The organism is Geodermatophilus sabuli (genome assembly GCF_900215145.1).
Taxonomy (GTDB): Bacteria; Actinomycetota; Actinomycetes; order Mycobacteriales; family Geodermatophilaceae; genus Geodermatophilus; species Geodermatophilus sabuli.
Window position 1 is genome coordinate 223781 of the sequence record NZ_OBDO01000009.1, and the last position, 57287, is coordinate 281067.

A 57287-nucleotide genomic window follows, 5' to 3' on the forward strand; every position below is an offset into this window, starting at 1 on the left:
GCGGCCCGGTCACCGCGCTGACCGGCCCGACGCCGGAGGGTTCGGTGCTCGACGGGCTGCCCGGCGCGATCGACATCGCCTCGGCCATCCCGCCGGAGCAGACCGTCCAGCAGGCCGAGATCGACGCCGCGGCGGCGCAGGCCGCCCTGGCCGACGCGCAGCGGGTCGCCGCCGAGGCGCAGGCGCAGTACGACGAGCTGGCCGCCGCCCGCGAGCGGATCGAGACCGCGCTGGAGGCCGCCGGCCACGCCGGCGCCGCCCGCTTCGAGATCGACGAGCGCGGCCTGGTGGTGCACATCGTCGCCGACGAGGTGCTCTTCGACGCCGAGGAGGCGGTGCTGCGCCCCGAGGGCCGACAGATCCTCGACGCCGTCGCCCCCACCCTCCGTGACCTGCCCAACCAGCTCGGGGTCGAGGGCCACGCCAACCACCTGCCGGTGACCGCCGGCGGGCCGTGGCCGTCGAACTGGGAGCTGTCGGCCTACCGCGCGACCACCGTCGTCCGGCACCTCGCCGGTGACGGGGTGCCGCAGCAGCGGATGGTGGCCAACGGCTACTCCGACACCCGGCCGCTGGTGCCGCCGTCGGACCCGAACGCCATCACCGTGAACCGGCGGGTCGACGTCGTCGTCCTGTCCACCGCCTCCGCTGAGGCGAACGACCTGTTGCCCGGCCTGGACGCCGGCACTCCCCAGGAAGGCACCCATGGCTAGGAACAAGAAGGACGAGACCCCCGCGGACGACGAGGCCGCGGGCGGCGGCAGGAAGAAGATCCTGGTCGTCGGCCTGGCCGCCGTGCTCGCCCTCGCCGGTGCCGCCTACTTCTTCCTGTTCGCCGGCAGCGGTGAGGCCTCCGCCGAGGAGCCGGTGGCCGGGGAGGTCCTGCCCCTGGAGTCGATCGCGGTGAACCTCGCCGGCGGCGGCTACCTCAAGGTCGGCATCGCCCTGCAGCTGACCGAGGCGGCAGCCGGCGGCGGCCACGGGGGCGGCGGCGTCGACGGGTCCAAGGCCCTCGACCTGGTCATCTCCACGTACTCGCAGGCGCAGCCGGGCGACGTCGTCGGCGCCCGCGACGCGCTCAAGGAGGCCCTCGAGCAGAAGATCGTCGAGGCCTACACCGAGGACGGCCACGAGATGGTCATGGACGTGTACCTGACGGAGTACGTCACGCAGTGACCCGCTCACGCCGTCACGCAGTGACCCACTCACACCGTCACGCAGTGACCCGCTCACCCCGTCACGCAGTGACCCCGTGACCGGAGGGGCGCACCGCCCCAGCGACACCACCAGTCACACCCGCCCGCCCTGATCGGTCGCGCCTGCGCGCACCGGTCAGGGCGGCGGCGTTCCCAGCCGATGAGGGGAGGGTGACCCGCCCCGAGAACGGACCCGCCCAGGGGCCGCTGTCAGCAGCGTCATCGGGTCCCGCCCGCGCCAGCCGGCGCGGAGAGCCCCGGACCTACGACTTCCGCCGCCCGACCAAGCTCTCCCGCGAGCACGTCCGCGTCCTGCAGATCGGCCAGGAGGCCTTCGCCCGCCAGGCGACGACGGTCCTGACCACGATGCTGCGCGCCGGAGCGCGGATGGAGCTGCGGGGCATCGAGCAGCACTCCTACGACGACTACGTCGCCACGCTCCCCAACCCGTCGTTCATCGCGACGTTCACCCTGGAGCCACTGGCCGGCAAGGGATTGCTGGCCTACCCGCTGGACATCGCGATGGCCGCCGTCGACCACATGCTCGGCGGCTCCGGCACCTCCGACCAGCCGGACCGGCCCATGACGGTGATGGAGACGACCATCACCAACCACCTGCTCAACCGGCTCCTGCAGGAGTGGGTCGCGGCCTTCGCGCACATCGCGCATCTGCAGCCGGAGCTCAGCGAGGTCGAGTACAACCCCCAGCTCGCCCAGGCCGCGTCCGGTTCGGACACGGTCATGGTCGCCTCCTTCGCGATGGCGGTCGGGAGCCGCTCCGGTGAGGCCACCCTCGTCCTGCCGTTCTCCTCCTTCGCCACCGCGCTGAACAACGCCGCGTCCCCGCACCTGTCGGAGTCGGCGCAGGCCAAGCGCCGGAGGGCGTTCGAGGCGCTCTCCGAGCGGCTCACCCAGGTGCCGGTCGAGGTGGGCGTGCGGTTCACCCCGCTCGAGGTCTCCTCCGAGGACCTGCTCTCCCTCGCCGTCGGCGACGTCCTCCTGCTGCGCCACCCGCAGGACGCGCCGCTGGAGGTCACGACCAACGACGTGACGTTCGCCTACGCGATCGCCAGCAACCACCGACGCCGGCTCGCCGCCGCCATCGTGCCCACCCCCCTCGCTGCCCAGAAGGACACCGCATGACCGCCTCCGTGGAGCACTCGCAGGCCTCCGAGACCGTGATCGCCGTCGTCGCCTCCGCCGCCCGCGCGGCCGCGGTCCACGTGCCGGCCACCGTCGAGCTGACGCCCGGCGCGCCGGTCAGCGACCCCGACGCCGTGCTGCTGCCGGCCGAGGCCGCCGGCGCCGTCCTCGCCCGCCTCTCCGGGGAGGTCAGCGGGGACGTCGTCCTCGTCGTCTCCGCCCAGATCGTCGACGCCCTGGCCAACTCCCCCGTCGGCCCGATGGACGTCGCCGCCGCGCTGCGCCCGGCGCTCGAGGCGGCTGCCGGCACGCTGGGCCGGGTGCGCGTGGACTCCGAGCGCACCGAGGACCCCGACACCGCGATGGACGGGTTGCGCGACAAGGGGATGTTCGTCGCGGTCCCGCTGCTGGCCGGCAACGGCACCGTCGAGGCGACCTTCGCCCTGCAGGTGACCCTCCCCCAGCCGCGCACGCAGCGCGGCAGCCTCGACCTGCTGCGGCACGTGGCCATGGAGGTCACCGTCGAGATCGGCCGCACCCGCATGACCGTCGGCGAGCTGCTCTCCCTGCACCCGGGCGAGGTCATCGAGCTGGACCGCGCGGCCAGCGCCCCGGCCGACCTGCTGGTCAACGGCACCCTCATCGCGCGCGGCGAGGTCGTCGTCGTGGACGAGGACTTCGGCCTGCGGATCAGCGAGATCGTCACCGACGCCCGCTCCGAGATCGGGCAGGTCACTCCATGACCTGGATGGTGATCCGGCTGGTGCTCTCGCTGGCCTTCATCGGCGGCGTGCTCTGGTTCGCCTCCCGGTTGGCCAAGAAGCGCGGCCTGGGCCAGGGCAACGGGCTCATCGAGGTCGTGGCCCGGCAGCGCATGGGCCGCGCCAGCTCGGTCAACGTCGTCCGCATCGCCGGTCGCGTGCTGGTCGTGGGCGCCACCGAGGAGCAGGTCACGCTGCTGGCCGAGGTCGACGGCGACACCGTCGAGGAGGCCATCGCCGCGCGCCAGGCGCTCGTTCCCGCCCGGCCGGTGGCCGCGTCGTCGACCGGAGCGCTGTCGGGCTCGGTGTTCGACCGCGGCGGCTGGACGACGCTGGTGCAGCAGCTCCGGGAGCGGACGGTCCGCCGCTGATGACCTCCTCCCCCGTCCCGGCGCGGGGCGCCCCGTTCGCCCGGCGAGCGGGCCTGGTCCTGCTCCTGGCGGCACTGGTCGGCGTCGTGCTGGCGCTGCTGTCCGGCCCGGCCTCGGCCGCGCCCACCGCGCCCACGGCCCCCGTCGACCCGACCGCCCCGGTCGTCCCCGCCGTCGACGGCGGCGTGGACATCTCCGTCGGGGGCGGCAGCCCGAGCAGCACGGTCACGCTCATCCTGGCGCTCACCGTGCTGGCGGTCGCGCCGTCGGCGCTCCTGCTGGTCACCTCGTTCACCAAGATCGTCGTGGTCCTGTCGCTGACCCGCAACGCGCTGGGCATGCAGCAGGCGCCGCCGAACCAGGTGCTCACCGGGCTCGCGCTGTTCCTGACGCTGTTCGTGATGGGGCCGGTCCTCGGCGACGTCAACGAGGTGGCGGTGCAGCCCTACCTGGACGGGCAGATGACCGTCACCCAGGCCTACGACGTCGGCGTGGTGCCGCTCAAGGAGTTCCTCCTCGAGAACACCCGCGAGGACGAGTTGAAGCTGATGGTGGGGCTCTCCGGCGAGGAGGCCCCGGCCGACCGCGAGGCGGTCAGCATGACCACGCTGGTGCCGGCCTTCGTGCTCTCCGAGCTCAAGAGCGCCTTCATCATCGGGCTGGTCGTCTTCATCCCGTTCCTGGTGCTCGACATGCTGGTCAGCGCCGCGCTGATGTCGATGGGCATGATGATGGTCCCGCCGGTGATCGTGTCCCTGCCGTTCAAGCTGCTGCTGTTCGTGGTGGTCGACGGCTGGGCGCTGATCACCACCGCGCTGGTCGGGAGCTACGGGTGACCGGCCTGAGGACGACGCGTGGGGTCGGGCATGTCTGACGCCGACGTCACCGAGATCGCGGTGCACACGATGCTGGTCGCCGCGAAGGTCGCCGCGCCGATCCTGCTGACCGCCCTGCTGGTCGGGTTCCTGATCTCCCTGTTCCAGGCCGCGACGCAGATCCAGGAGCCCACCCTCTCGTTCGTGCCGAAGATCATCGCGGTCGCCATCGCGCTGCTGGTCACCGGCAACTGGGTGCTGTCGGAGCTGACCAGCTTCACCCAGGGCCTGTTCGAGATGCTCCCGCGTCTGCTCGACCGGACCTGAGGCGGCCATGGACCTCGAGGTCCCGGCGACGACCCTGGCGGCGCTGCTGCTCGGCACCGCCCGGGCCGCCGGCTTCGTGCTGCTGTCGCCCCCGTTCATGTCCCGTTCCATCCCGGCCCCCGTCAAGGGCGCGCTGGCGCTGGCGCTGTCGGTGGCGCTGCTGAGCCGGATCGCCCCCGAGCTGCCCGAGCCGACGGCGGGCTTCCTCGTCGTCGGCGCCATCACCGAGGTGGTGATCGGCGCGGCCCTGGGCTTCGTCGTCCAGCTGCTGTTCGCCGCCGTCCAGTACGCCGGCGACCTCATCGACATCACCGGCGGCTTCACGATGCAGCCGTCCTACGACCCGCTGTCGATGACGACGAGCGGGGCGGTCGGCCGCCTCCACCACCTCCTGGCGCTGACGCTGTTGTTCACCAGCGGCGGGCACCTGCTCATCGTGCGGGGGTTCGCCACCTCCTACGAGGGGCTGCCGGTCGGCGGCGGCGTGCCCACCGACCAGCTCGCCCAGGTGCTGATCACCGCGCTGTCGATGATGTTCCTGGCCGCGTTGCAGATCGCCGGGCCACTGGTCGCGGTGCTCCTGCTCGCCGACGTCGCCCTCGCGCTGCTGTCCCGGGCCGCGCCGGCGCTGAACATCTTCGCCTTCGGGTTCCCGGTGAAGATCATGCTCACGCTCGCCCTGCTCGGGCTGACCTTCCCGCTCCTGCCCTCGGCCCTCGACGCCCTCCTGGACGCCGCGGCGCGGGCCATGGTCTCCCTGCGGAGTGGGTGACCCGTGGCCAAGGACGGACCCGGCGGTGAGAAGACCGAGGCCCCGACTCCGAAACGCCTCAAGGAGTCGCGCAAGGACGGGCAGATCCCCCGGACCCAGGAACTGGGCACCTGGATCGGGGCGGCGGCCGCGAGCGTGCTGCTGCCGATGCTCGTGGGGAACGCCTTCGACGGCGTGGCGAGCCTGTTCGTGCAGATCCGCGGGATCGCCGTGCACCCCGAGGCCAGCGCGGTGTCCGCCCTGCTCGGGGAGGCGCTGACCACCTTCATGTCCACGGTGCTGCCGATGGCGCTGGCGCTGATGGTCATCGGCGTCCTCGCCACGGCCGCCCAGGGCGGTGTCGCGCTCTCCACCAAGTCGATGAAACCGACCCTGAAGAAGCTGAACCCGTTCCCCGGCATCAAGCGGATGTTCGGCAGCCACGGGTTGTGGGAGGCGACCAAGGCGGTGATCAAGACCGGCGCGCTGCTGGCCGTCGTGATCCTCACCAGCAGTCGCGCGCAGGAGCTGGTGTCGGCCTCGGGTGCGCTGCCCCTCTCGGCGATCGCGGCCACGTTCACCGACTCCGCCGTCCTCATGTTCCGGGTCGTGGCCGCCACCGGGCTGGCGATCGCGGTCGCGGACTACGTCGTCGTGCGCAAGCAGACGATGACGAAGCTCAAGATGAGCAAGTACGAGATCCAGCAGGAGCACAAGCAGTCCGAGGGCGACCCGCACGTCAAGGGGCAGCGCCGCGCGGTGCAGATGGCCATGTCGCGCAACCGGATGATGTCCGAGGTCGCCACCGCCGACGTCCTGCTGGTCAACCCGACCCACGTCGCCGTCGCGCTGAAGTACGAGGCCGACCGCGGCGCCCCCCGGGTGGTCGCCAAGGGCGCCGACGAGCTCGCCGCGAAGCTGCGCGAGCGGGCCCAGGAGGCCCGCGTGCCGATGGTCCAGGACATCCCGCTGGCCCGTGCCCTGCACGCCTCCTGCGAACTCGGCCAGGAGGTGCCCGCGCAGCTGTTCACCGCGGTCGCCCGGGTGCTCGCCTTCGTGATGCAGCTGTCGGCCCGCGGCGTCCGGGGCGGGCTGCACCGGCCCGGCTTCCAGGCCCCCGACGTCGAGGGGCTCCCCCGGGCCGGCCGCCGCCGCGCCCCCTCCGCGACGGCGACCGCGACCGGGAGCCGCTGAGCACCTCCGCGGACGCGCACGCATGGGGCGGGTGTGACGGGTGGGTCGGGCGGCGCCGGCCCGGTGCCCCGGTTGAGCCGAACTGCCGATGAGTTCCTCCGTGCAGAAGCTGACGAAGGCCGCCGTCCCGATCGGCGTGGTGGCCATCGTCCTCATGCTGGTGGTCCCGCTGCCGTCGGCGGTGCTGGACCTGCTGCTGGGCTTCAACATCACCGCCGCGCTGCTGATCCTGCTCGTCTCGATGCAGATCAAGCGGCCGCTGGACTTCGCCGTCTTCCCGTCGCTGATCCTCATCGCGACGCTGTTCCGGCTGGCGCTGAACGTCTCCTCGACCCGGCTGGTGCTCTCCGACGGCTACGCCGGCAAGGTCATCGAGGCCTTCGGCCACTTCGTCATCGGCGGATCGCTGATCGTCGGCCTGGTGATCTTCGTGATCCTCACGATCATCCAGTTCGTCGTCATCACCAACGGTGCCGGCCGCGTCGCCGAGGTCGGCGCCCGCTTCACCCTCGACGCGATGCCCGGCAAGCAGATGGCCATCGACGCCGACCTCAACGCCGGGCTCATCAACGAGGAGCAGGCCCGCCGGCGGCGCTTCGAGGTCACCGCCGAGGCGGACTTCTACGGCTCGATGGACGGCGCCTCGAAGTTCGTCAAGGGCGACGCGATCGCCGCCATCATCATCACGCTGATCAACCTGGTCGGCGGGTTCGCGATCGGCGTCATGCAGCTGGGCATGGCCCCCGGCGACGCCGTCTCCACCTACTCCCTGCTGACCGTCGGCGACGGCCTGGTGTCCCAGATCCCGGCGCTGCTGCTGTCCACCGCGACCGGCATCATCGTCACCCGCTCGGCCTCCGAGGGCGACATGGGCAGCGACCTGCTCGCCCAGCTCGGCCGCTTCAAGCAGCCGGTGCGGATCGCCGGCGGCGCGGCCATCGCCCTGTGCCTCATCCCCGGCCTGCCCAAGCTGCCGTTCCTCATCATCGGCGGCCTGTTCCTCCTCATGGCCGCCCGCATGGAGGAGGCGCCGGTCGAGGACGAGGACGCCACCACGCAGGCCGGCGCAGCCGAGGAGCCCCGCCCGGACTCCCCCGAGGCGATCGCCGAGAAGATGCGGGTCGACCCGCTCGAGCTCGAGGTGGCCTTCGACCTGGTCGACCTCGTCGATACCGCGCGCGGCGGGGACCTGCTGGACCGCGTCAAGGCGCTGCGCCGGAAGGTCGCGATGGACAGCGGCCTGGTCATCCCGCTGGTGCGCACCCGCGACAACCTGGACCTCCCCTCCTCGGAGTACGTCATCTGGCTCAACGGCGTCCCGGCCGCCAAGGGCCTCTCGCCGGCGGGCACCGTGCTCGCCATCGGCGACGCCCTGGACGGGCTGCCCGGCAAGCCCACCCGCGAGCCGGTGTTCGGGCTGGCCGCCAAGTGGGTGCCGGTCGAGCTGCAGCGGCAGGCCGAGATGGCCGGCGCCACCGTCGTCGACCGCTCCTCGGTCATCACCACCCACCTGGCCGAGGTCGTCCGGCAGCACGCGGCCGAGCTGCTCGGCCGGGAGGACGTGCGGCTGCTGGTGGAGACCGTCCGCCGCACCCACCCCGTCGTGGTCGAGGAGCTCACGCCGACGCTGCTCACCCTGGGCGAGATCCAGCGCGTGCTGCACGGCCTGCTCGACGAGAACGTCTCCATCCGCGACCTCGTGCGCATCTTCGAGGCGCTCTCGGTGCGGGCGAAGGTCTCCACCGACGTCGACGGACTGGTCGAGGCCGCCCGCTCCGCGCTCGGCGCGGCGATCAGCCACCCGTACGTCACCCCTGACGAGCGGCTGCACGTGCTGACCCTCGAGCCCGCCTTCGAGCAGCGGCTCCTGGAGGCGGTCCGGCAGAGCGACGGCGGTCAGGTGCTCGCGCTAGACGCCGGCACGGTGGACGCGCTCGTCAACGGGTGCACCGGCCTGCTGAGCGACGCCGAACGCCTGGGCCTGGCCCCCGTGCTCGTGTGCTCCCCGCAGGTCCGGGCCGCGCTGTCCCGCCTGATGCGTCAGATCCTCCCCCGCCTGCCGGTGATCTCCTACACGGAGGTCTCCCGGACGGCCCAGATCGAGTCACTGGGAGTGGTGAACGGTGCCGTTGCCGTCCGTTGAGGCCGCCTCGCGCGAGGCCGCCATCGCCGCCGCCCGCGAGAAGTACGGCGCGTCCGTGCGGATCGTCGGGATCCGCCGGGTCCGCACCGGCGGGGTCATGGGCTTCTTCACCACCGAGCGGTACGTCGTCGAGGTGGAGGAGATCGCCCCCGCCCCCGTCGAGCGCCGGCCGGCCTCCCGCGCCGAGTCCGCGGCCCGCATCGAGGCCGCGCTCCGTCGCGCTCCCGTGCTGCCCGACCCGGTCGACGAGGTCGCCGGGCTGCTCGCCGGGGACGACGAGCCGGCCGTCGGCCTGTACTCGCGCAGCGCGGCCCGCTCCGGTCACCCGGCCGCGGACCGCCGCGCCCCGCGGGCCGGGAGCCGGCCCGCCGCCACCCCCCCGCGCGCCGCCGCGCCGGAACCGGTCCGTGCCGCCGCCGCGCCGCGCGCGGCCGCCCCCTCCCGTGCCGGTGGGTCGTCCCGCCGCGCCGCCCCGGCCGCGGCTGCCGCTCCGGTGGACGCCGCGCCGGCGCTCTCCCCGTTCACTGCGGCCCTGGCCCAGATGGTGGCCGGGGACGTCGACGTGCGTGAGGCCGTCGACGAGGCGATCGCTGCGGTCGCCGCCGCCGCGCCCGCGCCGGGTGCTCCGGTGTGGGAGCCGGTGGCCGAGGACCTCCCCGCCTGGGAGCCCGCCGCCGAGGACGCTCCCGCGTGGGAGCCCGCCGTCGAGGCGGCTCCGGTGCGGCAGCCCGCCGTCGAGGTGCCCGTCGCGCCGGCTCCGGTCCCGGTCGCCCCGGTGCCCGCCGAGGCCCCCTCGTCCGCCACGCTCTGGGGTCCCGCGCCGACTGCCACCCCGACGCCGACCCCTGCTCCCGCACCGGCCGCCACCCCGGCCCCGGCGGAGGTGGCCGCCGAGGTGGCGTCCGCGCCCCCGGTCGCCGCACAGGTCCCGGTGCCCCCGGTCGCCGCGCAGGTCCCGCCGGTGGCCGAGCCCGCGTCCCCGGTCGCCGCCGACATGGCCCCCGTGCCCGTGGTCGCCGCGCCCGCCGTCCCGCAGCCCACCCGGGTGCCGGACTGGGTGCACGAGCCCGACTTCACCACCGGCCCGGCCACCTCCCGCGAGGAGGCGATCGCCGAGGTGCTGCGCGCCGCGCTCGCCCACGACACCTCCGACGCCGCGCTCACCCAGCTGCTGCGCGGCGTGCTGGCCGGCTCGGCGGCGCAGGAGGAGGCCACCGCGCAGGATCCCGGTGCGTACGCCTACGCCGACGGGCACCTCGACGACTACGCGTTCGCCGAGGCGCACACCGCCGAGATCCCCATCTACGTGGACGCCGAGGCCGAGGCCGACGAGTGGGAGGTGGTCGCCGAGGTGCTCGCCCCGACCGCGAGCGACCCCGCTCCCCTGCCGCTGGACGCCACCACCGTCCTGCCCCCGCTGTCGCTGCTGCCGCCGCCGGCGCCCGGCACCGCCCTCGCCGTCCCGCCGCTGCTGTCCCGCCCGCCGGTGCCGCCGGCGATCCGCCCTCCGAGCGCCGGCCAGGTGGCCCGCACGTCCGGCCCGCGGTCTGCCCCCGGGCTGGCCACCGTCCACCGCCTGCCGGTGGACAAGCGGGCCGCCTCGTGGCGCCGCAGTGCGCCGATGATCGTGACGTCGGTCCGCGAGCAGCCCCAGGGCGGTGCGCCGGTTCCCCCGGGCCCGGGTGCGGCCGAGCAGGCCGTCGTCCGCCGGCTGCTGGAGCTCGGCGTGCCGGAGCGACTCCTCGGTCCCGACTTCGCCTCCGAGGTCGCCCAGCGCGGCACCTACGCAGCGCTCACCCGGTCGCTGGCCGCCGGCCTGCCGACGCCGCCCGCGCTGCCCACCGGCCCCGGTGAGGTGCTGCTCGTCGTGGGCCCGGGCGTGGAGACCCTCGCCGCGGCGCGCTCGCTGGCCGCTTGGCTGCGACTGGACGCCGAGCGGCTGCAGTGGGCCTCCCGCGGGGACCTCGCCGCGCTCGCGCCCCAGGGCAACCGGATCACCAGCATCGACGCCGCCCTCGAGCGCAAGCAGGAGACCGACCGGTCGGGCACCCTGACGATCGTCGCCGTCGACGCCCCGCTGCGCGCCGCCGCCAGCACTTGGCTGGAGCAGGTGATCGCCGTCTTCGCGCCCGCCGGGGTGTGGGCTGTCGTCGAGGCCACCCGCAAGCCCGAGGACGTCGGGCCCTGGCTCGACGGGCTCCCCCGCGTCGACGCGCTGATGGTGCAGGACACCGACCTCACCGCCGACCCGGCGGCCGTCCTGTCCCGCACCGCGACGCCCGTGGCCCTCCTCGACGGCGCCCGCGCCACCGCGCACCGGTGGGCCTCCCTGCTGTGCGAGCGGCTGGAGACGTCGGGGAGATGAGCCCGCTGCGCTGGGACGTGCTCGCGCTGGGGCAACGCCGCTGCTCTTGCGGTGTCCTGCCCGCTCTTGCGGTACGGCGATGCCGCAGGACCGTGTGAGGCACCGCAGAAGCGGAGACCGCTGTCCACAGGAGCCGCCGCCCGGGGCCGTCCCGCCCCACTCCTGCGTCAGGCTCCGGGCGTGAGCCAACTCCCACCGTGGTCCGGGCTGCTGCGACGGGTCGATGCCCTCGCCGCGGGGCTGTCCGACGGCGAACTCGCTCGGTTCGTTCGCCGTGGTGAGCTCGAACGCCTCCAGCGCGGGGCCTACCTCGACACGGGAACGACGGTCCACCGCCACCGTGCGGTGATCGAGGCCACGGTGGCAGGCCTTCGCCGTCCCGGAGTGGTCAGCCATGCCTCGGCGGCCGTGCTCCACGGATTGCCGCTCTGGCGCGTCCCGACCGCGCGCGTCCACCTGATCCGCCGGCCGCCGGCGGCGGGCAGCGGCAGCGCCCGGGTGCACCTACACGTCGCCCGGCTCCCCGAGGACCAGGTGACCGTGGTCGACGGCCTCCGCGTCACCGATGCGACGCGCACGGTCGTCGATCTGGCCCGGACCCTGCCGTTCGAACCCGCGGTGGTCACCGCGGACGCCGCGCTCGCCGCTCGACTGACCACGCGGGCGGCCCTGACCGCATGCCTCGCGGGCATGGGGCCGGTTCCCGGGGCACGGCGTGCCGCCCGGGCGCTCGACTTCGCGGATGAACGCAGCGAGAGCGTCGGCGAGAGCCGGAGCCGAGTGCTCATCCACCGCGTGGGGCTCCCCGCCCCGGAGGTGCAGTTGCGCGTGCACCGGGCCGACGGGAGCGTGGTCGGCCGTTGCGACTTCGGTTGGGAGGGCGCACGGACGCTGGGCGAGTTCGACGGCAGGGTGAAGTACGGGCGGCTGCTGCGGCCGGGGCAGGCACCCGGCGATGCGGTGTTCGAGGAGAAGCTGCGCGAGGACGAACTGCGCGACGCCGGCTGGGAGATGGTCCGCTGGACGTGGGCCGACCTGGACCGGCCTCAGGTCGTCGCAGCTCGCCTGCGTCGGGCCTTCGCCCGAGGCGCCCGCGCCGCCTGACCTCACTCCTGCGGTGTTCCACTCCCTGTTGCGGTGTTGCGACAGCGCAACAGGGCACGGGATGCCGCAAGAGCGCTGACCCGCACGGGCTGGGACCCGCGGACCGGCCCCGGCCGGCGCCGCGCGAGTCGGCACCGGCCGGGGCGCGACTCAGAGCGGGATGTCCTCCAGCATCTCGGTCACCAGCGCGGCGATCGGCGAGCGCTCGGAGCGGGTCAGGGTGACGTGCGCGAACAGCGGGTGCCCCTTCAGCTGCTCGACCACGGCCGCGATGCCGTCGTGCCGGCCCACCCGCAGGTTGTCCCGCTGGGCGACGTCGTGGGTGAGCACGACCCGCGACCCCGAGCCCAGCCGCGACAGCACGGTGAGCAGCACGCCCCGCTCGAGCGACTGCGCCTCGTCGACGATCACGAAGGAGTCGTGCAGTGACCGGCCCCGGATGTGGGTCAGCGGCAGCACCTCGATGAGGTCGCGTCCGGCGATCTCCTCGAGGACCTCCTTGGAGACCAGCGCCCCGAGGGTGTCGTAGACGGCCTGGGCCCAGGGCGACATCTTGTCGCCCTCGCTGCCGGGCAGGTAGCCCAGCTCCTGGCCGCCGACGGCGTACAGCGGGCGGAAGATGACCACCTTCCTGTGCGCCCGCCGCTCCATGACCGACTCCAGGCCCGCGCACAGCGCCAGCGCGGACTTGCCGGTGCCGGCCCGCCCGCCGAGCGAGACGATCCCGATCTCCGGGTCGAGCAGCAGGTCCAGCGCGACCCGCTGCTCCGCCGAGCGACCGTGCAGGCCGAACGCCTCGCGGTCGCCCCGCACGAGCCGCACCTGCTTGTCCGGCGTCACCCGGCCCAGCGCCGACCCGCGCGAGGAGAGCAGCACCAGCCCGGTGTGCGGCGGCAGCTCGGCCGCCGCCGGCACGTACACCTCGCCGTCGTCGTAGAGCGCGGACAGCTCGGCGTCGTCCAGCGACAGCTCGGCCATCCCGGTCCAGCCGGCGTCGACGGCGTCCAGGGCCCGGTAGTCGTCGGTCTCCAGGCCGACGGCCGCGCCCTTCACCCGGAGCGGGACGTCCTTGGTGACCAGACAGACGTCCCGGCCCTCCGCGCGCAGGTTCAGCGCGACCACCATGATCCGGCTGTCGTTGCTGTCGTTGCGGAACCCGGCCGGCAGCACCGAGGGGTCGCTGTGGTTGAGCTCCACGTGCAGGGTGCCGCCCTCCTCGCCGACCGGGACCGGCGCGTCGAGGCGGCCGTGCTGCACCCGCAGGTCGTCGAGCAGGCGCAGCGCCTGGCGGGCGAACCAGCCGAGCTCGGGGTGGTTGCGCTTGTCCTCCAGTTCCCCGATCACGACGAGCGGGAGCACCACGTCGGAGTTCCCGAGGCGCAGCAGCGCACCGGGGTCGGAGAGCAGGACGGAGGTGTCGAGGACGAACGTGCGACGGCGAGTGGTCACGAGTCGACTCCCGTGGGGCGCTGCGCGCCCCGGCTCGAAGGCGGCCGGGCCCCGGCACAGGGGCCGGGCACCGGCCCCCTGGTCGACGAACTGAGTCGCACCAACCGGGCCTCCCGTGGACGGCGAGGTGAGCTCGCCCTCCACCGCGGACGGTAGGCCCGGGAGGTGACAGGAACGTGTCCGAACGGCGTCGTGTCACCCTGTCGGGGCACCACGCGCCCCAGGCGTCTCAGCGGCGTCGCGGCCGGGCGGCGACCAGCACCCAGACCAGCGGCACGAGGAGCACCGGCCACTGCAGCCGCAGGTCGCCGACCCACCACAGGCCGCCGACGAGGAGCACGGACAGCCAGCCCGCCGTCCACAGGCCCAGGTCCCGGGCCTCCTCCGGGTCGCGCCGCGCCATGCCGTGTCCCACGCGCGCCTCAGGCGGCGCGCAGCTCGCCGGCGACGGCGGCCGGGGTCAGCGGCTCGTCGAGCAGCCGGACGAACCGGTCGGCGACGCGCTGGCCCGCCGGTCGCGCGTCCAGCCACGCCGAGAGCAGGTCGAATCCCTCGACGTAGGTCGTGATGTAGGCCCGCCACAGCGGGTGGGTGAGGAAGCGGAGCTGCTGGCGCGCCCGGTCGGTGTTCACCAGGGACCAGCGCTGCAGGTACGCCGCAACGTCGTCGGCGTCGGCACCCCGGTCGTGCAGCAGGACGGCGGCGTCCTGGCGCACCCGGTTCAGCGGCGCCGTCGCGGCCGCGACCCGCTCGGCGAGGTGTCCGTCGAAGCGCAGTCCCAGGTCGCCCAGCACCTCGGCGGCCCACGGTCCCCACCCGTCGCCGATCGACGCCTGCACGCCGAGGTCGGCCAGCCCCTCGGCCATCAGGCACTCCGGGGTGTTGACCAGGAAGACGGTGTGCTCGACCCGCGCGGCGCGCTCGACCAGTCCGAGCTCCTTGCGGCAGTGCTCGGTGTGGTGGCCGGGGTAGGACTCGTGCGCGACCAGGTGCGGCAGCTGCCCGAGGCGGTGCGGCAGGTCGGCGTTGATGGCCACGCGGGAGCGGTAGTTGCCCTCGTAGTAGTTGAAGCCCGACCACGGCCTGTCCGTGACCACCTCGTACCGCACCACTTCGGCCTCCGGGAGCCCGTACTCCCCGCGGACCTCGTCGCGCAGCGCGCTGGAGAGGGCGTGCACCGCCTCGGCCAGCCGCTGCGGCGGGCACTCCTCGCGACGGCGGTGCTCCGCGTACCGCTCCGCGAGCGTGCCGCTGCCGGGCAGCAGCCCGTCCAGCTCGGCGTGCGCCGCGGCGTAGTCCGCCTCGTCGCCGAGGGTCACCTCGACCTGGAAGTAGCTGGCGACCTCGTCGAGGAAGGCCACCGGCTCGCCGCTCATCTTCCGGGCGGTGCACTCCAGCCCGACGAGCTGGCCGCGGAGGAAGTCGGTCCGCTCGGCCGGCAGGCCGGCGGCCGGCAGCTCCCCCAGCAGTGCCCGGGCCTGGTCGCGCAGCCCCTGCGGGCTGGGTGCCGGCTCGGCCTCGACGGCGGCCCGGATCCGCGGGTCGCCGGTGTAGGCGTCGACGAACCCGGACTCCAGCCGGTCGAACCGCAACCCCAGCTTCACGTACTCGAGGGGGACGTCGAGAGGTCGGGCCGCCATGACCAGCAGTTTCTCAGCTGCCGAAGCGGCGGTGCCGCGCGGCGTAGGCCCGCAGGGCGCGGAGGAAGTCGACCCGCCGGAAGTCCGGCCAGTAGACGTCGGTGAAGTGGAACTCCGAGTGCGCGGTCTGCCAGAGGAGGAAGCCGGAGAGCCGCTGCTCGCCGCTGGTGCGGATCACCAGGTCCGGGTCGGGCTGTCCCCGCGTGTAGAGGTGCTCGGCGATGTGCTCGACGTCGAGGGCACCGACCAGCTCGTCCAGCGTCGTCCCCCGCTCGGCGTGCTCGGCCAGCAGCGAGCGGACGGCGTCGGCGATCTCCCGCCGTCCGCCGTAGCCGACCGCCAGGTTGACCGTGGCGCCCGGCCGGTCCCGGGTCGTCTCCTCCGCCTGCTTGAGGACGGCGACGGTCTCGGCCGGGAGCAGCTCCAGCGCGCCGACCGGGTGCAGCTGCCAGCGCCGGTCGGGCGCGGCGAGGTCCTCGGCGACACCCTCGATGATCCGCAGCAGCGGGACCAGCTCCGGCTCCGGCCGGGACAGGTTGTCGGTCGAGAGCAGGAAGAGCGTGACGACCTCGACCCCGGCCTCGTCGCACCACCCCAGGAAGGCGGCGATCCGGTCGGCCCCGCGGCGGTGGCCGGCGTTGGGGTCCTCGAGCCCGATGGCGCGGGCCCAGCGCCGGTTGCCGTCGACGATCACGCCGACGTGGCGGGGGGTGTCGGCCCCCTCCAGGGCCCGCGCGAGGCGCCGCTCGTAGACCTCGGTGAGGACGTCACGGACCCACTGCCGAACCCCCACGGGCAGCCACCCTAGGCCCCCTCGCCGCGCGTCCCGGGCACCCGTCACCGACCTGCACGAAGGCCCTCCGGGGCGTCGGGCAGCTCACTCCCGGAGCGCGCTGCACCGGCACCTACGGCTGCGTAACCTCGGTCCATGAGCGCACGCCCCGACGGCCGTGAACCCGTGCGGATCGAGGCGGACAGCGCCGAGCTGGAAGCGCCCCGCGACGAGGCCGTCCAGACCGTGCTCCAGGAGGGCGAGCAGGTCGACTACGCCTGGACGGCGGCCGACTTCGCCGACGACGACTGGGACCACCCCGACACCCGCCCGCGACTGCGCGGCTGGCTGCACCTGTTCGCCTTCTTCGGCGCGATCGTCGCCGGGGCGGTGCTCGTGCCGCTGGCCGCGGTGCTCGGCGCCCGCTCCGGGTTCTCGGTGGCCGTCTACTGCCTGACCATCTGCGGCCTGTTCGGCATCAGCGCGCTGTACCACCGCCGCCGCTGGTCACCCCGCGGCTGGAAGATCATGAAACGGCTCGACCACTCGATGATCTTCCTGTTCATCGCCGGCACGTACACGCCGTTCGCCCTGCTGGCCGTGGACCAGCCGACCGGGATCTGGATCCTCGCCGGCGTCTGGGCCGGCGCGCTCGCCGGCGTCTTCCTCAAGCTGAGCTGGCCGACCGCGCCGCGCTGGGTGGGGGTGCCGCTCTACATCGGCCTGGGCTGGGTGGCCGTCTTCATCCTGACCGACATCCTGCACATCGCCGGCGTCACCTCACTGGTGCTCCTGGCGGTCGGCGGCGTGCTCTACACGGTCGGCGGCATCGCGTACGCGATCAAGAAGCCGAACCCCTGGCCCGGCGTGTTCGGCTACCACGAGGTCTTCCACGCGATGACGATCGTGGCCGCGATCTGCCACTACATCGCCGTCTACTTCGCCATGTACAACAGCCCGTTCGTCTGACCCCGACCTCCCGTCGGTTTCCGCGGAAACCGACGGATCAGCTGAACGGCGGGCGCTCATCCACCCGCACCGACAGCCTGCCGGCGGTTCGCCAGAGGCGGGCGACCAGGTCGCGGTCGGCGTCGGTGACGAGGTTGCCCATCACCCGCAGTGCGACGGTCATGAGCGCCCGCGACCGCATGCTCACCGGTCCGGCGGCGGGCAGGAACCTCGGCACGGTGAGCAGCCCGGCCAGCCGGCGGGCGATGGAGAACGCCTCGCCGTAGTGCCGGCGCAGGGCCGCGGGCCAGGCCGCCGACCAGTCGTCCTCGTCGAACAGCTGGACGACGCTGCGGCCGGTCTCCAGCCCGTAGTCGATGCCCTCACCGTTGAGCGGGTTCACGCAGCCGGCGGCGTCACCGACCAGCGCCCAGTTGCCCCCGGCGACGTTCGACACCGCGCCGCCCATCGGCAGCAGCGCCGAGGCCGGCGCCTCCACCGGGCCGTCGAGCCGCCAGTCGGCGCGGCGGGCGTCGGCATACGTCTCCAGCAGCGCCTTGAGCTGCACGCCCGCCGGACGGCGGGCCGTGGCCAGCGTGCCGACGCCGATGTTCACCTGCCCGGACGCCGCCCCGAGGGGGAACACCCAGCCGTAGCCGGACAGCAGCTCACCCTCCGCCCCGCGCAACTCCAGGTGGGAGGAGATCCACTCGTCGTCCGCCCGCCCCGACCGCACGTAGCCACGGGCCGCGACGCCGTACGCGGTGCCCCGGTGCCACTCGCGGCCGAGCACCCGGCCCAGCGGCGAGCGGGCGCCGTCGGCGACGACCAGCCGCCGGCAGCCCACGGTGACCGTCTCGTCGCCGACCTCGAAGACCACACCGGTCACCCGGTCGCCGTTCCGCTCGACGTCGACGGCGCGGGCCCCGTCCAGCGGTGTCGCGCCGTCGGTGAGCGCCACGTCGCGGATCCGCGCGTCGAGCTCCGTGCGAGGCACGGCGCTGCCGTGGGCGGGGAACTCCCCGCCCGGCCAGGGCAGCTGCCACTCCCGACCGAAACCGGCCGCGCGCAGCCCCCGGTTGCGGGCGTGACCGCGGGCCCAGTCGCCGAGGCCCAGGTGGTCGAGCTCGGCCATCGCCCGCGGGGTCAGGCCGTCCCCGCAGGTCTTGTCCCGGGGGAAGACCGCGGCGTCGGCGAGCACCACGTCGTGCCCGGCGCGCGCCGCCCACGCTGCGGCGGCGGCCCCCGCCGGGCCGGCTCCGACGACGAGGACGTCGGTCGTGGTCGGGGCGGCGGCGTCGGCGATCACCGGCCCAGTGTCCCTGGTCCGGCCGGGCACCCGGCGCGCCGCTCAGCCGGAGAGCGGGAAGCGCTGGGCAGCCGCCCCCAGCACCGCTCGGTCGGCGCCGTCCAGCGGCTCGCGACCGGTGCCGCGCCGCGGTCGCGTCGTCCCAGGTCGGCGTACGCGGTGCGCAGCAGCTCGCGGGGCCGCCCACCGGGCCAGCCCGGCAGCGGTCACTCGGCGCGGGGACCGCGCGCGCGGACCTCCTCCACCGCCGCCATCGCGTCGCGGAGCTCGGCCAGCCACGCCTCGGCGTGCTCGCCCACCAGCCGGACCGCCCACACCAGGGCCTCCGACCGCGAGCGGGCGACGCCGGCGTCGACGAGGGTGTCGAGCACCAGCCGCTCGGGCTGCCGCAGCCGCGTCATCACGGGCACGGACAGGTTGGTGAACAGCTCCCGGACGTCCCCGCAGGCCGCGCCCCAAGCCACCGATCGGCCGTACCGGGCCTGCGCGGCGTCGGCGATCGCCATCCGCTGCTCGCGGGTCTCCTCGCGGAAGCGGGCGATGCGGCCGGCCCGCGCGGCCGCGGGGTCGCCCTCGCCCGGAGCCGGTTCGGGCAGCGTGCCGACGACGGTGATCTCGTCGCGGTCGATCGCCAGCTCGACCGGCCCGGTGAACCAGGCGTCAGGCAGGCGGCCGGTGAACCACCCGGCCACCTCGGCGCGTTCCACGGGCGGCGGCGCCTCGGGGGCGCGACCCCGGCCGCCGGGGCCGCGCCCCCGGAAGCCGCGCGCGAAGGGGTTCGGCGAGTCGGAGAAACGGGAGTGGGAACCGTGCACGACGACCTCCTGGATCGTGTTGATTACACGGTTACACCGTAAGCGCGGAGCTCGTCGTCAGGAAGGGGTCATCGCTGCGCCCAGAGCGGACACGTCGGTCACCGGCGCGGAGCACACGAACCCCCGGCACACGTAGGCGGCGGGCTGCCCACCCACCGGAGGCCGCCCGGCGAGCAGGGGGACGCCGGGAGCGTCCGGCCCGCCGACGACGACCACCGCACCGGGACTGGTCGACGCCCGTGCGGCCGCCGCCAGTGCCTCGCGGACGGGACCGGCCGGGCCGCTCACCGCGACCTCCAGCGGGCCGGCCAGCAGCGCCTCCCCCACGGCCGCGGCCCACCCGGCCGCTCGCGGCGCACGGGTCACCACGGGAGCCAGGGAGCCGATCGCCGCCTCGCCCAGCTCCCGGTGCCGCGGCGACCCGGCCAGCGCGCCGTAGGTGACCGCGGCCCCGGCCGCGGCCGCGATCCCGGCGGGGGTGGGGCCGTCGGTGGGGTCGAACGGGCGGTGCACCAGCGCCTCGGCGTCGGCCGCGGTGTCGTGCCAGCCCTCGGCGTCGATGAACTGCTCGGCGACGACGTCGAGCAGGTCACCGGCGAGCTCCAGCCAGCGCCCCTCCGCCGTGGCCTGGTGCAGCGCGAGCAGCCCCTCGGCCAGGTCCGCGTAGTCCTCGAGCACGCCGGCCGGAACCCCCACCACGCCGTCGCGGGAGGCCCGCCGCAGCCGCCCGTCCACCCAGTGCACGTCGGCCAGCAGCTGCGCCGCCCGGCGGGCGGCGGCGACCGACCGCTCGTCGCCGGTGAGGACGCCGTGGTCGGCGAGCGCGGCGATCGCCAGCCCGTTCCACGCGGTGACCACCTTGTCGTCGCGGGACGGCTGCGGACGGCGGGCACGCGCCGCGCTCAGCCGCCCCCGGACGGAGCCGAGCCGAGCCGGGTCGTCGGGGTCCCGCAGCAGCTGGAGGGTCGACGTCCCGTGCTCGAAGGTGCCGTGCGCCGTCACCGTGAACACCTCGGCGGCCCACCGGCCGTCGTCCTCCCCCAGGACCTCGGCCAGCTGGGCGGGGGTCCAGACGTAGGTGAGCCCCTCGACGCCCTCGGTGTCCGCGTCGAGCGCGGAGGCGAAGCCGCCCTCGGCCGTGCCCAGGTCACGGACGAGGAAGGCCGCGGTGTCGTCGGCGACCCGGCGTGCCCATGGCTCGCCCGTCGCCCGCCACAGGTGCGCGTACACCCGCAGCAGCAGCGCGTTGTCGTACAGCATCTTCTCGAAGTGCGGCACGACCCACCGCTCGTCGACGGCGTAGCGGGCGAAGCCACCGGCAAGCTGGTCGTGGATGCCGCCACGGGCCATGGCCTCCGCCGTGTCCCGGGCCATCCGCAGCGGCTCGGCGTCCCCGGTCCGGGCGTGCGCGCGGAGCAGGAACTCCAGCAGCATGGACGGCGGGAACTTCGGGGCACCGCCGAACCCGCCCCACCGCTCGTCGTAGCTGCCCGACAGCGCGGCGACGGCGGCGTCGAGGTCGGCGGCCGACACCGGAGTCGGGGCACCGAGCTCCAGGCGCGAGGAGATGGCCTCGACGATCCGGGTGCTCGCCGACTCGAGCTCCTCGCGGCGGGTGCGCCAGGCGTCGGTGACCGCCGTCAGGACCTGCCGGAAGGCGGGCATGCCCTGCGCCGGGCGCGGCGGGAAGTAGGTGCCGCAGTAGAACGGCCTCCCGTCCGGGGTGGTGAACACCGTCATCGGCCAGCCCCCGGAGCCGGTGAGCGCCTGGGTGGCGGTCATGTAGACGCTGTCGACGTCCGGCCGCTCCTCGCGGTCGACCTTCACGCAGACGAAGTCCGCGTTCATCTGCGTCGCGGTCGGCTCGTCCTCGAACGACTCGTGCGCCATCACGTGGCACCAGTGACACGCTGCATACCCGATGCTGATCAAGAGGGGTTTGCTGAGACGCCGCGCCTCCTCGAACGCGTCGGGTCCCCACTCCCACCAGTCGACCGGGTTCTCCGCGTGTTGCAGCAGGTACGGGCTCGTCGCGCCGGCAAGACGGTTCGGCATGCACCTCACCTTCCCTCACTGGTCCACGTGCGAACGAATGCTGGAATCCCTGGATCCAGCGGCATGTCGAGCATTCGTGCCACGGCGTGACGCAGCGCACCGGGGATGCCGTCGGCTCGATTGCCGCGCCGATCCGGCCCGACACGTTCCGGGCCATGACCACGAACGCGATGCCCGCGCCGCCGGGCCACATCGACCCCGCCACGTCTTCCTCACTGCGACGGAGGTGATCCTCCGGTACGGGTGGGGCCGCACCTACGGCTACCTGATGCTGCGGAGCAGCGGCTTCCCCCGCCGGGTCGGCGACCGCTTCCGGCTCGACACCCTGATCGCGTGGGAGCAGGCCGTGCTGGCCGGCGAGCTGCCCGGCCGCCCGGACGAGCCGAAGTCGCCCGGCGACGCCGCGGCCCCCGTCACGGCGCCGGAGCCCGAGCCGGCGCCCCGGCCGGCGGCGCCGTCCCGATCACGGACGACGTCCCCGTGGAGCGCCCCGACCCGCCGCCGTACGCGCGGCACCCGACCCCCTACGGCGCCCCTCGCACCCCCTCTGCACCGGGGAGGCGCTGGTCGACGACGGCGTCGATGTCCGCGCGCAGGCGGTCGGGTCGACGGGACCCGGGCCGATCGGCGTGACCGGCGCCCCGCCAGTCACGGTCGAGTATCGGCGTACTACAGAGGGGGTGATGCGCCCGGCTCGGTGAGGCGACAGCGTCCGAGGCTGCGTTTCGGGCACTCGCGCGGGTCGTGAGCTTCGAGCACGAGCTCCGCTGCCGCCCGGTACGCGGAAGTGACCGCGTGCTCGATCCGACGGGTCCCGGGAAGGCGCAGTCGAGATGACCGTTCTGCACATCGCACATCCGAGCCTGGACGAGCGGGCCCAGCACGGCAGGGAGGCACGGGAACAGACGCCGCTGGACAGTCACATCGGCTGGCGACCGGCAACGGACCGGCCCGATCCAGTTGCCCTGCTGGACGAACAGAACCGGACACGCGAGCCCGACCTGGTGCCGGTCCGGCACGGCCGGATGATGGCTTCGCCGTTCACCTTCTACCGTGGTGCGGCCGCAGTCATGGCGGCGGACCTCAAGGACACCCCGACCGCCGGGCTCGATGCCCAGCTGTGCGGTGACGCGCACCTGTCCAACTTCGGTGCGTTCGCCTCACCCGAGCGCAAGCTGCTCTTCGACCTCAACGACTTCGACGAGACGCTGCCCGGGCCGTTCGAGTACGACGTGAAGCGCATGGCGGCCAGCTTCACGATCGCGGCCCGCAACAACGGCTTCTCGAAGACCGACACCCGCGAGGCGACGATGGCCGCGGTGACCGCCTATCGCGAGGCGATGGCCGGCTTCGGGCAGATGGGCACGTTGGACGTCTGGTACGCCCATCTCGACGAGGACCAGATCATGGCCCCGCTTCGGGACTCCGTCGCCACCACCGGACACCACGACAAGACAGGCAAGAAGGGCGCGAAGGGCAACGCCCGAAAGAGCTTGAAGGACAAGTCCGGGAAGGACGGGAAGACCGACCGCGAGCTGGACAAGGCGGCGAAGACCGCAGAGAAGACGCTGAAGAAGGCGCACTCCCGGGACAGCCTGCAGGCGCTGTCGAAGCTCGCCGAGCAGGTCGACGGCACATACCGGATCATCAGCGACCCACCGATCGTGGTGCCGTTGCGTGAGGTCACCGCGACCTACGGGTTCTCCGCGGATGAGACCGACCAGATCATCCGGGATCAGTTCCGCGCCTACCGCGCCACGCTTCAGGCCGACCGACGACACCTGCTGGAGCGCTTCCAGATCGTCGACGCGGCGCGCAAGGTCGTCGGCGTCGGCAGCGTCGGCACCCGGGCCTTCATCGTCCTGCTGCAGGGACGCGACGATCACGACCCGCTGTTCCTGCAGATCAAGGAAGCCACCGCATCCGTGCTGGAGAAGTACCTGCCCCGGAGCCGCTACAAGCAGCCCGGCGAACGGGTGGTGCGGGGACAGCGGATGATGCAGGCCGCCAGCGACATCTTTCTCGGCTGGACCGCCGGTGCCCAGGCTGACCGCCACCTGTACTGGCGTCAGCTGCGTGACATGAAGGGCTCGGCGGAGGTCGAGGCGATGGTCCCCACCGGGCTCAGGTTCTACGCCGGGATCTGCGGCTGGACGCTCGCCCGAGCGCACGCCCGCTCGGGAGACCCGGTGGCGCTCGCCGAGTACTTGGGCGACGGCGACGCATTCGACCGGTCCATCACCGACTTCTCCGCCCGCTACGCCGACCAGAACGAGCAGGACTTCCAGGCCTTCGTCCGGGCGGTGCGATCCGGGCGGCTCCAAGCAGTCGAGGGGGTGTGACCGCGGAGGGGTGAGGTCCGCGCCGCCCCCCTGGGGCGGGGCCCGGTGGTCGACAGTGGTGCTGCTCGTGCCACGAGACGCGCAGCAGGGGCGTTCGTCCCGACCGGTGGGAGCACTGGCGCCGAGGACGGCGATGGTGTCCGCGGCACCGAGCTGCCATCCGAGGTCGCGCTGATCATGCCGCGGGCCGACGGGCGTCGTCACGGCAACGTCCCGCGATGAGGCCTGAACCCATCATCCGTGGTCAGGGTGAGAGCCGCGGTGTCTCTTCAGCGCGGTGCGCAACCCGGAGGCGCATACCCGGAAGCCCCGCCGGAACCACGCCGACTTCAGCGCCCGTCGACGATCATCCCCGGCTTGTAGCGAGACAAGCCCCGCCTAGACCGGGGCCTGGCTGGACTGCTGCACCAGTCGCCGCTGGACCGTCCAGCCGAGAGCGCCGAGCACGAGCCATGCGGCGGCGCTGAGGACCGCTTCGGCGGTGGTGTCCGGCGTGCGCAGGAAGCCCAGCGTGTCCGGCCAGATCCGACCCAGGCCGCTGAGGGCGAGCCCGGCGCCACCGAACGCGCAGGCCCAGATGGCGGCGGTCTCGTGGTACCGCTGCGCCGCCAGGCCGGAGAGCACGGCGACCGCCACCACGAAGATGACGGCGAGCAGGACGTTGCCGTCGTCCCCTTCCAGCAACCCGAACAGCTTCGCCCCGATCACCCCACCGGCGAGCCCCCCGACGACGAACAGCGCCGCCCGCAAGACCACGCGCGCGAGAACCCAGCCCACCACCGCGGCGCAGGCGGCGACGATGGCCGCGACCGCAACCGATGCGCCGAGTCCCTCCGCCACCAGCCAACCGAGGGCGAAGCCGCACGCCAGCAGCGCCAGGTGGATCGAGCGCAGACCGACGAAGCACAGCAGCAGGCCGACAACGGCCAGTCCGACACCGGTCACCCCGCGCCCCCTGCCGAACGCGGCACCCGGAGGCGCGCGGGCCCTGACACGGTCACGTCGCCCGGCCGGCTCTCTCTGGTCACCATGACAAGCCCCCAGCTCGACGACGGTCAGTTGGCGACCCTCCCGATCTCCCGGCAGCCGTGCCTCACCTCGGATGGATGAGTTCGTCCGCCGCGCTGGGGGTGCCGGTGGTGACCAACCCGGCGGTGCCGTCGCCGGTGCGCAGGCTGATCAACGTGGAGAGCGGACTGAACGACGGGATCGCCACGCCGGTGGTCTTGCTGGCGCTCGCCGGCGCAGCGTCGGCGGAGCAACTCGCGGAGGCGCCCGGGCCGGCCGGGGCACTGCTCGAGTTGGCGATCGGAGCGGCCGTCGGGGGAGGCGGCGGAGCGCTGCTGCGCTGGGCGCGCGGCCGTGGCTGGGCCGCCGAGGACTTCACGGGCATCGCCGTGCTGGCCCTGGCGCTGACCAGCTACGCCGCGGCTCTGATCGCGCACGGCAATGGGTTCGTCGCCGCGTTCTGCGGTGGGCTGGCCTACGGCGCTGCGGCCGGTCGGCGCGGACCCGCCGAGCTGGTCTTCACCGAGCAGGTCGGTGGCCTGGTCTCGCTGCTGGTGTGGCTGGCCTTCGGCGCGATCGCGGTACCGATCCTGGCCGACCGCGCGGACTGGAGGGTTGCGCTGTACGCCCTGCTCAGCCTGACGGTTGTACGGATGCTTCCGGTGGCGCTGGCCTTGCTCGGCGCCGGCCTGGACCGGGCCACCATCGCGTTCATCGGCCGGTTCGGTCCCCGCGGCCTGCCGTCGCTGGTGTTCGCCCTGCTCGCCGTCGAAGAACTCGGAATTGTCGCGAACGAGGCCGTGGCCGTCATCGCGGCGACCGTGTTCCTCAGCGTCCTCGTGCACGGCATCACCGCTTCGCCGCTGGCCGCCCGCTACCCGCTACCCGCTCACGGTCGCCTCGGCCGCCGCACCGACCTCCCCCGACGAGCGAGCGGTCACGGAGAGCACACTTTGCTCGACGAGTCGATCAGGCGCGCCGGGTCGTAGCCGGATTGTGCCGATGACCGACCGAGTTCTTCGTCAATTGCGGACATCACAGGCTCTGGTGCACGTGCGGCGCGTCGGCGGATTCTCACGACCGGACCCACATCCACCAGGAGGCCACCATGAACCGCACCCGGATCCTCGTCAGCCTCGTCGCCGCCGTGGCGGCGCTGGGGGTGGTCGCGCCCGCGTCGGCGAGTGCCGCCCCGTACTGCGGTATCACCTGGGGCTCCCAGGCGAAGTCACTGAACCCGTACGACCCGGGCACCGACCTCGTCCACGACGTCCGCGCCGGGCAGCACGACTGCTACGACCGGGTGGTCGTCGACGTCGCCGAGGTCGACGACTTCGACTCCTACGTCGTCCGGTACGTGCCCGAGGTGCGACGGGACGGCAGCGGGGAGGCCGTCCCGCTCCGGGGCGGGGCCGCACTGCAGGTCACGCTCGGCGCCGTCGGGTACGACGACCGGGGCAAGGCGACCTACTCGCCGGACGACCCGCTCGAGGCGGTCGACGTGTCCGGGTTCCGGACCCTGCGCCAGGTCGCGTGGCTGGGGTCGTTCGAGGGCCAGTCGGGCATGGGCGTCGGCACGCGGGCGCGGCTGCCGTTCCGCGTCTTCGTCGTCGAGGGCGGTTCCAGCCACGTCGACCGGCTCGTGATCGACGTCGCGCACCGCTGGTGAGCCGGCGCGCGGCCGGCCGGTCAGCCCCTCGGGGTCTCCGGCCGGCCGTCGTCGCCCCGGCGTGGCGGCTCGATCGCGCGGGGCGCCCGGCGCAGGTTGTCCAGCAGGTCCTGCCCCGGCTGCCGGCGCTCCTCGAGCAGCTCGGCGGGGGTGTCGGGGACGACGACCCGCGGGTCGTCGTCCTCGGCGTCGAAGCTGCGCGGCACCCGCTTGAGGTGCCGGCTCATCGACTTCACCAGCAGCGCGGTCGCGATCAGCAGCAGCACGATGAGCAGCAGCCCGATCGGACCGGCCTTGCCGACGTCCTCGGGCAGCTGCTCGTCGTTGACGGCGGCCAGGACGGTGGCGACGGTGGGGCTCATCGGACGGTCACCGCACTGCGGACGCCCGCGAACAGGTCGTCCTCGGGCACCGGCGAGTCGACGACCGACCGGGCGAGCTCGTAGTCCTCGGTGGGCCACACCTGCTGCTGGACCTCCAGCGGGCAGGCGAACCACCGGCCGTTCGGGTCGATCTGCGTCGCGTGCGCGATCAGCGCGGCGTCCCGGACGGCGAAGTGGTCGGCGCAGTGCACCTTCGTGGTGACCCGGTGGGACATGTCGCGGTCCGGGTCCCAGTTCTCCAGCCACTCCGCATAGGGCGACTCGTTGCCCGAGGCGATGATCGCCTCGTGCAGCGCCCGCGTGCGGGGCAGCGTGAAACTCATGTGGTAGTAGAGCTTGAGCGGCTGCCAGGGCTCCCCGAGCTCGGGGTAGCGGTCCGGGTCGCCGGCGGCGTCGAACGCGTGCACCGAGATCTCGTGGGTCTTGATGTGGTCCGGGTGCGGGTAACCGCCGCGCTCGTCGTAGGTCGTGATGACGTGCGGCTTGAACCGCCGGATGAGCTCCACCAGCGGGGCGGCGGCCTCCTCGGTCGGCACCACAGCGAAGCAGCCGTCCGGCAGCGGCGGCAGCGGGTCACCCTCGGGCAGCCCGGAGTCGACGAACCCGAGGAACTCCTGCTCGATGCCGAGGATCTCCCGGGCCCGGGCCATCTCGTCCCGGCGGATCTCCGGCAGGCGCTCCCACACCTCGGGCCGGTCCAGTGCCGGGTTGAGCACCGACCCCCGCTCTCCTCCGGTGCAGGTCGCCACCATCACGCGGACGCCTTCCGCGACGTACTTCGCCATCGTCGCGGCGCCCTTGCTCGACTCGTCGTCGGGGTGGGCGTGCACGGCGAGCAGGCGCAACGGGTCTGCTTCGGTCACCGGGACATCATCCCCCGTCCGACCGGGGCCCCGCCGCCTCCGGACCCACCGATCGGGTGGACGTGGTGCTCGTCACGCGCCGAGACGGTACCGTTCCGCTTCCTGTCGGGCGTGACGAGTGGAACACCTCGCCGTCCGACGGTGTTACGTTGGCCGTTCTGAACGCGGCCGTCCCCCGGGCTGGGGGGCGGCCACCGACATTTCAGGAGCACAACCGTGTCCACCCCCACTGACGAGCAGAACCAGGGCGTCTGGCTGACCCAGGAGGCCCACGACCGGCTGAAGGCCGAGCTCGACCAGCTGGTGGCGGGCCGTCCGGCCATGGCCGCCGAGATCAACGCCCGCCGCGAGGAGGGCGACCTCCGGGAGAACGGCGGCTACCACGCCGCCAAGGACGAGCAGGGCAAGCAGGAGGCCCGCATCCGGCAGCTGACCGACCTGCTGCGCACCGCCAAGGTCGGCGACGCCCCGACGACGGCCACGCACGCCGCCACCGGCACCGTCATCACCATCCGCTTCCAGGGTGACGACGACACCGAGAAGTTCCTGCTGGGCTCCCGTGAGATCGCCGGCACCACCGGCCTCACGGTGTACTCGCCGGAGTCGGCCCTCGGGTCGGCCATCCTCGGCGCCGCGCCGGGTGCGACGGTGACCTACCAGGCGCCCAACGGCCGCGACATCACCGTCGACGTCGTCGCGGTCGAGCCCTTCGTCCCCTGACCGGGGGCGCCACCGTGACCCGTCCGACCCGCTCCCGTCGGGCGGAGAACACCGGGTTCGCGTGCGTGCACTGCGGTTCCCCGGTCCCCGCCAACACCGACGGGCACTACCGCAACCACTGCCCGGTGTGCCTGTGGTCGCTGCACGTCGACGACCTCCCCGGCGACCGGGCGAGCGAGTGCCGGGCACCCATGGAGCCGATCGGCCTCGTGGAGAAGTCGGGCAAGGGCTGGCAGGTGGTCCACCGCTGCACGGCGTGTGGCCACCGCCAGCCCAACCGGCTGGTCCGCGACGGCGCCGCCCCCGACGACCTCGACGTCGTCCTCGGGCTCCCCTGGCTCTGACGTCGTCGGCCGTCACCAGAGGTGATCATCGGCGGGTGGCTGCCCCGGACCGCGCGTCCGGCAGCCACCCGCCGATGATCACCTGACCCTGAGTAGCCCTCGGCGGCGGAGCAGGGGCGTCGGGTCGGCGTCCCTGCCACGGACGGCGCGGAACGCCTCCAGCGGGTCCACCGAGCCACCCACCGACAGCAGCCGCTCCCGGAACACCTCGCCGTTCTCCCGGCGCAGGCCACCGTTCTCGCGGAACCACTCGACGGTGTCGGCGTCGAGCACCTCCGACCAGATGTAGGAGTAGTAGCCGGCCGCGTACCCCCCGGCGAACACGTGCTGGAAGTACGTCGTCCGGTACCGCGGCGGCACCAGGTCGTAGGCGACGCCGGCCGCCTCCAGCGCGGCGCGTTCGAACTCCGCCGGGTCCCCGATCTCCGTCTCCGGGGTGATCCGGTGCCAGGCCTGGTCCAGCAGCGTGGCCGCCAGGTACTCCAGGGTCGCGAACCCCTCGCCCCACAGCCGGGCCGCCTCGATCGCCTCGACGACGTCGGCCGGCAGGACCTCACCGGTCTCGACGTGCCGGGCGTACCCGCTGAGCACCTCGGGCCACAGCGCCCACATCTCGTTGACCTGGCTGGGGAACTCCACGAAGTCCCGGGGGACGGCGGTGCCGGCGAACCGGGGGTAGGTGACCGACGAGCTCAGCCCGTGCAGGGTGTGCCCGAACTCGTGGAACAGCGTGTTCACCTCGTCGAGGGTCAGCAGTGTCGGCCGGCCGTCGGCGGCCCGGGTGACGTTGAGGTTGTTCACCACCACTGGCCGGGTGCCGAGCAGCCGGGACTGGGTGACGAAGGAGCTCATCCAGGCCCCGCCGCGCTTGCCCTCGCGGGCGTAGAAGTCGCCGAGGTACAGGCCGACGATCTCCCCGCCGGCGTCGGTGACCTCCCAGACCCGGACGTCCGGGTGGTATCCGGCGAGGTCCGGGCGCGGGCTGAACCGGTAGCCGTAGAGCAGCTCGGCGGCCCGGAAGACGCCGTCGACCAGCACCCGGTCCAGCTCGAACCACGGCCGCAGAGCCGCGGTGTCGACGGCGTAGCGCTCCGCGCGCACCCGCTCGCTGTAGAAGGCCCAGTCCCACGGGGCGAGGTCGGTCACCCCGTCGCGGGCGGCGACCTCGGCGAGCGCGGCCGCCTCGGCCTCCGCGTTGGCCCGCGACGGACCCACCATCGAGCCGAGCATGGCGTCGACCGCCGCGGTGCTGCCGGCGGTCTGGTCGGCGAGCACCAGGTCGGCGTGCGTCGGGAAGCCCAGCAGGCGGGCCCGGTCGGCCCGCAGCCGGGCGATCCGTGCCGCGACCGGGCCGTTGTCGTGCTCGCCGGCCGAGGCACGGGTCACCGACGCCTCGAAGACCCGCCGGCGCACCGTCCGGTCCCGCAGCTTGGCCAGCACCGGCTGACCGGTGGGCAGCAGCAGCGGGAGGACGAAGCCGTCGACCCCGCGGTCGGCGGCGGCCCGAGCCGCCGCCTCGACCTCCTCCGCGCCGAGGCCGTCGAGCTCCGCGGCATCGTGCACCACCACGGCGGCGGCCTCGGTGGCCAGCTGCAGGTTCTGCCCGAACGTCGTCGACAGGGCGGACAACTCCTGGTTCAGCTCGGACAGCCGCGCCCGGCCGGCGTCGTCGAGCCGGGCGCCGGAGAGGACGAAGTCCAGGTGGTAGCGCTCCACGAGCCGCACCGCCTCGGCGTCGAGCCCGGCCTCGTGCCGCCCGGTGTGGACCGCGTCGATGCGGGCGAACAGCGCCGGGTCCAGCCGCAGCGCGTCGGAGTGCGCGGACTCCAGCGGCGCGAGCTCACGCTCGATCTCCCGCAGCCGGTCCGACGACACCGACGAGGCGAGGTTGTGGAACACCGCGCCTGCCCGCCGGTAGAGCCGACCGGAGCGTTCCAGCGCCACGACGGTGTTGCCGAAGGTCGGCGGCTCGGCCGACCCCACGATCGCGGCGACCTCCGACCGCTGCTCGGCCATCCCGGCGAGCAGCGCCTCGCGGCAGTGCTCCAGGGTGATCGCCGCGAACGGCGGCAGCTGCAGCGGCAACTCGGAGGGCTCGAGCAGCGGGTTGTCGGCGGACAGGACGGCGGTGGAGGTGGTCTCGGCGGCGCTCATCGCCACCCATCCTGCGCCATGACACTGCGGTCCTCCGGACCGCACCGCGGCCACGTGCCGTTCCCCCGCTGCGGGGAGCCGCTGCCCGTGCCCCGGCCGGGGACCCTCCGGGCCCCGCGACCGGTCTACCCCGCCATCACACTGCGGGCCCGCCGGCGGCTCGCGTCCATCCCCAGACGCGAGCCGCCGGAGATCAGCGGCTGGCCGTGCGCATGTAGGCCCGGACCGACAGCGGCACGAACACCGCCAGGATGACCACCGTCCAGATCACCGTGTACAGCACGGGGTTCTGCAGCGACCACGCGTCGGGCACCGGGACTCCCGGCACGGTGTTGCCGAACAGCTCCCGCGCGGCCTGCACCACCGCCGACACCGGGTTCCACTCCGCGAAGGTGCGCAGCACCGGCGGGAAGGTCTCCAGCGGCACGAAGGTGTTGGCCACGAACGTCAGCGGGAAGATCACGATGAAGCTGGCGTTGTTGACCACCTCCGGCGTGCGGACGAGCAGCCCCACCAGCGCCATCAGCCAGGAGATGCCGAAGGCGAACACGAGGAGCACCAGGAAGCCGCCGATCGCCTCCAGCACGGACGTGTGGATCCGCCACCCGACGACCAGGCCGGTCAGCGCCATCACCGCGATCGAGAGGACGTTGAGGCCGAGATCGGCGACCGTCCGCCCCACGAGCACCGAGGAGCGGGACATGGGCAGCGACCGGAACCGGTCGATCAGCCCCTTCTGCAGGTCCTCGGCGATGCTCGCCCCGGTGATGGTGCTGCCGAACACCACCGTCTGGGCGAAGATCCCCGGCAGCAGGAACTCCGCGTAGCTGACCCCTCCGGGCACCTGGATGGCGCCGCCGAACACGTAGCGGAACAGCAGCACGAACATGATCGGCGACAGGGTCGCGAACACGATCAGGTCCGGGACGCGCTTGACCTTGATCAGGTTGCGCCGGGTGATGACGGCGCTGTCGGACAGCGTCTGCGCGAGCGTGCTGCTCATCGGGCACCTCCCCCGGCCGGCGCCGGCGTCCGGTCGCCGGTCGCGGCGTCGTCGGCCGGGCCGGTCGCCTCCTCCGCCACGTGACCGGTGAGGGTCAGGAACACGTCGTCCAGGTCGGGCCGGCGCAGCCCGATGTCGAGCACCTCGACCGCGGTGCCCTCGAGCAACCGCAGGGCCGTGGCGAGGTCGTCGGTGCCGCCGCTGACCGGCAGCGAGAGCCGGCGGGTCGACTCGTCCAGCCGCGGCTCGTCGACCGCCAGGGGACGCAGCCGGCCGGCCGCCTCCTTGAGGTCGCCGGCATCGCCGACGGTCAGCTCCAGCCGCTGCCCGCCGACCTGCGCCTTGAGCTCGTCGGCGGTGCCGCGGGCGATGACCCGGCCCCGGTCGATCACCACCATGCGGTCGGCCAGCCGGTCGGCCTCCTCCAGGTACTGGGTGGTCAGCAGGATCGTCGTCCCGCCGCCGGCGAGGTCGGCGATGAACTCCCACATCGACAGCCGGCTGCGGGGGTCCAGGCCCGTCGTCGGCTCGTCCAGGAACAGCACCCGGGGGCGGGCGATCAGCGACGCGGCGATGTCCAGCCGCCGGCGCATGCCGCCCGAGTAGGTCTTGGCCGGACGGTTCGCCGCGCCGGTCAGGTCGAACCGCTCCAGCAGCTCACCGGCCCGCGACCGGGCCTCGGCGCGCGTGAGCCGGTAGAGCCGGCCGACCATCTCCAGGTTCTCGAAGCCGGTGAGGTACTCGTCGACGGCGGCGTACTGACCGGTCAGCCCGATCGACGAGCGCACCGCGTCGGCGTCGCGCACGACGTCCAGACCCACCACCTCTGCCCGCCCGGCGTCGGCGCGCAGGAGGGTGGTGAGGATCCGCACCACCGTCGTCTTGCCCGCGCCGTTGGGACCCAGGAGCCCGAGGACGGACCCCTCGGCCACGGTCAGGTCCACCCCGTCGAGGGCCGTCGTCGCGCCGAAGCGCTTGACCAGGCCCTCGACGACTATCGCGTCGGTCATGAGGGGCACGTTAGGGCCCGGTGCCGACACTCTCCGACTGCTTTTCGGCCCGCCCGGGCCGGGTCCGCGACGAGCTGGTCCATGACTCTCCTCCGTCTGCCGCACCCCGCGCGGTGCAGGGCGCAGGGAGGAGACGGCGCGGAGTGCAGGAACTCACCGTCAGCCGGCCGTGACCCCGGTCGGCTCTCGCGTACTGCGAGAGGTGCGGAGGAGTCCTCCCTCAGCCGGTGGTCACCGCGTAGCCGGCACGGTCCAGCCGGGCGAGGACGTCCCTGGCGTGCTCGGGGCCACGGGTCTCCAGGACGACGAACACCTCCACCTCACCGAGGTCCAGGCGGGTCGCCGTCCGCTCGTGCGCGACCTCCAGCACGTTGGCGCCGGCGTCGGCCAGCTCGGTGAGCACGGCCGCGAGCGACCCGGGCCGGTCGGGCACCCGCAGCCGGAGCCGCAGGTAGCGGCCCGCGGCGGCCATGCCGTGCTGGACGACCTTGAGCAGCAGGACCGGGTCGATGTTGCCGCCGGAGACGACGGCCACCACCGGGGGCCGGAACGCCGTGGGGTCGGCCAGCACCGCCGCCACCGCCGCCGCACCCGCCGGTTCGACGACCAGCTTGGCCCGCTCCAGGCAGAACAGCAGCGCGCGGGAGAGGTCCTCCTCGGTGACCGTGCGGACCTCGTCGACGAGGTCCCGGACGTGCGCGAACGTCAGCGCCCCCGGCGCCCCGACGGCGATGCCGTCGGCCATCGTCGCCATCCCGGACAGCGCGACGGGGCGGCCGGCGGCCAGCGACCCGGGGAACGCCGCGGCCTCCGCGGCCTGCACGGCGACCACGCGGACGTCGGGACGGCGGGCCTTCACCGCCGCGGCCACCCCGGAGACCAGCCCGCCCCCACCCGTGCAGACGACGACGGTGGCCACGTCAGGGCACTGCTCGAGCACCTCCAGCCCGACCGTCCCCTGCCCGGCGATGACGTCGGGGTGGTCGAACGGGTGGATGAACACCGCACCGGTGCGCTCGGCGTGCTCGACGGCCGCGGCCATGGCCTCGGTGAGGTCGTGCCCGGCCAGGCGCGCGTCGGCGCCGTACCCGCGGGTGGCGGCGACCTTGGGCAGCGGAGCGGACTCCGGCATGAACACCGTGGCGCTCATCCCGAGCAGCTGCGCGGCCAGCGCGACGCCCTGGGCGTGGTTGCCGGCGCTGGCGGCGACCACCCCGCGGACGCGCTCGTCGGCGGTCATGCGGGACAGCCGGGTGTAGGCGCCGCGGATCTTGAAGGAGCCGGTGCGCTGGAGGTTCTCGCACTTGAGCCACACCGGCCCGCCGACCCGCTCGGCCAGGGCCCGGGAGTGCTCCAGCGGCGTGTGCCGCACGACCCCGTCGAGCAGCACCGCCGCGGCGTCGACCTCCGCCGCACCGAGCAGGAGCACCTCGTCCGCGACCATGCCGGTGATCCTCCCAGGCCGGAGTGCAGGTGGGAGCCCCCGTACGGGTGCCCACAGTCGCACCCTGGTCGTACCGTGGCTGGGGTGACGGACCCCGGCGTCTCTGCCTCCGCTCCCCCCGCTCCCACGACCCTCGGCGAGCTCCGCGACAGCGGAGCCGCGTTCCGGCCCGTCAAGGCCGAGATCCGCGCCAACCTGCTCGCCCGCCTCGGCGCCGGCGAGCCCAGCCTGCCGGGCATCGTCGGCTTCGACGACACCGTCGTCCCCGAGGTCGAGCGGGCCCTCATCGCCGGTCACGACCTCGTCCTGCTCGGCGAGCGCGGCCAGGGCAAGACCCGGTTGATCCGCACCCTGGTCGGCCTGCTCGACGAGTGGACGCCGGTGCTGGCCGGCAGCGAGATCAACGAGCACCCCCTGCACCCGATCAGCGTGTGGGCGCACCGGCAGATCGCCGCGCACGGCGACGCCACCCCGGTCGGCTGGCTGCACCGCAGCGATCGTTTCGGCGAGAAGCTGGCCACCCCCGACACCAGCGTCGGCGACCTCATCGGCGACGTCGACCCGATCAAGGTCGCCGAGGGCCGCACCCTGGGCGACCCGGAGACGGTGCACTACGGGCTCGTCCCGCGCACCAACCGCGGCATCTTCAGCGTCAACGAGCTGCCCGACCTCGCCGAGCGCATCCAGGTCGCGCTGCTCAACGTCCTGGAGGAGCGCGACATCCAGATCCGCGGGTACCGCGTCCGCCTGCCGCTGGACCTGCTGCTGGTGGCCAGCGCCAACCCCGAGGACTACACCAACCGCGGCCGGATCATCACCCCGCTCAAGGACCGCTTCGGCGCCGAGGTGCGCACCCACTACCCGATCGAGCTCGCCGACGAGATCCGGTTGCTGCGCCAGGAGGCGCACACCGGCTGGCTCGACACCGCCGGCCAACACGGGAACGGGCACCTCGAGTCACCCCTGATCCCCGACCACCTGGTGGAGATCATCGCCCGGTTCACCCGGCTGGTCCGCGAGTCCACCCACGTCGACCAGCGCTCCGGCGTCAGCGCCCGGTTCGCCATCGCCGGCCTGGAGACCGCCGCGGCCTCCGCCGTCCGCCGGGCCGCGGTCGCCGGTGAGCCCCGGCCGGTGGCCCGGGTCGTCGACCTGCCCGCCGTCGTCCCGGCCAGCCGCGGCAAGGTCGAGTTCGCCGACTCCGGCGCCGACCCGGACGACGAGCGGGAGCTGGAGATCCTGGAGCACCTGCTGCGCCAGGCGACCGCACAGACCTACCGCGCCCGCTGCGCCGGCCTGGACCTCACCGGCCTGCAGGAGCACTTCACCGGCGGGGAGACCGTCGAGTCCGGGGAGCTGGTGCCGGCCGCGGCGCTGCTGGGCCAGCTCGGCACCATCCCGAAGCTCGCCGAGCTGCTGGGCCGGCTCGGCGTGCCCGAGGGGGAGCAGTCGGCCGAGCAGGCGGCCGCCGCGGTCGAGTTCGCCCTCGAGGGGTTGTACCTCACCCGCCGGCTGGCGAAGGACACCGACGGCACCCGCACGGTCTACGGGGCCTGACCATGCCCTCCCGGCGCGGTCGCGGCCACCGCTACTCGAGATGGCACGGCGGGCCCGACCCGCTGGCCCCGCCCTACGACCTGGGCAGCGCCGTCGACGAGATCGGCGACTCCGTGCTGTCCGGCAGCGGCGTCCGCGAGGCGCTGCGGGAGCTGCTGCGCCGCGGCATGGACGGCCGCCGCGGTCTCGACGAGCTGCGCCGGTCGGTGCGCGAGCGGCTGCGGCAGGCCCGCTCCGCCGGGCGCATGGACGGCACGCTGCAGGAGGTCCGCGAGCTGCTGGACCGGGCCGTCGAGGCCGAGCGGCGGGAGCTGTTCCCCGACCCCGACGACATGGCCCGGCTCAAGGAGTCCGAGCTCGACGCGCTACCGGACGACACCGCCGGCGCCGTCCGCGCGCTCAAGGACTACGACTGGCGCTCGCCGGAGGCCCGGCAGGCCTACGAGCAGATCCAGGACCTCCTGCGCCGGGAGGTCCTCGACAGCTCCTTCGCGTCGATGAAGCAGGCCCTGGAGAACGCGACCGACCAGGACATGCAGGCGGTCAAGGACATGGTCGCCGACCTCTCGCAGCTCATCGACGCGCACAACCGCGGCGAGGACACCGACGAGCAGTTCGAGCAGTTCATGGAGAAGCACGGCCAGTTCTTCCCGGACGACCCCCAGTCCGTCGAGGAGCTCATCGACTCCCTCGCCCGCCGGGCCGCCGCGCAGGAGCGCATGATGGCCGGCCTCTCCCCCGAGCAGCGGGCCGAGCTGGCCGACCTGATGGCCCAGACCATGGACGACCTGGGGCTGGCCAGCGAGATGGCGCACCTGCAGGACGCCCTCCGCCAGGCCCGTCCCGACCTGCCCTGGGGTCAGCGCGGCCAGGTGCCCGACGGCGAGCAGGCCCTCGGGCTCGGGGACGCGACCAGCGCGGTGGCCGAGCTCGCCGACCTGGAGGCGCTGTCCAACCAGCTCTCCCAGGGCTACGCCGGCGCCTCCCTGGCCGACGTCGACGAGGAGCTGCTGGCGCGGGCGCTGGGCCGGCCCGCCGTCGACGACATCGCCGCGCTGCGCCAGATGGAGCGGGAACTGGAGCGGCAGGGCTACCTCAACCGCACCGACGGCAAGCTGGAGCTCTCCCCCAAGGCGGTCCGCCGGCTGGGGGCGACCGCACTGCGGCGGGTGTTCGCCCAGCTCGACGCCACCGGCCGGGGCGAGCACGACGTCGCCGACGCCGGCGCCGCCGGGGAGCTCACCGGTGGCGCGCGGGAGTGGCGGTTCGGCGACGAGCAGCCGCTGGACGTCGTCCGGACGGTGCGCAACGCCGTCCTGCGCACCGCCGGCGAGCCGCGCCCGCTGCTCGACCCGCCCACCCCGACGGGCCACCGGCGCGTGCGGATCGCCGTCGAGGACTTCGAGGTCGTGGAGACCGAGCGGCGGACCGGGGCGGCGGTCGCCCTGCTGGTCGACCTCTCCTACTCGATGGCGCTGCGCGGCACGTGGGGCGCGGCCAAGTCGACGGCGATGGCGCTGCACTCGCTGGTCACCACCCGCTTCCCTCAGGACGCGATCCAGATCATCGGGTTCTCCTCCACCGCGCAGGTACTGCGCCCGGAGACCCTCGCGGAGCTGTCGGTGGACACGCTGCAGGGCACCAACCTGCAGCACGGGCTGATCCTGGCCCGGCGCTTCCTGGCCCGGCACCGGGACGCCGAGCCGGTGGTCCTCGTCGTCACCGACGGCGAGCCCACCGCCCACCTGGAGGACGACGGGACGCCGTTCTTCTGCTGGCCGCCGATGCCCGAGACGATCGCCCGCACCGTCGCCGAGGTGGAGCGGGTGGCCCGCTCCGGCGCGACGATGAACGTGTTCGCCCTCGATCCCGACCCGGGGCTGGTCCACTTCGTCCACGACATCACCCAGCGGGCCGGCGGCCGCGTGTTCACCCCTGACAGCGAGCGGCTCGGCGAGTACGTGGTGGCCGACTACCTGCGCACCCGCCGGGGCCGCCGGGCCCGTTGAGGCGGCTCGCTCCCGAGCACGCCTCTGGCCGCTGACTTCCCGCGCCGCGACGGGTCTGCACCGGCATGACCGAGTACGTGCACACGCGCGACGGCGTGCCGATCGCCTATGACCGGGAGGGGTCCGGCCAGCCGTTGATCCTCATCGGGGGAGCCGGGCAGTTCCGCGCGGTCGACCCCGACACCCGCGAGCTGACCACCGAGCTGGCCCGGCGGGGGTTCGACGTCGTCCACCACGACCGGCCCGGGCGGGGCGACAGCGGTGGCGAACCGCCGTTCCGGCTCGCCGGGGAGGTGGCCGCGGTCCGCGCGCTGCTGGAGGCGGTCGGCGGGCGGGCCTGGCTGTACGGCAGCTCCTCGGGCGGCGCCATCGCGCTGGCCGCGGCGGCGGAGCTGCCGGGTGTCGAGCGCCTGGTGCTCTGGGAGGTGCCCCTCGGCGAGGAACAGGGCTCCGACGGCGCGGAGTACCTCGCCGCCCTCCGGGAGCGGGTGGCGGCCGACGATCCCGAGGGGATCTGGCGGCTCTACACCGACGGCATGCCGCCGGACTGGTTCGAGGCCATGCGCCGCGGGCCGCAGTGGCCACTGTTCGAGCGGATGGCACCCACCCTCGAGGCCGACGCGGAGGCGCTCGCCTGGACCCAGTCGGCACCGAGGGCGCAGCTGTGGGCGCCGGTCACCGCGCCGGCCGTGGTGCTGCTGGGGACCAGCACCTTCCCGTTCATGGCCGACGCCGCCGAGTCGATCGTGCGGTCCCTCCCCCGCGCCGAGAAGGCCGAGCTGCCCGGCGCCGGCCACCGCTGGGCGGCCGCCGACCTCGCCGACCGCCTCGCCGGGTACCTGCCGCCGAGCGAGGCATAGGAAGCTCCACCCGCGTCAGGACGCCGGGCACACGGGGATTGCCTCCTATGCCTCGGGCGCCGGGTGGGAGCCGCTCGAGCTGATCCCGGGGATCGCCCCGGCGCGGAAGGCGTCGACGAACAGCCGGTGGTCCCGCTGGGCCCCCCGGGCGTAGGAGTGCGCGAAGTCGACGACGTCGGCGGTGAACTGCGCACGCCGGTCGCCCACCATGGCGGTGATCGCGTCCTCGGTCTGGAACGGCACCAGCGTGTGGTCGCTGTCCGCGTCGCCGACGCAGTGCATCTTCGCCGTGGCCCGGCCCAGCTGCGCCATCACCGGGGCGATCTCCTCGGGCTCGGTGAGCTCGTCCCAGTCCAGGTCCACCTCGTAGGGCGAGAGCTCCTGGACGACGAAGCCGACGCCGTCGATCTCGGTGTGACCGAGGAACTGGGAGGCGTTGGCCTGCAACGCGCGCTGCGACATCGCCGTCCGGTGCCCCTCGTGCTCGAAGAACCCGCGGATCGCCGCGTCCCGCACGATCCGGCTGGGCGCCGGCACGTTGCCCTGCTTGAGCGAGAGGACGACGTCGTTCTCCAGCGCCTGGTCGTAGCCCTCGATGAGCACGTTGTAGGCGGGCAGCCCCGCGCTCCCGATGCCGAACCCGCCGGTGGCGATCACGTCCTTCACGTCGAAGGCGACGTCCCGGCGCCGGCGCGGTGGGAAGACGGTGCGGCGGTACCGCTCCAACGCGGCGAGCACCCGCTCGCGCTCGGCGCCGGCCAGCCGACGGTTGCGGGGCCCCTCCGCGAAGCGCCGCTCGTAGCCCTCCACGACGGTCATCCGCTCCAGCAGCGCGAGCCGGCTGCGCGCGCTGGTCCGCAGGATCGCGTCGTGCACCGCGCCCTCGGTGTTCTCCCGCACCAGCGCGAAGGACTTGTCGTCGTCGAGCCGGGTGAAGGCCGCGACCTGGTCCAGGTAGGCATCGAGATACCGGCGCAGCAGGTCGGCGATGACGTCGTCCCCGAGCGCCTTGCGCCAGGCCAGCAGCGCGAAGCTCGCCGCGAAACGGCGCAGGTCCCAGCTGACGTGGCCCAGGTAGGCCTCGTCGAAGTCGTTGACGTCGAAGACGATCCGCCCGCTGCCGTCCATGTACGTGCCGAAGTTCTCCGCGTGCAGGTCCCCCTGGATCCACACCCGGCTGGTCCGCTCGTCGCTCCAGTCGTCCTGCTGCTGCGCCATGTCGGCGTAGAACAGGCAGGCGCTGCCCCGGTAGAACGCGAAGGGGTCGGCAGCCATCTTGCGGAACTTGGTGCGGAACGCGTCGGCGTCGGCGGTCATCAGCTCGGAGAAGGCGTCGACCAGCACGTCGACGATCACCTGACTGCGTTCACCGTCCGTTGGTCCGCCCGTGACCCGTGAGGGGGAATGTGGCACGGGGCGACCGTAGGCGGCGGTTAACCTGCGGGACAGAGGTCCACGCAGCTGGGGAGGGCGGACGGCGGTGACTCGAGCGAGCACGGCATGGCGACTGGCCACCGGAGCTGCCTACGGCGGCGGTGGACTGGGCCTCGCCGGGGCGGCGATGGTCGCCCTCCTGCGCGCGCAGGCACGGTCGGCCCGGCGCCGGGTGGAGTCCAGGACGACCCAGAGCGACCCGCCGTCGGGCGACGGCATCTACGGCCGCGGCCGGGGCAAGCCGATCGTGCTGACCGTGCTGGGCGACTCCAGCGCCGTGGGACTGGGTGTCGAGCGGTCCGCGGAGACGCCCGGGGTGCTGCTCGCCGCGGCCCTCGCCGAGCTGGCCGAGCGGCCGGTGCGACTGGTCCGGCTGGCCGTCTCCGGCGCCGAGTCCTACGAGCTCGAGGAGCAGGTCGACAAGGCGCTGGTGGAGCACCCCGACGTCGTGATGATCATGATCGGCGCGAACGACGTCACCAGCCGCACCCGGCCCACGGTGTCGGTGCGTCACCTGCGTGACGCCGTCCGCCGGCTGGTCGACGGCGGCGCGGAGGTCGTCGTCGGCACGTGCCCGGACCTCGGCACCATCCGGCCGATCGGGCAGCCGCTGCGCCTGCTCGCCCGCCGCTGGAGCCGTCAGCTGGCCGCCGCCCAGACCATCGCCGTGGTCGAGGCCGGCGGTCGCAGCGTGTCGCTCGGGTCGGTCCTGGGGCCGACGTTCGCCAAGGACCGCGGCCTGTTCAGCGTCGACGAGTTCCACCCCAGTGCGGCCGGGTACGCCGCCGCGGCCGCCGTCCTGCTGCCCTCGGTCGCCGACGCGCTCGGCGTGTGGCCGGCCACGGCCGACCGCGGGCTGCGCAACCTGCGCCGCGACACCGTCCGCCCCGTCGCCCGCGCCGCCGCGCACGCCGCCGGCCGGACCGGCACCGAGGTGCAGGCCACCGAGGTGCGCGGCTCCGAGACCGGGCCGCGCGGGCCCTGGGCCCGGCTGCGCCGGCGCCGTCCGCCGGACCTCCCGACCCCCGATCAGGCGGAGCGCGCCGAGCAGGCACCCGTCGGCTGAGCGCCCCGGGCGCGGTCCCGCGTGTGCGGTCAGGCGGCGTTACCGGGGAGTAGGTTCGGGGACGACCCGACGTCCGGCGTCCCCCGTCGGATCCGCCTCATCGTGGAGGACCCATGCCCGAAGCCGTCATCGTCGCGACTACGCGCTCCCCCATCGGCCGCGCGTTCAAGGGCTCGCTCAAGGACCTGCGCCCCGACGACCTCACCGCCACCATCGTGCGCGCGGCGCTGGACAAGGTGCCCGCGCTCGACCCGACCGACATCGACGACCTCATCCTCGGCTGCGGCCTGCCCGGCGGGGAGCAGGGCTACAACATGGGCCGGGTGGTGAGCGTCCTGCTCGGCATGGACCACCTGCCCGGCACCACCGTCACCCGCTACTGCTCCTCGTCGCTGCAGACCACCCGCATGGCGATGCACGCGATCAAGGCCGGCGAGGGCGACGTCTTCATCTCCGCCGGGGTGGAGATGGTGTCCCGCTTCGCCAAGGGCAGCAGCGACTCCCACCCGGACACCAAGAACCCGCTGTTCACCGACGCCGAGGCGCGGGTCGCCAAGACGGCGGAGAGCGGCGCCGACACGTGGACCGACCCCCGCGAGGCCGGCGAGATCCCGGACATCTACATCGCGATGGGCCAGACCGCCGAGAACCTGGCGCTGCTCAAGGACGTCTCCCGGCAGGAGATGGACGAGTTCGCCGTCCGCAGCCAGAACCTGGCCGAGCAGTCGATCGCGAACGGCTTCTGGGAGCGGGAGATCACCCCGGTGACCGCGCCGGACGGCACCGTCGTCAGCACCGACGACGGCCCCCGGCCGGGCACGACGCTGGAGGGCATCGCCGGGCTGAAGCCGGTGTTCCGCCCCGACGGCCGGGTGACCGCCGGCAACGCCTGCCCCCTCAACGACGGCGCCGCCGCGGTCGTGGTCATGAGCGACACCAAGGCCCGTGACCTGGGGCTGACCCCGCTGGCCCGGATCGTCTCCACCGCCGTCACCGGGCTCTCACCCGAGATCATGGGCTACGGCCCGGTCGACGCATCCAAGCTGGCGCTGCAGCGGGCCGGCATGAGCGTCGGCGACATCGACCTGGTCGAGATCAACGAGGCGTTCGCCGCCCAGGTCATCCCCAGCTACCGCGACCTGGGCATCGACATCGACCGGCTCAACGTCCACGGCGGGGCGATCGCCGTCGGCCACCCCTTCGGCATGACCGGCGCCCGCATCACCGGCACGCTGATCAACGGCCTGCAGACCCGGGACAAGACCTTCGGCCTGGAGACCATGTGCGTCGGCGGCGGCATGGGCATGGCGATGGTGCTGGAGCGCCTCAGCTGAGAGTGGGGCCACCGGATGGTCGACCACCGGTAGCCCCACAACGGCCAGTGGCCCGGTCCCCGCGAGGGGACCGGGCCACTGACCTGTTGCGGCCCCGCTGCAGGGCCCGCGCCGAGCGCGGGGCAGCGGGGCCCTTGCTCAGTTGTCCTGGAGGTAGGACAGCAGCCGCAGGATCTCCAGGTACAGCCAGACGACGGTCACGAGCAGACCGAAGGCGATGTACCAGGCGAACTTCGCCGGGGCGCCACGGCGGATCGCCTCGTCGGCCATGTCGAAGTCCAGCAGCAGCGTGAAGGCCGCGACGCCGATCACCACGACGCTGAACAGGATGGCCAGCGGGCCGCCGTCACGCAGGCCCAGCCCACCGGGGGTGAAGAAGCCCGCGATCAGGTTGACCAGCACGAGCGCCAGGACACCGAACATCGCGCCGACGATCCAGCGGGTCAGCTTCGGGGTGACCCGGATGGCGCCGGTCTTGTAGACGACGAGCATGCCGAAGAAGACACCGAAGGTCCCGATCAGCGCCTGGACGACGATGCCCGGGTAGATGTTGTTGAACGCCTCGCTGATGGCGCCGAGGGCGACACCGTAGAGCGCGCCGTAGGACAGCGTGGCGGCCGGGTTGGCGATCTGCTTGAACGCGATCACCAGGCCGAGGACGAACGCGACCAGGACGGCCGGCAGCGCCAGGCCCCACGCGGCCTGCCCGGGCATGGCCCAGACGGCGGCGGCGGCCAGGACGGTCACCAGGAAGGACAGGCCGGTCTTCTGGACGACGTCGTCCATCGTCATGTAGCGCGTCGCCGGCGGCGCGTACGGGGAACGGGCGTACGGCGACGGGGCGGCGTACGGGTCCTGCGTCGGGGCGCCGTACTGCGGGGCGCCCCACTGGGCGGACTGCTGGCCGTTGCCGGCGCCCGCGTTCGCGAAGCCCCGGCCGAAGGCCGGGTTGTGGCTGGGCATCGTCATCTCCTCGAGGTGACCTGGCGGTTCGTGGGCCCAACGGTCCTGCACCCACTCGTCGAGGTCAACGCCTGGAGGGCTCGTTGCGTTCCTGACCCCGGGCAGGGCACCCGGACGGGGGGAACGGGGCGGATCCGGCGGCTGCGCAGCACCGGCGCCCGGGCCCTCAGGGCATGCCCGGCCGGCACCGCAGGGTGGGTGGACTCCACACCTAGGGGTGCTGGTGGCGGACCGCGGCGGTCCCGACGCTGGTCGCAGCGGATCGAACAATCGCCCCGACCCGAGGAGAACCCGATGAGCCTCCGCCGCACCCCCACCACTTCCCGTTCCACGACGGACGACGCGGCCACCACCCGCCGCGCCGGACGGCCGCGTCGTCGCTCCCGCCTGCTGGCCGGCGCAGCGGCGGCTGCCACCGTCACCGCCGGGCTCGTGGGCGTGGCGGCTCCGGCCAGTGCGGACGTGCTGACACCCAACGGCGTCCAGATCCACTCCCTGGCCATCTGCGACCCGATCCTCCACGACGTCCGGGTGCAGGCGTCCCCGGTCCCGGGCGCCATCGGCCGGATCCATGTCCGGGACGTCACCACCGGGCAGGAACTGGCCAGCGACCTGCTGCTCGACCCACTGGTCGTGGGCGACCAGACCTCCGGCTTCGCCACCTACCAGGCCGCCTTCCCGGCGGGGCGGTACGCGGTCTACGTCGAGTACATCTGGCAGGACGCCTCCGGCGGCTGGCTGGTCGTCGGCGAGTGGGTCACCGAGTACTGGACCGAGGGCGCCTTCGGCAACTCCCAGGACACCGCGTGCTCCCTCTGACCCCCAGCTGCCGGGCGGGTCGGCCGGAGGACGCCGACGTCCTCCGGCCGACCCGCGGGCCCTTGCTTCGCCGGGCGGCTCACCAGACGATGTGCCGGTGCCCGAGGGGCCCGAAGCCTGCCCGCTGCTGCGGTACACGGACGCCGACGGCCGCACGCGGGAGTTGCTCCTGACCGACGGGCTGCGGCGGTTGACGGTGGGCCGGGCGCCCGAGACGGCACCTACGTCAACGGCGAGCGGCTGACCGGACGGTGCACGTTGCGCGCCGGGACGGCGGCCACCGCCCTGCCCACCCCGGCTCGCTGTCGGAGACCCAGCGCCGGGTGCTGCTGGCGCTGGCCCGGCCGTTCGAGCACGGCAGCGCCTACGCCGTTCCGGCGGCCAACCAGCAGATCGCCGCGGAGCTGTTCCTCAGCGTGGACGCCGTGAAGACCCACCTGCGTACGTTGTCCGCCGAGCTCGGCGTCGAGGAACTCCCGCACAACTAGAAGCGGCTGCGGCTGGTCCAGCGGGCCCTGCAGAGCGGCGTCGTCCGGGGCCGCGGCCTCTGAGTCCGGGCCTCACCGCCCGTCGCCGGTGTGCTTGACCGTCCAGGACAGCCCCCACGCGGCCAGGGCGAGGAAGACCGCCGACTGCGCGGCCAGCAGCCCCATGTCCAGCCCCCACTGCCCGGCGGTCGGGCGGAACAGCCGGTCCGGTTGTGGGCCCTCCGCCGGCTGCAGCCCCACCGTGGCCGCCATCGCGGCGTACCCGGCCCGCGCGGGCAGGACCAGCGAGAACTGCTCCAGCCCGGTCCGGCCCGCCAGTGGGAAGAGGCCGCCGCAGAACACCAGCTGGCCCATGACCAGGGCGACCAGCGCCGGCATCGTCTGGTCGGCCGACCGTGCGAACGCCGACACCGCCAGCGAGGCGATCGTCATGGTGATGCCGACCGCGGCGACGGCGGCGGCCACCTCCAGGCGCGGCCAGGGCAGGACCAGCCCGTCGTCCGGACCGGGCAGGCCCAGCAGCGCGAGCAGGCAGAACGCGACCGACTGGAACGTCACGCAACCACCGACGACGAGCACCTTGGCGACGAGGTAGACCGACGGCGACAACCCCACGGCGTGCTCGCGGCGGTAGATGGGCCGCTCCCCCACCAGCTCCCGGACCGACAGGGCCGCCCCCATGAGGGCGGCGCCGACGACCAGCACGATGATCCGCTGCTGTGCCTCGGCCGGGTTCCCCCCGGCCGCCGACATCGACAGCCCCGCCTCCCCCGGGAAGGCGTGCGCCATGACCGCGAGCACGACGGGCATGCCGACGAGCAGGGCGAGGAACAGCCGGTCCGCGGCGACGACCGCCAGGTTGCGGCGGACCAGGGTCGCCAGCTGGCGCAGCGGGGCGGGCCGCGGCGGCACGGGCGCGGGGCCAGCCGGGCACGGCGTCACACCGTCGCCGGTCGGCTGGAGGTAGCGGTGCTGGAGCGTCGACTGGGCGAACCGCTCCACCCAGCCGGGGTCCTCCAGGGCGGCGAAGACCGAGGGGTGGTCCTGGACGCCGAAGAACGGCAGCAGCCGGTCGGGCGGCCCGTAGAACGCGACCCGGCCCCCGGGCGCGAGCAGCAGGACCCGGTCGCAGCGGTCGAGGGCCAGCACGCTGTGCGTGACGACCAGCACCACCCGGCCGGCGTCGGCGAGGGTGCGCAGACCGTCCATCACCTGTCGGTCCAGGCCCGGGTCCAGGCCGGAGGTGGGTTCGTCGAGGAAGAGCATCTGTGGCGCGGTCAGCAGCTCGAGGGCGATCGACGTGCGCTTGCGCTGACCGCCGGAGAGCGAGTCGATCCGCTGGTCGACCTGCGCAGTGAGCCGGACCTCGGCGAGCACCTCCGCCACCCGCTGGGCCCGCTCCTCGGCGGTGGTGTCGGGCGGCAGGCGCAGCCGGGCAGCGAAGTCGAGGGCCCGGCGCACGGTCAGCTGGCGGTGCAGGATGTCCTCCTGCGGCACCAGTCCGATGAGGAAGCGCAGCTGCTCGTACTCGTCGTAGAGGTCCCGGCCGTCCCACGTCACCCGGCCGGAACCGGCGGGGCGCAGCCCGGTGAGGGCGCCCAGCAGGGTGGACTTGCCCGCACCGGACGGGCCGATCACCGCCACCAGCTCCCCCGCCCGCACCGTGAGGCTCAGGTCGTCCATCAGGCGGGTGCCGCGCGCGGTGGTGACGGTCAGGTGCCGGGCGTCCAGGGAGGGGCGCCGCACGTCCGGCAGGGTGATGGTGCGCCCGTCCCAGCCGAACGTGCTGCTGCCCGCGCCGATCCGGTCCCCGGCACGCAGCGGCTCCGACCCGTGGATCCGGCGGCCGTTCAGATAGGTGCCGTTGAAGCTGCCGACGTCCCGCAGCACGGCGGTGGTGCCGTCCTCCCCCGTCTCCACCGCCGCGTGCCGCCGAGACAGCACGGGGTCGTCCGGGACGACGACGTCACACCCCGGCTCGCGCCCGATGACCAGGATCCGCTCGCCGGCACCGTCCCCTCCCGCGTCAGCGGCGGCCGACGGGACGTAGCGCAGCCGCAGTTCGGGACCGTTCGCGCCGCCGATGCGGACGCTGACCTCCTGTCCCGGACCGATCCGCGCGGCCTGCTGCGGAACGCCGTCGATCCACGTGCCGTTGCGGCTGCCGAGGTCGCGCAGCAGCCACCCCTCCGCGATCCCGCGCAGTGCCAAGTGCATGCTGCTGACCCGTTCGTCGGCCACGCGGACGTCGCACCGCGGGTCCCGGCCGACGACGACCGGCTGGGACCGGGGGAAGGTCCACACCCCGCCCGCGCCGGCGACCTGCAGGACGTCCTGCGTCGGTCGTCGGGGAGTCCGCGTCATGCCTGCCCTCCGGGTCAGCCGGTGCTGCGCAGCGATCGGAGCACCCGCTCGGAGGTCGCCGGCTGATCGGCGGACTCCGGCGGCGGGTGCGCGGTCGGGCCACGTCCTGGCCTCACTCTCGGCTCGGCGTCCGCCCCGGGAGCTCAGGAGCAGCGAGAACGTGGCCCCGCCGTCCGGCCAGCGTCAACCGTCACCCGGCTGCTGACCACGCGACGCCCGCGTTCCGGAACACGGGCGGCGCACGCCGTCACGCTGTGCCCCCGGTCGGGTTCGAACCGACACTGGAACCCTTTTAAGGGGCCTGCCTCTGCCGATTGGGCTACGGGGGCTGCGCCGTCGGAACGCTAACCCGTGGCGGACCGCGGCTCCCGCGAGCGGGCGCCCGCCGGTGGGCCGCGGCCGGCCGGGCCTCGCCCTCAGCTCGCCTGGGCCGGGCGGGACTGCGCGCGATCGGCCGGCGAGGGCGGGGGCACCGACCCGGCCCGGCCGGTGTTGGCCGCGGCGACGAACTCCCGGCGCGGGTCCTGGAGCTGGCCGAGGGAGATGACCTCGCGGCGGAAGACCGCGCCGAGCGTCCAGTCCGCCACCACCCGGGCCTTGCGGTTGAAGGTGGGCACCCGGCTGACGTGGTAGGTGCGGTGCATGAACCACGCGGGCCAGCCCTTGAGCTTCACCCCGTAGACCTGGGCGACCCCCTTGTGCAGGCCGAGGCTGGCGACCGACCCGGCGTAGGCGTGCCGGTAGGGCTGCGGCTGCTCGCCGCCGAGGACGGCGACGATGTTGTCGGCCAGCCGCTTGGCCTGCCGGACGGCGTGCTGCGCGTTCGGCGCCGTGGTCGCGTCCGGCTCCTCCTTGGTGAGGTCGGGGACGGCGGCGAGGTCACCGGCGGACCAGGCGTCGGGCATCCCCTGCACCTGGAGGGTGGGCTCGCAGACGACCCGGCCGCGCCCGTCCAGCGGCAGGTCGGTCTCGGCGAGCATCGGGTTCGGCTTGGTGCCCGCCGTCCAGACCAGGGTGTCGCTGTCGAACTCGTCGCCGTCGCTGAGCCGGACGTGGCAGTCGCTGACGGACTCCAGGCGGGTGTTGAGCCGCACGTCCATGCCGCGGGCGGTCAGCTGCTTGACCGTCCACGCGGCCATGTCGAGGTCCACCTCGGGCAGGATCCGCCCCATCGCCTCGACCAGCACCCACCGCATGTCCGACGGCGACAGGCGCGGGTAGTAGTGCTCGACGGCGTACCGGGCCATGTCCTCCAGCTCGGCGAACGCCTCCACGCCCGCGTAGCCGCCTCCCACGAAGGTGAAGGTCAGCGCCCGGCGCCGGACGTCGGGGTCGTCGGTGGAGCTGGCCGCGTCGAGCCGGGCGAGCACGTGGTTGCGCAGGTAGATGGCCTCGCCGACGTTCTTGAAGCCGATGCCGTGGTCGGCCAGTCCGGGGATGGGGAGGGTGCGCGCCACCGACCCGGCGGCCATCACGAGCACGTCGTAGGAGAGCTCGAACGGCTCCCCCTCCAGCGGGGCGATCCGGGCGCGGCGCTCGGCGTGGCTGAGGCCGGTGACCGCGCCGGTGATGATCCGGCAGCGCGGCAGCGTGCGCCGCAGCGGGACGACCACGTGACGCGGCTCCACCGAGCCGGCCGCCGCCTCGGGGAGGAAGGGCTGGTAGGTCATGTGCGGTTGCGGGTCGACCACGACGATCTCCGCCCTCCCGCGGGAGAGCCGCTTCTGCAACCGCAGGGCGGTGTAGAGGCCGACGTAACCGCCGCCCACGACGAGGACCACCGGACGCTGCGCCATGGGCCGAGCCTAGGGCCGCACCCCCGGTGGCGGCACGGCCGCGGCGAGGTCGGTGGCCCGGGAGAGGACGGCGTCGAGCATCGGCTCGGTCAGCTTGCCGGTGAAGGTGTTCTGCTGGCTCACGTGGTAGCTGCCCAGCAGGGTGAGCGGCCCGCGCGGCCCCTCGAGGGTCACCTCGACCCCGTGCCCGAACGCCGGCCGCGGCGTGGGCAGCCGGTAGCCGGCCTCGGCCAGCACCGGCCACAGCGCCGTCCAGCCGAACCCACCCAGGACGACGACCACCCGCAGGTCCGGCAGCAGCGCCAGTTCCCGCGCCAGCCACGGTGAGCAGGTGTCGCGTTCCTCCGGCGTCGGCGCGTTCGCCGGTGGGGCGCAGCGCACCGCCGCGGCCACCCGGACGCCGGTGAGCTCGAGCCCGTCACCGATGTGCGTGGACGTCGGCTGGTTGGCCAGTCCGGCCCGCCAGAGCGCGGCGAAGATCCAGTCCCCGCTGCGGTCGCCGGTGAACACCCGCCCGGTGCGGTTGCCGCCGTGCGCGGCCGGCGCCAGCCCGACGACGGCGATCCGGGCGTCGGCCGGGCCCAGCCCCGGCACCGGGCGGCCCCAGTACTCCTCGTCGCGGAACGACGCCCGCCTCGTCCGGGCCACCTCCTCTCGCCAGGCCACCAGGCGGGGGCAGGCGCGGCAGCCGGAGATGCGGGCGTCGAGGACGGCGAGGTCGCGGGTGCCGCGCGCCGAGCGGACGACGCCGGCGGGGGTGCGGGTCACCGGGAAGCCGGCCGCGTCGGTCGCCACCCCGTCAGGGAACCACCCGTCGTCTGCGTGCCGACGCGGACCCCGGCATGATCGCCTCGTGGCCAGGAAGAAGAAGCAGAAGGCCCCGCTCACCTGGAAGCTGCTCTCGGCGGGCTTCGCGGTGCCGGCGGGGATCGCCGTCCGGAAGGCGACCGACGCCGCCTGGTACGGCGTGCGCGGGACGATGCCCCCCAAGAACCCGGCGGCGCCGGGGGTCAGCTGGCCCGAGGCGCTGGCCTGGGCCGGGGTCTCCGGGCTCGCCATCGCCGCGGGGCGTCTCGTCGCCGCCCGCGGCGCCGCGGCCAGCTACGAGAAGCTGACCGGGAAGCTGCCGCCGGGGATCAACGAGGGCACCACCTGAGCCGGGGTCAGCCGCGCGCGAGCTGCAGGGCGATGCCGTCGAGGATGTCGTGCTCACTGACCACGACGTCGTCGAGGGCGAACGCGTCCATGACCACCCGCAGGACCAGTGAGCCGGCGCCGATGACGTCGACCCGCCCCGGGTGCATCACCGCCTCCAGCGCCCGCCGCCGGCGGGTGGCGGTGAGCAGGCCGGCGGTCACCGAGCGGACGCCGGCCACCGGGATCCGCGAGCCGTGGATGGCCACCGGGTCGTAGGCGGGCAGGCGCAGCGCGAGCGCGGCGACGGTGGTCACCGAGCCGGCCAGCCCGACCAGGGTGGCCGCCTCGTGCACGGGCACCGTGCTGACGACGTCGGCGAGCGCGGCGCGGATGTCGGCCTCGGCGCGCTGGATCTCGTCGGCGGTCGGCGGGTCGCCGTGCAGGTGCCGCTCGGTGAGCCGGACACAGCCGACGTCGACCGAGCGGGCCGCCCGCACCCCACCGGCGTCGCCGAGCACGAACTCGGTCGACCCGCCGCCGATGTCGACGACCAGGTACGGCGGGTGGGGCGCCGGCTGGCCGTGCGCGGCCACCGCGGCGTCGAGGGAGGCGGTGGCCCCGAGGAAGGACAGCCGTGCCTCCTCGTCGCCGGCGACGACGTCGGGCAGCCGGCCGAGCGTGGCAGTGACCATCGCCTCGAAGTCGGCGCGGTTGGCGGCGTCCCGGCTGGCACTGGTCGCGACCATGCGCACCGCCGTGGCGCCCAGGTCCCGCGCCTGGGCGGCGTACTGCGCCAGCACGACGCGGGTGCGCTCGATCGCCTCGGGCGCCAGCCGGCCGGTGGCGTCGACGCCCTGCCCGAGGCGGACCACCTCCATCCGGCGCAGGAGGTCGGTGTGCGGCCCCTCCGGTGGGACGTCGGCGACGAGCAGGCGGATCGAGTTGGTGCCGCAGTCGATCGCCGCCACCCTCGTCACGGCCGGTCCTCCTGGGCGCAGGGGCCGTTCGCCCACCACTCCCCCATCTCGGCCACCGCGCGGTCGCCGATCGGGTTGACGCCCGGGCCGGCGGCCAGCGCGTGGCCGGCCAGCGCGTGCAGGCACTTGACGCGGTCGGGCATGCCGCCGGCGGTGTTGCGGGTGGGCAGCACGCCCAGCGCGTCACGTTCGGCGAGGTAGGCCTCGTGGGCGGCGCGGTACCGGGCGGCCAGCTCGGGGTCGGTGGCCAGCTCGTCCTGCCACTCGCGCATCCGGCCGGCCGACTCCAGCCGGCTGGCAGCGGCGTTCGCCCGCGGGCAGGTCAGGTAGTACAGCGTCGGGAACGGGGTGCCGTCCTCCAGCCGCGGTGAGGTCTCCACGACGTCGGGCTGCCCGCAGGGGCAGCGGTGCGCCACCGCGTGCACAGCACGCGGTGGCCGGCCCAGCTGGCGGGCGACGACCTCCCGCTCCGCCGGGGTGACCGGTTCCTTCACTCGTTCGGCTCCTCGTCGCCGTCGGCCTCCGCGACCGACTGCAGCAGTGCGTCGTACCAGGGCAGTCCACCGTCGTCCGGTTCGGGGACGGTGCCGGCGTCCCCCTCGACCGCGTCGCCGTCGACCACGACGAGCAGGCGGTCGCCGGGGAGCACGTAGGTCAGACGCTCCCGCGCCTCGCGCGCGACGAAGGCGGGGTCACCCTGGCGCTCGAGCTGGTCCTGCAGGTCCTCGATGCGCCGGTCCAGCGCCGTCCCCTCGGCGGCGAGTCGGGTGAGCTCCGCCCGGCCAGCGAGGAACTGGCGGACCGGCCCGGCGAGGGTCAGGGCCAGCAGGAGCACCAGCCCGCCGAGGAGCACCGCGCGGCCGGTGAACAGCGGCCGCCGGGGGGTGCCCGCGGCGGCCGTCGACCGCGGGGGGCGTCGCCCGGGCCGGCGCGCCTCCGGCCGGCTGCCCGCACCAGAGCGGGAGCCGGCCGGGACGGGGCGGGAGGCCGCGTGGGTGAGCGGCCGCCCGGTCGAGCGACGTCCCCCCGGCGCGGGCCCGCTGCGGCGGGCGCGCGCGGCGCTCATCGGCGAGCGGGCCTCATCGGCCGGTCAGCCGCGGGAACGCCGCGGCACCCGCGTACCGGGCGGCGTCGTCGAGCTCCTCCTCGATGCGCAGCAGCTGGTTGTACTTGGCCACGCGCTCGCTGCGGGCGGGGGCGCCGGTCTTGATCTGGCCGCAGTCGGTGGCGACGGCGAGGTCGGCGATCGTGGTGTCCTCGGTCTCGCCGGAACGGTGGCTCATCATGCAGCGGTAGCCGCTGCGGTGGGCCAGGTTCACCGCGTCGAGGGTCTCGGTGAGCGTGCCGATCTGGTTGACCTTCACCAGCAGGGCGTTCCCGGACTTGCGGGCGATGCCGTCGGCCAGGCGCACCGGGTTGGTGACGAACAGGTCGTCGCCGACGAGCTGCACGCGGTCGCCGAGGGCGGCGGTCAGCGCGATCCAGCCGTCCCAGTCCTCCTCCGACAGGGGGTCCTCGATCGAGACGATCGGGTAGGCGTCGACCAGCTCGCGGTAGTAGTCGGTGAGGTACTCGGCCGAGCGGCTCTGCCCCTCGAAGTCGTAGCCGCCGTCGGTGTGGAACTCGGTGGCGGCGACGTCGAGGGCCAGGGCGATGTCCTCGCCGAGGGTGTAGCCGGCCTTCTCGACGGCCTCGGCGATGAGGTCCAGCGCGTCGCGGTTGCTGGGCAGGTCAGGGGCGAAGCCGCCCTCGTCACCGAGGCCGGTGGACAGCCCGCGGCCCTTCAGCACCGCCTTGAGCGCGTGGTAGGTCTCGGTGCCCACGGCCAGCGCCTCGGCGAAGGTCGCCGCGCCGATCGGGGCGATCATGAACTCCTGCACGTCGACGTTGCTGTCGGCGTGGGCGCCGCCGTTGACGATGTTCATCATCGGCACCGGGAGCACGTGCGCCGCGGGCCCGCCGACGTAGCGGAACAGCGGCAGGCCAGCGGAGTCCGCGGCTGCCTTGGCCACCGCGAGGCTGACGCCGAGGAGCGCGTTGGCGCCGAGGCGGGACTTGTCCGGCGTGCCGTCGAGGTCGATCAGCCGCTGGTCGACCAGCCGCTGCTCGCTGGCGTCGTAGCCGACCAGCTCCGGGCCGATGACGTCGAGGACGCCGTCGACGGCCTGGGTCACGCCCTTGCCGCCGTAGCGTTCACCACCGTCGCGCAGCTCCACCGCCTCGAAGGCGCCGGTGGAGGCGCCGCTGGGCACCGCGGCCCGCGCGATCGTCCCGTCGTCGAGGGCGACCTCGACCTCCACGGTGGGGTTTCCGCGCGAGTCGAGGATCTCCCGCGCGCCTACGGCGTCGATGCTGGGCACGGGGGCAGCCTAGCCAGCCCGCGTGGCACCGCTCGCCAAGCGCAGGTGAACGACGGCGAGCCAGCCTTCCCCGGACGGCCGCAGCACCCGCACGGACCTCACGGGCGGACGGGTCCGTGGGTCAGTAGGGCGGCAGGTCGAGGTCGGTGCCGAACCTGGGTGGGTGGCTGACCAGCACCTCGCCGTCGGGCATCGTGACCGCCAGCCCGCCGTCGTCCGCCTCGTCGAAGCGCCATCCCGGCGCCTGGTGCTTGAGCCGGTGGTGGTGCTCGCACAGACAGCACAGGTTGTGGTGTGCCGTCGGGCCGGCGGGCCACTCCTGACGGTGGTCGAGGTCGCACGTCCGGGCACGACCCCGGCAGCCGGGGAAGCGGCACCGGCGGTCCCGCAGGCGCACGAAGCGGTCGAGTTCGGCGCCGGGCGTGTAGCCGTCGGTCTCCGCGGGCGGGCCGAGCGCCTCGCCCCGGCGGATCGCGGTGGCGTCGGTGAGCGCGACCAGGGTGCCGCGGAGCTGGTCGACGATCGCGATGTGCGGCCGGTGGGCGAGGCCGGTGCCGGCGATGTCGCGCACTCCCATCAGTGCACCCAGATCGAGCACCGCGCGCAGCTCACCGTCGGTCCAGGTGCCGTCGAGCACCGCACGCCGGGCGCTGCCCAGCCCCTCCCGCACCGCCGCGTCGTGCCGGGCAGCCGCGAGCGCGAGCCATTCCGTCAGGCCGCGGTCGGACACGGATGCCGGTTCGGCGATCTCGTCCGGTGGGGCCACGGCACCATCGCATTCGTTCCTGAGGAACTCGCTGTCGGCCGGCTCGTCAGGTGACCGCGCCGGTCCAGGAGAGAGCGGGTCGCGCGGTGGCCCGCCCGCCAGCGGCTGGTCGGGCGACGGCGCCGGGTCGGCGGTGACCGTGTCGCCTGGTGGTTCATCCGCCGGCGGCCGATCGGTCGATGGCGTCAGGTCGGTCGACGGTGGGTGCTCCGGCGGCCCGTCGACCTCCGGGGCGGGGCGCGGCATGAGCCCGAAGGCGTAGCCCAGCTCGCGGACCAGCTCGGCCGGCACCAGGTGCCCCTCGACTTGCCCCGGCTCCGCGCCGCCGAGCATCGTCTCCAGGGTCGCGACCAGGGTGAGCGCGATGGTCACCGGTGCCATGCCGTGTTCACCGGGCCGCAGCACCAGGTCCTGCAGGCAGTCGGCCATCCGCTGCTGCTTGGTGCGCTCGTCCCCATCGGCGCGGACCTCCTCGGCGTACGCCTCCAGCGCCCGGTAGATCGCGGCGGCAGCCGGCAGCGGCAGGTCGATCGCCACGGTGCCGGTGCCGTCCCGGCGGTCGTGCAGCCGGACGCCGCGCTCCCGGACGGCCTTCACCAGCTTGCGGGCCGCGGCGTCGGCGTCCTTGCGGAGCACGATGCGCCGGGCCGTCTCCCCCAGCTGCGGCGGCGTCTTGCGCCCCAGCAGGCGCAGCACGTGCTCCTCGATGTCGGCGCGCACGGCGTCGTCCTGCACGGGCCCGACGACGGTCACCATCTGGCGGGCGTGTGCCGGTGTGAGTTCCCCGCGAGCCAGCAGCTCCAGCGTGCGCGGCAGCCGCTCCACCAGCACGAGCGACTCGACCAGCTGCGCGGTGGCGGCGGCGGAGCTGATCCGCAGCGTCGGTGCGACTTCGTCGACGGCCCACTCGCTCACCTCGGTCAGCACCTGCGGCCGGGCCGCCCGCGTGGCCGCCGACATGGCCCCCGGCTCGCCGGGCGGCCGGTCCAGCACGGCTGCTGGCCGGCAGCGGGCGAACTCGGCCAGGGCGGTCGCGAGCACCGCCGACCACCGGGCCATCTCCCGGGCGGCGGCCGCCGCCCGCTGCAGCGGCTCGGCGCCGGCCTCCAGCAGCCGGTTCAGCTCCGCGAACCCGGCCGCGGCGGCGTCGGCGGTCGGGGCGCCGCACCGGGCAGTGGCGCCTTCCCGCCTCCCGTGCGACACGCGGCCCTCGACGAGCCAGCTCTCACCCCGTCGCAGCCCTGGGTGGAGGACGTCGACGACGTACAGCGGCTCGGGGCTCGGGACGAACGGCGGATCGCCCTTGGGGACGAGGACCATCCGCTGCTCGAGGGACGACGAGCCGCCCGCCACTCGCTCGCCCACGTCGTCCGGTTCGAACACGTGTACGACTATAGTGCAACCGCGCCCGCCTGAGCAGCGCAGATACCCCCTGTGGACAACTCGCCCACCGGGCGGGCAGGGTCAGGAGCCGGCGCGCGCCTCCGCGGCGGCGTCCAGCTCGCCCGCATAGCGGCGGACCGCCTCCCGCAGCGCGTCCTCGACGTCCCACCCGCGCTGCGCCGCACCGCTGACCACGGCCAGCAGCCGCTCCCCCAGCTCCTCCGGGCTGCGGGTGGACAACTCGGCCGGCTCCGGGACGGGCAGGCCGGCCCGCGCGGCCCGGCGCACCAGCGCCGCCCCCCAGGCGGCCGCCGGCTGGGAGCGGGAGACGCCCTCGGTCGGTGACCGGCGCTGCTTCTCGGCCTTCTTGATCTCCTCCCACCCGGCCTCGACCTCCGCGACGTCCCGCGGACCGGCGTCGCCGAACACGTGCGGGTGCCGGCGGACCAGCTTGTCGACCAGGTCACCGGCGACCTCGTCGATGGTGAACCGGCGGTCGGCTCCGGCCTCCGCGGCCACGCGCGCGTGGAAGACGACCTGGAGCAGGACGTCGCCGAGTTCCTCGCGCATCGCCGCGGCGTCGTCGTCGACGATCGCGTCGTAGGCCTCGTGCGCCTCCTCCAGCAGGTAGCCACGCAGCGAGGCGTGGGTCTGCTCGGCGTCCCACGGGCAGCCGCCGGGCGAGCGCAGGCGGTCCATCACGGCGACGACGTCGAGCAGCCTGGCCCCGGACGGCACCGGGGCGCCGTCCACGAGCTCCGCGGCCTCGACCCGCTCACCGGACACCAGCGCGACGACCTCGTCGGGCCGGGCGGCCGCCGCACCCGCGTCGGGGAGGTCCTCGACCACCCAGCCGGCGGCGCGCAGGGCGGCGGCGGTGGCCGCCGCGCCGGGCAGCGCCACGATCGGGCGCTCGCCGGCCAGCGCCCGCCAGCCGGCGGGGCCGAGCAGGCCGGGGAGGGAGGGACTGACGGTGACGGCGAGCGCGACGGGCACCCGGTCAGTCTCCGGCAGGCGCGCCGCCGGCGCCGGGAGCGGTCCCCGCCCCGTCGGCGCCCGGAGCGGTCCCCGGCCCGGTGGCGCCCTCCCCCTCGAGGATGTCGACGACCCCGCCGTCGGCCGGGACGATCTGGCCCTCCTCGATGGTGCCGTAGCGCGGGTTGACGGTGATGTCGAGGTCGGCCCGGACGTCGGCGACCACCTGCTGGGCGGCGCCGTCGGCCTCCGAGGCCGCGGCCTCCTCCAGGTCACCGCGGACCTCCTCGAAGCTCGGCACCACGGGCTGGCCGACGAAGACGACGAGCACGCCGCCCACCTCCGGCACGGGGACGGTGAACGCCGTGTTCGGCGCGGCCGCGGTGACCTGGTCGGCGAGGACGGTCGGCACCTCCTCCCGGGCGCGCGGCTCCACCTGCGGGAGCGTGGTGCTCGACGGGTACTGGGCCGCGAGCGTCGGGTAGGCGGCGGGGTCGGCCTGCAGCGTGGCGACGGCGGCGTCGGCGGCAGCCTGGTCGGGCACCGTGACGTAGCCGAGCGAGACCTGCGACAGGGAGGGCAGCGCCTCCTCGTAGTCGGCGCGCAGCTGCTCCTCGGTCAGCCCCTCGGCGAGCCCCTCGGACACCGCGATGCGCTGCCGGACCAGCTGCTGGCGGACGGTCTCGAAGATGTCGGTCCGCCCGACTCCCTGGGCGGCGGCCTGGGCGTACAGGGCCTCCGGGTCCTGGTCGCCGATCAGCTCGTCGAGCAGCTCGCGGACCTCGCCGTCCGACGGCGTGACCCCGTACTCCTCCGCCGCCTGCGCGTACACCTCCACCTGCACCATGCGGGTGAGCACGAGGCGGGTGAACTCGTCCTCGCGGCCCGCGGTGGCCGCGGC

52 protein-coding genes and 1 tRNA gene (2 of these 53 running past the window's edge) are annotated in these 57287 nt (G+C 74.2%); 26 read left to right on the forward strand and 27 right to left on the reverse strand.

Annotated elements, in window-relative coordinates:
* The 12 genes from CRP39_RS19750 to CRP39_RS19805 form a co-directional block, all read left to right on the forward strand.
* Positions 1 to 713, forward strand: partial view of an OmpA/MotB family protein gene (locus CRP39_RS19750; RefSeq protein ID WP_097208078.1) — the 3' portion only. It extends 196 nt beyond the left edge of the window; the window shows 713 of its 909 coding nt (coding positions 197-909); its start codon lies beyond the left edge, outside the window; its stop codon occupies positions 711 to 713.
* The gene (locus CRP39_RS19755) at positions 706 to 1176 is read left to right on the forward strand and encodes a flagellar basal body-associated FliL family protein (RefSeq protein WP_097208079.1); all 471 of its coding nucleotides are present in this window, start codon (positions 706 to 708) and stop codon (positions 1174 to 1176) included. Before CRP39_RS19750 ends, CRP39_RS19755 begins: the two co-directional genes overlap by 8 nt.
* A 191-nt stretch (positions 1177 to 1367) precedes the next feature.
* Positions 1368 to 2339, forward strand: a complete 972-nt coding sequence (locus tag CRP39_RS19760) for a flagellar motor switch protein FliM (RefSeq protein WP_172442531.1) — start codon at positions 1368 to 1370, stop codon at positions 2337 to 2339.
* Complete coding sequence (fliN, locus tag CRP39_RS19765; protein WP_097208080.1) at positions 2336 to 3082, forward strand: flagellar motor switch protein FliN; 747 nt, start codon at positions 2336 to 2338, stop codon at positions 3080 to 3082. Before CRP39_RS19760 ends, fliN begins: the two co-directional genes overlap by 4 nt.
* Complete coding sequence (locus CRP39_RS19770) at positions 3079 to 3471, forward strand: FliO/MopB family protein (protein ID WP_097208081.1); 393 nt, start codon at positions 3079 to 3081, stop codon at positions 3469 to 3471. The genes fliN and CRP39_RS19770 overlap by 4 nt, the downstream gene beginning before the upstream one ends.
* Positions 3471 to 4307 (forward strand): flagellar type III secretion system pore protein FliP, encoded by an 837-nt coding sequence (gene fliP, locus CRP39_RS19775; protein ID WP_097208082.1) that lies wholly within the window; start codon positions 3471 to 3473, stop codon positions 4305 to 4307. Before CRP39_RS19770 ends, fliP begins: the two co-directional genes overlap by 1 nt.
* Positions 4308 to 4337: 30 nt before the next feature.
* Positions 4338 to 4613, forward strand: coding sequence for a flagellar biosynthesis protein FliQ (gene fliQ / locus CRP39_RS19780; RefSeq protein WP_097208170.1), 276 nt, complete (start codon positions 4338 to 4340; stop codon positions 4611 to 4613).
* 7 nt (positions 4614 to 4620) lie between these two features.
* Positions 4621 to 5385 (forward strand): flagellar biosynthetic protein FliR, encoded by a 765-nt coding sequence (gene fliR, locus CRP39_RS19785; RefSeq protein ID WP_097208083.1) that lies wholly within the window; start codon positions 4621 to 4623, stop codon positions 5383 to 5385.
* A gap of 3 nt (positions 5386 to 5388) precedes the next feature.
* Positions 5389 to 6558, forward strand: a complete 1170-nt coding sequence (locus tag CRP39_RS19790) for an EscU/YscU/HrcU family type III secretion system export apparatus switch protein (protein ID WP_097208084.1) — start codon at positions 5389 to 5391, stop codon at positions 6556 to 6558.
* 100 nt (positions 6559 to 6658) lie between these two features.
* Positions 6659 to 8701: a flagellar biosynthesis protein FlhA gene (gene flhA / locus CRP39_RS19795; RefSeq protein ID WP_172442532.1), complete on the forward strand. Its 2043-nt coding sequence runs from the start codon at positions 6659 to 6661 to the stop codon at positions 8699 to 8701.
* Positions 8682 to 11066, forward strand: coding sequence for a hypothetical protein (locus CRP39_RS19800; protein WP_097208086.1), 2385 nt, complete (start codon positions 8682 to 8684; stop codon positions 11064 to 11066). The genes flhA and CRP39_RS19800 overlap by 20 nt, the downstream gene beginning before the upstream one ends.
* Positions 11067 to 11246: 180 nt before the next feature.
* A complete protein-coding gene (locus CRP39_RS19805; protein ID WP_097208087.1) occupies positions 11247 to 12170 on the forward strand; it encodes a type IV toxin-antitoxin system AbiEi family antitoxin domain-containing protein in 924 nt (307 codons plus the stop codon).
* A 150-nt stretch (positions 12171 to 12320) separates the two neighbouring features.
* Here the strand turns inward: CRP39_RS19805 and phoH2 are convergent, their stop codons facing one another.
* From phoH2 to CRP39_RS19820, 4 genes are all read right to left on the reverse strand, one after another.
* A complete protein-coding gene (phoH2, locus tag CRP39_RS19810; RefSeq protein ID WP_097208088.1) occupies positions 12321 to 13619 on the reverse strand; it encodes an RNA 5'-3' helicase PhoH2 in 1299 nt (432 codons plus the stop codon).
* A gap of 229 nt (positions 13620 to 13848) precedes the next feature.
* Positions 13849 to 14022 (reverse strand): hypothetical protein, encoded by a 174-nt coding sequence (locus tag CRP39_RS26980; protein WP_172442533.1) that lies wholly within the window; start codon positions 14020 to 14022, stop codon positions 13849 to 13851.
* 19 nt (positions 14023 to 14041) lie between these two features.
* Positions 14042 to 15259, reverse strand: coding sequence for a DUF885 domain-containing protein (locus CRP39_RS19815; protein WP_097208089.1), 1218 nt, complete (start codon positions 15257 to 15259; stop codon positions 14042 to 14044).
* Between the two features lie 13 nt (positions 15260 to 15272).
* Positions 15273 to 16052, reverse strand: coding sequence for an isoprenyl transferase (locus CRP39_RS19820; protein WP_097208090.1), 780 nt, complete (start codon positions 16050 to 16052; stop codon positions 15273 to 15275).
* A gap of 135 nt (positions 16053 to 16187) precedes the next feature.
* On the opposite strand from CRP39_RS19820, the gene trhA reads away from it, so the two are divergent.
* Positions 16188 to 17000, forward strand: a complete 813-nt coding sequence (gene trhA, locus CRP39_RS19825; protein ID WP_097208091.1) for a PAQR family membrane homeostasis protein TrhA — start codon at positions 16188 to 16190, stop codon at positions 16998 to 17000.
* 37 nt (positions 17001 to 17037) lie between these two features.
* On the opposite strand, the gene CRP39_RS19830 is transcribed toward trhA, so the two are convergent.
* The 3 genes from CRP39_RS19830 to CRP39_RS19840 all read right to left on the reverse strand — a co-directional run bounded on the left by CRP39_RS19830 (position 17038) and on the right by CRP39_RS19840 (position 21158).
* On the reverse strand, positions 17038 to 18288 hold the full coding sequence (locus CRP39_RS19830; protein WP_281253795.1) for a geranylgeranyl reductase family protein: 1251 nt from the start codon (positions 18286 to 18288) through the stop codon (positions 17038 to 17040).
* A 206-nt stretch (positions 18289 to 18494) separates the two neighbouring features.
* Complete coding sequence (locus tag CRP39_RS19835; protein ID WP_097208092.1) at positions 18495 to 19103, reverse strand: hypothetical protein; 609 nt, start codon at positions 19101 to 19103, stop codon at positions 18495 to 18497.
* Between the two features lie 57 nt (positions 19104 to 19160).
* A complete protein-coding gene (locus tag CRP39_RS19840) occupies positions 19161 to 21158 on the reverse strand; it encodes a thioredoxin domain-containing protein (RefSeq protein ID WP_097208093.1) in 1998 nt (665 codons plus the stop codon).
* Positions 21159 to 21991: 833 nt separating this feature from the next.
* On the opposite strand from CRP39_RS19840, the gene CRP39_RS19850 reads away from it, so the two are divergent.
* Positions 21992 to 23500 carry a DUF2252 domain-containing protein gene (locus tag CRP39_RS19850; RefSeq protein ID WP_097208095.1) on the forward strand — a complete coding sequence of 503 codons (1509 nt, stop codon included), beginning with the start codon at positions 21992 to 21994 and terminating at the stop codon, positions 23498 to 23500.
* Between the two features lie 378 nt (positions 23501 to 23878).
* Here the strand turns inward: CRP39_RS19850 and CRP39_RS19855 are convergent, their stop codons facing one another.
* Positions 23879 to 24445 (reverse strand): DUF4203 domain-containing protein, encoded by a 567-nt coding sequence (locus CRP39_RS19855; protein ID WP_097208096.1) that lies wholly within the window; start codon positions 24443 to 24445, stop codon positions 23879 to 23881.
* A 161-nt stretch (positions 24446 to 24606) separates the two neighbouring features.
* Between CRP39_RS19855 and CRP39_RS19860 the strand changes: the two genes are divergently transcribed.
* Positions 24607 to 25497 (forward strand): cation:proton antiporter domain-containing protein, encoded by an 891-nt coding sequence (locus CRP39_RS19860; RefSeq protein ID WP_097208097.1) that lies wholly within the window; start codon positions 24607 to 24609, stop codon positions 25495 to 25497.
* Between the two features lie 119 nt (positions 25498 to 25616).
* Positions 25617 to 26177: an AMIN-like domain-containing (lipo)protein gene (locus CRP39_RS19865; RefSeq protein ID WP_097208098.1), complete on the forward strand. Its 561-nt coding sequence runs from the start codon at positions 25617 to 25619 to the stop codon at positions 26175 to 26177.
* Positions 26178 to 26197: 20 nt separating this feature from the next.
* Here CRP39_RS19865 and CRP39_RS19870 read toward each other — a convergent pair whose 3' ends face one another.
* Together CRP39_RS19870 and mca are read right to left on the reverse strand one after the other, a co-directional pair.
* Positions 26198 to 26539, reverse strand: coding sequence for a hypothetical protein (locus CRP39_RS19870; RefSeq protein WP_097208099.1), 342 nt, complete (start codon positions 26537 to 26539; stop codon positions 26198 to 26200).
* Entirely contained in the window at positions 26536 to 27423 is an 888-nt protein-coding gene (mca, locus tag CRP39_RS19875) for a mycothiol conjugate amidase Mca (RefSeq protein ID WP_097208100.1), read from the reverse strand. The genes CRP39_RS19870 and mca overlap by 4 nt, the downstream gene beginning before the upstream one ends.
* 216 nt (positions 27424 to 27639) lie before the next feature.
* Here mca and greA point away from each other — a divergent pair, with 216 nt between their 5' ends.
* Together greA and CRP39_RS19885 are read left to right on the forward strand one after the other, a co-directional pair.
* The gene (gene greA, locus CRP39_RS19880) at positions 27640 to 28143 is read left to right on the forward strand and encodes a transcription elongation factor GreA (protein ID WP_097208101.1); all 504 of its coding nucleotides are present in this window, start codon (positions 27640 to 27642) and stop codon (positions 28141 to 28143) included.
* Positions 28144 to 28157: 14 nt separating this feature from the next.
* The gene (locus tag CRP39_RS19885) at positions 28158 to 28487 is read left to right on the forward strand and encodes an RNHCP domain-containing protein (protein ID WP_097208102.1); all 330 of its coding nucleotides are present in this window, start codon (positions 28158 to 28160) and stop codon (positions 28485 to 28487) included.
* 78 nt (positions 28488 to 28565) lie between these two features.
* Here CRP39_RS19885 and CRP39_RS19890 read toward each other — a convergent pair whose 3' ends face one another.
* From CRP39_RS19890 to ilvA, 4 genes are all read right to left on the reverse strand, one after another.
* On the reverse strand, positions 28566 to 30641 hold the full coding sequence (locus CRP39_RS19890; RefSeq protein WP_097208172.1) for a M3 family metallopeptidase: 2076 nt from the start codon (positions 30639 to 30641) through the stop codon (positions 28566 to 28568).
* A gap of 193 nt (positions 30642 to 30834) precedes the next feature.
* The gene (locus tag CRP39_RS19895) at positions 30835 to 31644 is read right to left on the reverse strand and encodes an ABC transporter permease (protein ID WP_097208103.1); all 810 of its coding nucleotides are present in this window, start codon (positions 31642 to 31644) and stop codon (positions 30835 to 30837) included.
* Positions 31641 to 32654: an ATP-binding cassette domain-containing protein gene (locus CRP39_RS19900; protein ID WP_097208104.1), complete on the reverse strand. Its 1014-nt coding sequence runs from the start codon at positions 32652 to 32654 to the stop codon at positions 31641 to 31643. The genes CRP39_RS19895 and CRP39_RS19900 overlap by 4 nt, the downstream gene beginning before the upstream one ends.
* A 220-nt stretch (positions 32655 to 32874) precedes the next feature.
* Positions 32875 to 34098 carry a threonine ammonia-lyase gene (gene ilvA, locus CRP39_RS19905; protein ID WP_097208105.1) on the reverse strand — a complete coding sequence of 408 codons (1224 nt, stop codon included), beginning with the start codon at positions 34096 to 34098 and terminating at the stop codon, positions 32875 to 32877.
* Between the two features lie 84 nt (positions 34099 to 34182).
* Here ilvA and CRP39_RS19910 point away from each other — a divergent pair, with 84 nt between their 5' ends.
* From CRP39_RS19910 to CRP39_RS19920, 3 genes are all read left to right on the forward strand, one after another.
* Complete coding sequence (locus tag CRP39_RS19910; RefSeq protein WP_245853983.1) at positions 34183 to 35655, forward strand: sigma 54-interacting transcriptional regulator; 1473 nt, start codon at positions 34183 to 34185, stop codon at positions 35653 to 35655.
* A 2-nt stretch (positions 35656 to 35657) separates the two neighbouring features.
* Positions 35658 to 37664 (forward strand): VWA domain-containing protein, encoded by a 2007-nt coding sequence (locus tag CRP39_RS19915; RefSeq protein ID WP_097208107.1) that lies wholly within the window; start codon positions 35658 to 35660, stop codon positions 37662 to 37664.
* Positions 37665 to 37729: 65 nt separating this feature from the next.
* The gene (locus tag CRP39_RS19920; protein WP_097208108.1) at positions 37730 to 38524 is read left to right on the forward strand and encodes an alpha/beta fold hydrolase; all 795 of its coding nucleotides are present in this window, start codon (positions 37730 to 37732) and stop codon (positions 38522 to 38524) included.
* 45 nt (positions 38525 to 38569) lie between these two features.
* Here the strand turns inward: CRP39_RS19920 and CRP39_RS19925 are convergent, their stop codons facing one another.
* The gene (locus CRP39_RS19925) at positions 38570 to 39880 is read right to left on the reverse strand and encodes a DUF2252 domain-containing protein (protein WP_245853984.1); all 1311 of its coding nucleotides are present in this window, start codon (positions 39878 to 39880) and stop codon (positions 38570 to 38572) included.
* 124 nt (positions 39881 to 40004) lie between these two features.
* Between CRP39_RS19925 and CRP39_RS19930 the strand changes: the two genes are divergently transcribed.
* A complete protein-coding gene (locus tag CRP39_RS19930) occupies positions 40005 to 41024 on the forward strand; it encodes an SGNH/GDSL hydrolase family protein (protein WP_097208109.1) in 1020 nt (339 codons plus the stop codon).
* 113 nt (positions 41025 to 41137) lie between these two features.
* The gene (locus tag CRP39_RS19935) at positions 41138 to 42358 is read left to right on the forward strand and encodes an acetyl-CoA C-acetyltransferase (protein ID WP_097208110.1); all 1221 of its coding nucleotides are present in this window, start codon (positions 41138 to 41140) and stop codon (positions 42356 to 42358) included.
* Positions 42359 to 42496: 138 nt separating this feature from the next.
* On the opposite strand, the gene CRP39_RS19940 is transcribed toward CRP39_RS19935, so the two are convergent.
* Positions 42497 to 43321 (reverse strand): Bax inhibitor-1/YccA family protein, encoded by an 825-nt coding sequence (locus CRP39_RS19940; RefSeq protein ID WP_097208111.1) that lies wholly within the window; start codon positions 43319 to 43321, stop codon positions 42497 to 42499.
* Between the two features lie 294 nt (positions 43322 to 43615).
* Here CRP39_RS19940 and CRP39_RS19945 point away from each other — a divergent pair, with 294 nt between their 5' ends.
* Together CRP39_RS19945 and CRP39_RS19950 are read left to right on the forward strand one after the other, a co-directional pair.
* Positions 43616 to 44140, forward strand: a complete 525-nt coding sequence (locus CRP39_RS19945; protein ID WP_097208112.1) for a hypothetical protein — start codon at positions 43616 to 43618, stop codon at positions 44138 to 44140.
* Positions 44141 to 44391: 251 nt separating this feature from the next.
* Complete coding sequence (locus CRP39_RS19950; protein ID WP_097208113.1) at positions 44392 to 44628, forward strand: helix-turn-helix domain-containing protein; 237 nt, start codon at positions 44392 to 44394, stop codon at positions 44626 to 44628.
* 72 nt (positions 44629 to 44700) lie between these two features.
* Here CRP39_RS19950 and CRP39_RS19955 read toward each other — a convergent pair whose 3' ends face one another.
* From CRP39_RS19955 to CRP39_RS19970, 4 genes are all read right to left on the reverse strand, one after another.
* The gene (locus CRP39_RS19955) at positions 44701 to 46992 is read right to left on the reverse strand and encodes an ATP-binding cassette domain-containing protein (RefSeq protein ID WP_097208114.1); all 2292 of its coding nucleotides are present in this window, start codon (positions 46990 to 46992) and stop codon (positions 44701 to 44703) included.
* 255 nt (positions 46993 to 47247) lie between these two features.
* Positions 47248 to 47321: transfer RNA gene (locus CRP39_RS19960), tRNA-Leu, on the reverse strand.
* An 87-nt stretch (positions 47322 to 47408) separates the two neighbouring features.
* Complete coding sequence (locus CRP39_RS19965; protein WP_097208115.1) at positions 47409 to 48788, reverse strand: NAD(P)/FAD-dependent oxidoreductase; 1380 nt, start codon at positions 48786 to 48788, stop codon at positions 47409 to 47411.
* Between the two features lie 9 nt (positions 48789 to 48797).
* Entirely contained in the window at positions 48798 to 49583 is a 786-nt protein-coding gene (locus CRP39_RS19970) for a uracil-DNA glycosylase (RefSeq protein ID WP_097208116.1), read from the reverse strand.
* A 58-nt stretch (positions 49584 to 49641) separates the two neighbouring features.
* On the opposite strand from CRP39_RS19970, the gene CRP39_RS19975 reads away from it, so the two are divergent.
* Positions 49642 to 49944, forward strand: a complete 303-nt coding sequence (locus CRP39_RS19975) for a DUF4235 domain-containing protein (RefSeq protein WP_097208117.1) — start codon at positions 49642 to 49644, stop codon at positions 49942 to 49944.
* Positions 49945 to 49951: 7 nt separating this feature from the next.
* Here the strand turns inward: CRP39_RS19975 and CRP39_RS19980 are convergent, their stop codons facing one another.
* The 7 genes from CRP39_RS19980 to CRP39_RS20010 form a co-directional block, all read right to left on the reverse strand.
* Complete coding sequence (locus CRP39_RS19980) at positions 49952 to 50902, reverse strand: Ppx/GppA phosphatase family protein (protein WP_172442534.1); 951 nt, start codon at positions 50900 to 50902, stop codon at positions 49952 to 49954.
* The gene (locus CRP39_RS19985; protein ID WP_097208118.1) at positions 50899 to 51396 is read right to left on the reverse strand and encodes a DUF501 domain-containing protein; all 498 of its coding nucleotides are present in this window, start codon (positions 51394 to 51396) and stop codon (positions 50899 to 50901) included. The genes CRP39_RS19980 and CRP39_RS19985 overlap by 4 nt, the downstream gene beginning before the upstream one ends.
* Positions 51393 to 51968, reverse strand: coding sequence for an FtsB family cell division protein (locus CRP39_RS19990; RefSeq protein WP_097208119.1), 576 nt, complete (start codon positions 51966 to 51968; stop codon positions 51393 to 51395). The genes CRP39_RS19985 and CRP39_RS19990 overlap by 4 nt, the downstream gene beginning before the upstream one ends.
* Before the next feature lie 13 nt (positions 51969 to 51981).
* A complete protein-coding gene (eno, locus tag CRP39_RS19995) occupies positions 51982 to 53262 on the reverse strand; it encodes a phosphopyruvate hydratase (RefSeq protein ID WP_097208120.1) in 1281 nt (426 codons plus the stop codon).
* 121 nt (positions 53263 to 53383) lie between these two features.
* Positions 53384 to 55411: a DUF222 domain-containing protein gene (locus tag CRP39_RS20000; protein ID WP_097208121.1), complete on the reverse strand. Its 2028-nt coding sequence runs from the start codon at positions 55409 to 55411 to the stop codon at positions 53384 to 53386.
* An 81-nt stretch (positions 55412 to 55492) separates the two neighbouring features.
* Positions 55493 to 56407: a nucleoside triphosphate pyrophosphohydrolase gene (locus tag CRP39_RS20005; RefSeq protein ID WP_097208122.1), complete on the reverse strand. Its 915-nt coding sequence runs from the start codon at positions 56405 to 56407 to the stop codon at positions 55493 to 55495.
* A 4-nt stretch (positions 56408 to 56411) separates the two neighbouring features.
* On the reverse strand, positions 56412 to 57287 hold the 3' portion of the coding sequence (locus CRP39_RS20010) for a SurA N-terminal domain-containing protein (RefSeq protein WP_143426713.1). 168 nt of this gene lie beyond the right edge of the window; only the last 876 of its 1044 coding nucleotides appear in the window; its start codon lies beyond the right edge, outside the window — the gene reads right to left on this strand; it ends in the stop codon at positions 56412 to 56414.

Bases quoted from the DNA above. Each gene is read 5' to 3' on its own strand.
- CRP39_RS19755 (WP_097208079.1), top strand. From the start codon at position 706: ATGGCTAGGAACAAGAAGGACGAGACCCCCGCGGACGACGAGGCCGCG.
- fliN (WP_097208080.1), top strand. From the start codon at position 2,336: ATGACCGCCTCCGTGGAGCACTCGCAGGCCTCCGAGACCGTGATCGCC.
- CRP39_RS19770 (WP_097208081.1), top strand. From the start codon at position 3,079: ATGACCTGGATGGTGATCCGGCTGGTGCTCTCGCTGGCCTTCATCGGC.
- fliP (WP_097208082.1), top strand. From the start codon at position 3,471: ATGACCTCCTCCCCCGTCCCGGCGCGGGGCGCCCCGTTCGCCCGGCGA.
- fliQ (WP_097208170.1), top strand. From the start codon at position 4,338: ATGTCTGACGCCGACGTCACCGAGATCGCGGTGCACACGATGCTGGTC.
- fliR (WP_097208083.1), top strand. From the start codon at position 4,621: ATGGACCTCGAGGTCCCGGCGACGACCCTGGCGGCGCTGCTGCTCGGC.
- CRP39_RS26980 (WP_172442533.1), bottom strand. From the start codon at position 14,022: ATGGCGCGGCGCGACCCGGAGGAGGCCCGGGACCTGGGCCTGTGGACG.
- CRP39_RS19815 (WP_097208089.1), bottom strand. From the start codon at position 15,259: ATGGCGGCCCGACCTCTCGACGTCCCCCTCGAGTACGTGAAGCTGGGG.
- trhA (WP_097208091.1), top strand. From the start codon at position 16,188: ATGAGCGCACGCCCCGACGGCCGTGAACCCGTGCGGATCGAGGCGGAC.
- CRP39_RS19840 (WP_097208093.1), bottom strand. From the start codon at position 21,158: ATGCCGAACCGTCTTGCCGGCGCGACGAGCCCGTACCTGCTGCAACAC.
- CRP39_RS19850 (WP_097208095.1), top strand. From the start codon at position 21,992: ATGACCGTTCTGCACATCGCACATCCGAGCCTGGACGAGCGGGCCCAG.
- CRP39_RS19860 (WP_097208097.1), top strand. From the start codon at position 24,607: ATGAGTTCGTCCGCCGCGCTGGGGGTGCCGGTGGTGACCAACCCGGCG.
- CRP39_RS19865 (WP_097208098.1), top strand. From the start codon at position 25,617: ATGAACCGCACCCGGATCCTCGTCAGCCTCGTCGCCGCCGTGGCGGCG.
- CRP39_RS19870 (WP_097208099.1), bottom strand. From the start codon at position 26,539: ATGAGCCCCACCGTCGCCACCGTCCTGGCCGCCGTCAACGACGAGCAG.
- CRP39_RS19890 (WP_097208172.1), bottom strand. From the start codon at position 30,641: ATGAGCGCCGCCGAGACCACCTCCACCGCCGTCCTGTCCGCCGACAAC.
- CRP39_RS19895 (WP_097208103.1), bottom strand. From the start codon at position 31,644: ATGAGCAGCACGCTCGCGCAGACGCTGTCCGACAGCGCCGTCATCACC.
- CRP39_RS19900 (WP_097208104.1), bottom strand. From the start codon at position 32,654: ATGACCGACGCGATAGTCGTCGAGGGCCTGGTCAAGCGCTTCGGCGCG.
- ilvA (WP_097208105.1), bottom strand. From the start codon at position 34,098: ATGGTCGCGGACGAGGTGCTCCTGCTCGGTGCGGCGGAGGTCGACGCC.
- CRP39_RS19915 (WP_097208107.1), top strand. From the start codon at position 35,658: ATGCCCTCCCGGCGCGGTCGCGGCCACCGCTACTCGAGATGGCACGGC.
- CRP39_RS19920 (WP_097208108.1), top strand. From the start codon at position 37,730: ATGACCGAGTACGTGCACACGCGCGACGGCGTGCCGATCGCCTATGAC.
- CRP39_RS19935 (WP_097208110.1), top strand. From the start codon at position 41,138: ATGCCCGAAGCCGTCATCGTCGCGACTACGCGCTCCCCCATCGGCCGC.
- CRP39_RS19940 (WP_097208111.1), bottom strand. From the start codon at position 43,321: ATGCCCAGCCACAACCCGGCCTTCGGCCGGGGCTTCGCGAACGCGGGC.
- CRP39_RS19945 (WP_097208112.1), top strand. From the start codon at position 43,616: ATGAGCCTCCGCCGCACCCCCACCACTTCCCGTTCCACGACGGACGAC.
- CRP39_RS19955 (WP_097208114.1), bottom strand. From the start codon at position 46,992: ATGACGCGGACTCCCCGACGACCGACGCAGGACGTCCTGCAGGTCGCC.
- CRP39_RS19965 (WP_097208115.1), bottom strand. From the start codon at position 48,788: ATGGCGCAGCGTCCGGTGGTCCTCGTCGTGGGCGGCGGTTACGTCGGC.
- CRP39_RS19990 (WP_097208119.1), bottom strand. From the start codon at position 51,968: ATGAGCGCCGCGCGCGCCCGCCGCAGCGGGCCCGCGCCGGGGGGACGT.